Here is a 56,074-nt window from a genome sequence, read left to right on the forward strand (position 1 = left end):
TGAACGCCCTGCCCTATCTCTGCGGCACGCTCGGCAACCATGAGTTCAACTATGGGCTGGAGTTCCTCGATCACGGCGTGGCCAAGGCCGAGTTCCCGCTGGTCTGCGCCAATGTCGAGCGCGTCGGCGGCGGCGCGCTGGTCGATGCCTGGCGCTTGTTCGAGCAAAGCTTCGAGGATGAGGCCGGCAACCGGCATGTGCTGCAGATCGGCGTGATCGGCTTCGTGCCGCCGCAGATCATGCAATGGGACAAGGCGAACATCGACGGCAAGCTCGCCGCGACGGACGTCGTCGATGCGGCCGAAAGGCACCTGTCCGACCTTCTCGACGCCCAGCCCGATCTCGTCATCGCCCTCTGCCATTCCGGCATCGCCGGAGGCGAGCGGCGCGGCATGGAGGAGAACGCGGCGCTCCACCTTTCAAAGATCGAGGGCATCGACGTCATCCTGACCGGGCACCAGCATCTGGTCTTTCCGGGCGGCAAGGCCTTCGACGGCATTCCGGGCGTCGACAACGTCAAGGGCGCGCTCAACGGCAAGCCCGCCTGCCAGCCGGGCTTCTGGGGCTCGCATCTCGGCATCGTCGATCTCGAGCTGGAAAAGCGCGGGGAGCGCTGGAGGGTCGCAGACTTCAAGGTCGAAGCGAAGCCGATCTACGAGCGCACGCCGGATCGCAAGATCGTGCCCAAGGCCGCGGCCGAGCCGGCGATCCTGGCGACCGTCAAGGCCGACCACGAGGCGACGCTCGCCTATATGCGCGAGCCGGTCGGCAACACGGCATCGCCGATCAATTCCTATTTCGCCCTGGTGACAGACGACCCTTCGATCCAGATCGTCGCCGAGGCGCAGATCGCCTATGCCAAGCCGCTGATGGCCCAGACGCGCTGGAAGGATCTGCCGATTCTCTCGGCGGCGGCTCCGTTCAAATCGGGCGGACGCGCCGGCCCGTCCTTCTACACCGACATCCCGGCCGGACCGCTGGCGCTGAAGAACATCGCCGACATCTACCTCTATCCGAATACCGTGCAGATCGTGAAAGTCACCGGGGCAGAGGTTCGGGAGTGGCTGGAGCGCTCGGCCGGAATCTTCAACCGCGTCGATCCGGCGAAGGCCGAGGAACAGCCGCTGATCAATCCCGGCTTCCCGGCTTTCAACTTCGACGTCATCGATGGCGTCAGCTATCGGATCGACGTCACACAGCCCTCACGCTACGACAATGACGGCAAGCTCGTCGCGCCGAATGCGCGCCGCATCCTCGACCTCGCCTTCGCCGGGCAGCCGATCGACGAGCAAGCCATCTTCCTCATCGTCACCAATAATTACCGCGCCTCGGGCGGCGGCAATTTCCCGGGCACGCGGACGACGATCGTGCTGGAGGCACCGGACCTCAACCGCGATGTCATTGTCCGTCACATCGTCGGGAAAAAGGCGATCGAGCCGAAGGCGGACGGCAACTGGTCGCTGGCGCCGCTGCCAGCAGGCGTCAACGTCACATTCACGACATCACCGGCGGCGGCCGGCAAACTGCCGGCGAGCCTGAAGGCCGAGCCCGCAGGCGAGAATGCAGAAGGTTTCATGAAGTACCGACTTGAAGCAAAAGCCTGAATATTAAGCGGAATTTGCACAAATTATCGGCGAATCCTCAGAAATCACACACCGTTCCTTAACAGGTTTTTATCGAGAATGGAGTGTTCGTTGGGTCATTTGGACCTGATGACAGGGCGCTCCTCATGATCGTTGATGTTCATGAAAACGACATCGCGATGAAATCCGAACTGGTGGCAGCGCTTTACGCGACACCAGGCACGATTCTCATCGGCACCGTGACCGTCACGGCGGTCATGATCGCGGCCGGGTTTTTGACCGGCAACGATGCCGTTTTCTACGCGATGGCCGCCACGATGGTTGCGATCGGCTGCTTCCGCCACGTCTCGCACCATCACTACAAGTCCATCCATCTCGCATCCGCCAGCGTCGGCGATATCGACCGCCTCGAGAAGCTCGCAATGGCTGGTGCCTGGTCGACGGCCGCATTGATCGCGGCGTTCGGCGGCTATGCGGTCCTGCGCTACACACACGAACCCGTCGCAGTGCTCGCGGTTGCCCAGACGATCGGCTACCTCGCCGGCATATCCGGGCGCAACAGCTCGCGACCGGTGATCACGCGCGTGCAGGTTCTCGCGGTGGCGACGCCGTTCACGCTGGCCCTGCTCTGGACGAAGGACCCCGCCTATCTCGTCATCGCACTGTCGGTGGCGCTGACCGCCGTCCTGACATTCTCCAGCGCGCAAGTGATCCATCGGATCTTCCTCGCCCGGCTGCGCTCGACGCGCGAGCTGGAGCATCTCGCCGTCAACGACACGATCACCAGCCTCTACAATCGCCGAGGTTTCATGCGCGAGATCCGCACCTTGGCGGCCTCCGGTTGTCCCGTGACGCTGATCTCGATCGATATCGATCGCTTCAAGGGCATCAACGACAGCCTCGGCCACGATGTCGGCGACGCGCTGCTGAAGGCGGTGAGCGAAACGCTGTTTGCGGAACTCGGACCCAGCGACATCGCAGCCCGCACCGGCGGCGACGAATTCATGGTCGCGACCACGCGCAGCGCCGATGGCGCGACGGCGCTGGCGGCCCGGCTCGTCATGCTGCTCGCGAGCCAGCGCTTCATCAGCGGGCGACACGTCACGGCAACGGCCAGCATGGGTATCGCGCCGGCCGGTTGCGCGCCCTCGATCGAGGAGGCGCTGAAATGCGTCGACATCGCACTCTACCGCGCCAAGCTCGACGGCAGGAACCGCTTCGTCACGTATACCGCCGCCATTCGGGACGAGCGTGAAGACAGTCTGGCGCTCGAAACGGAGCTGCGGGAAGGGCTGCGGCGCGGCGAGTTCGAGCTGAATTTCCAGCCGATCTACAATCCGCGCTCAGGCTCGGCGACACTCGTCGAGGCTCTCCTGCGCTGGAATCATCCTCGTCGCGGCACGGTAACCCCCGAGATCTTCATTCCTCTGGCCGAGCGGACGGGCCTCATCACGGTGCTCGGCTCCTGGGCGCTCGGGGAGGCGATACGGACGGCGCTGTCATGGCCGCGCAGCGTCGGCGTCAGCGTCAATGTCTCGGCACGTCAGTTCGACAGCGGCCACGATCTCGTCGGCACGGTCGAGGCGCTGATCCGGATGAGCGGCATCGAGCCGGCACGGCTCACGATCGAGATCACCGAGAGTTCGCTGATCCACGACCCCGAGCACGTCGTCTCCCGGCTGGTCGCGCTGCGGAAGCTCGGCGTTCGGATCGCGCTCGACGATTTCGGCACCGGCTATTCCTCGCTGAGCTATCTGGCGCATCTGCCGATCGATACGATCAAGATCGACCAGGCGTTCACGCAGGAAATCGGCACCTCGCGAAAGGCCGATTCGCTGATGAACGTCATCACCCAGCTCGCCCATGACCTGGAATTACGCTTGATCGTCGAGGGCGTCGAAACGCGGGAGCAGCTCGATATCATCAAAAAATACGCCGTCCATGGCATTCAGGGGTTTGTTTTCGCTCGGCCGATGACAGCGGAGGAATTGCTGCCCATGATCGGTACTCGTGTAGCGACGGGACGGACGAGGGCAGCGCGCTCACGCTCCGGCTGGCGCAAGTCGGTTCGCTTCAGCCAGGTTGCCTGAAACGCTCCGGTCGCAGACGTCCGCGCGAGCCGGAGGCCTTGGATGCAGCGCCCGAACTATCCGAGCGGGAAGGATCTGCTGAGTGCCGATGCCGTTTCGCGTTTCGACCTCGACGACATCATCGAACGCGCCGAGCGGCATCTGCGCGAGGAAGAGATGGAGAAGGCCGGACTTCCCTTCCCGGATCAGCCGCCGGCGCCGCGCCGACGCCCGAAGGTCATCGCCACCCTGTTCGACCAGCGCAGCACGCGCACGCGGCTCGGCTTCCAGGCGGCGGCGGCCCGGCTCGGCCACCAGTCGATCGACGCCTACGACACGGACCGCAGCCGCATCGGCAACAGCACGGGTGAATCCATCGAGGACCACATCCGGACCGTCGAGCTCTACAGCGACCTGCTCGTGGTCCGTTCGCATCTGGAGGACATGCCCTATCGCGTCGGGCGGCTGAGCTACCTGCCCGTCATCAATGCCGGCAACGGCGCCGACGAGCATCCGAGCCAGGCTCTGGTCGATATCTTTTCGATCCGGCAGATGCGCGGCGCGGTCGAGACGCTCAGCATTGCCCTGTCGAGCGATACGCGGGCGCGTTTCGCCGTCTCCTTCGTCAAGATGCTCCGGGTCTGCCCGCCGAAACGCTTCACCCTGTGCTGCCTGCCCGATGTGCCGATCAATCCGGTGATGCGCGAGGCGATGACCGTGCTGGCCGACGTCGGCACCGCCGTCGGCATCGTCCACGACATCCGCCACACGCTCGACCACGACGTTCTCAGCATCCAGATGCAGGACATGAGCAAATTCGCTCATGCCTCGCTCGGCACCGAGGCCGTCGACAAGGAAAAGGAAAGCGAGCTCTTCACCCTCAATGCCCGCAAGATCCTGGACGCCCGCTCTGACACCCTGATCCTCAACCCCCTTCCGCGCTTCTCGGAGCTCGACAGCTCATGCGACAGCCTTCCGAACGCAGGCTATTTCCGCCAGGTTCAGCTTTCGGTACCGATGCGGATGGCCATCCTGGAGCGCATGCTGCTGGGCATTCCCTGGACCGGCCAGGCCGAAAGTTTCCGGCGTTCTTCGGGTGGATAAGCGCCTATCTGGCCTCCTACCTCGCCATCGCCGTCTCGATCCGCCTTCTCGCGGGCTATCTCACCATCATCGAAATCGGCCTGCTGCGCTCGATCGGCAGCCTCGCCATCGCCGGTGCGGTTGCCTGGGCGAGCGGCAGCGGACAGCGCCGTGGCTTCCTGCCTTCGCAGCCGCGCGACGACATCATCCGCAGCGTGCTGCACCTGGCTGGTTCGCTGGCGCTGATCTGGAGCCTGTCACACCTGCCGCTGGCGCTCGTCACCACCGTCGAGTTCACCGGCCCGCTCTTCGCGGGGGTGCTGGTGTTCCTGACGCTGCGCCGGAGGCCAGGTGTCGTCCCCGCGCTTGGCCTGGCGCTTCTCGCGATCGGCGTCGGGCTACTTGTGCTGAAGCTGAACGCCGTTCCCAACAGCGACATCGCAATCGCGCTCGCAGCCGTCGCCGTCCTGACCACCACCAACCTGATGCTGGCGGGCCTCGCCGCGCGCCGCAGCACCTTGTCGATCGTGTTCCTGATGCATGCGATACAGTTGCCGCTCTACCTGCTGCTCTGGTTCTTCGTACCGGAGCAGTGGTCACCGCCCCCCCAGCCCTATCGGCTCGCCTTCCCCGCGCCGGAGCTGGCGGTGATCGGCGGGGCGGTGCTGGCGCTGATCGTCGGCGGCTTCGTCTCGCAGGCGGCGCTGGCCAATGCCTCGCGCCATGGCACGCCGCTTCAACTGTGCAGCGCAGATACGCTCCGCGTGCCGCTGATCGCGCTGGCGGCCTATCTGATGCTGGCCGAGCTGCCGCCGATGGATCTGCTTCTGCCGGGCCTTGTCGTCCTGTGCGGCGTCATTGTCGCCAGCCTGCCACAGCCGGCCGGCAAGGAGGCCCGGCACCCCGCGGGCGACATGCCAGGCCAGTTGGCGCGGATCAGTTCGCGATCTCGAAGACCACGTTGACCTGCGTGCGATAGCTGTTCTCTCCGGCCGCCAGCGGCACGAAGGCGTCGCTCGCCGCCATCTTCATCGGCCCGCCATAGGGCATCGGACGCGGCAGGCTCGACTGCTCCTCGATCGTCAGGATCCGGCCGAGCTTGATGTCGGCCGCCTCGGCAAGCGTCTTGGCCCGCGCGATGGCGTCGGCGACCGCGAGCTTGCGCGCCTCGGTCAGCGTCGGCTTGAGATCGTCCTTTACGAAGACGATGCCGCCGCCCTGGTTGACGCCCAGCGTCACAGCCTTGTCGAGGATAGCGCCCGCATCCGCCAGCTTGCGGACCCGAACGGTCAGGCCATTGCTGACGGTGTAGCCTGTGATTTTCGGCTCGACATTGCGCTCCTTGCCGGGCTGGGCAAAGCGCGGCTGAATGCTCAGGCCCGAGGTCTGCAGGTCGCGCTCCGCGATACCCGCCTCCTTGAGCGCCGCCAGCACCTGCTTCATCGCATCGCTGCTGGCGGTGAGCGCGGCGCGCGCGGTCTCGCCCTCGCGCAGCACGGTCAGATTGAGGATCGCCATGTCCGGCGCAACGCCAACCTCGCCCTCTCCGGTCACGCTGATGCGCGGCGGCTGCTGGCCGGCGGGATTCTGCTGAGCCATCGCAGGGGCGGAGAGCCATGCGGCGGCGCCGACAAGCACGGTTCCGGCCAGAGCGAAGGCAAGGCGGTTCGACATGATGACTCCCGATTCAGTCCGGCCTCCATCGGCCGGCGCATCAACCGAGCAGGCACATCTTGTCGAAATTATCACGGTACGGCCCGACTGGATGTCCGCCCGCGGCTTGGGCGTGGCCTATTCCTCCACGAGCCGGCGCGCGATCACCTGCGCCTGAATCTCGGCAGCGCCCTCGAAGATATTGAGGATGCGGGCGTCGCAGAGCACGCGGCTCACCGGATATTCCAGCGCGAAGCCGTTGCCGCCATGGATCTGGAGCGCGTTGTCGGCCGCCGCCCAGGCAACGCGGGCGCCAAGTAGCTTGGCCATGCCAGCCTCGAGATCGCAACGCCGCTCGGCATCCTTTTCGCGGGCGGCGAAATAGGTGAGCTGGCGCGCGATCAGGATCTCGGCCGCCATCATGGCGAGCTTGTCGGCGACACGCGGGAAGGCGATCAGCGGCTTGCCGAACTGGATGCGTTCCTGGGCGTAGCGCAACCCGAGATCAAAGGCCGACTGCGCGACGCCGATGGCGCGCGCTGCGGTCTGGATGCGCGCCGCCTCGAAGGTCTGCATGAGTTGCTTGAAGCCTTGCCCCGGCACGCCGCCGAGCAGATTCTCACCCTTGACCGCGAAGCCGTCGAAGGCGAGCTCGTATTCCTTCATGCCGCGATAGCCGAGCACTTCGATCTCGCCGCCGGTGAGGCCCGCGACGGGGAACGGGTCTTCATCGGTCCCGCGCCGCTTCTCGGCGATCAGCATCGAGAGGCCCTTGTAGCCGGGCTCCGACGGATCGGTGCGGACGAGCAGCGTCATGATGTCGGCGCGGACGGGATGGGTGATCCAGGTCTTGTTGCCGTAGACCTTCCAGACGGCCTCCGCCCCCTCGCCTTCCCGCACCGCCTTGGTGCGCAGCGAAGCGAGATCGGAGCCGGTGTTGGGCTCGGTGAAAACAGCCGTCGGCAGAACTTCGCCGGAGGCGATCTTCGGCAGCCACTTCTCCTTCTGCTCGGACGTGCCACCGCAGAGGATGAGTTCGGCCGCGATCTCCGAACGGGTGCCGAGCGAGCCGACACCGATATAGCCGCGCGACAATTCTTCGGAGACGACGCACATCGAGACCTTCGACAGCCCCATGCCGCCGAACTCCTCGGGGATGGTCAGGCCGAAGACGCCGAGCTCGGCCATCTGCTCGACGACGGGCAGCGGGATGTATTCGTTGGCGAGATGCCATTCATGGGCATGGGGCGTGACCTCGGCGGCGCAGAAGCGGCGCATCTCGGAGCGGATCGCCTCCAGCGTCTCGTCGAGGCCGGGATCGCCGACGCTGGCGGAGCCGTCGCTCTGGCTGAACAGCGCAACGAAGCGGGCGCGGTTCTCCGGCGTGTTGCCCTCGGCGATCAGCGCCTCCGCCGCAACCGAGCGGGCGGCCGAAACAGCCTTCTGCGAGAGGCCGAGCGCCGACAGGCGCACGATCTCGCCCTGGCTCATCGGGATGCCACCGAAGATCTGAGCGGCGTATTCGCCGGCGCCGATCCGCAGCGCATAGTCCTCGATGGCGCCGTAGCGCGCTTCAGCCTGCAGGCGCTCGCCATAGGCCTTGAGCTCCCGCAGCGCCGTGACATAGGTCGCGAGCCAGGACAGGCCATGGGCGGCGTGCTGCTCCGCCTCGAGCCGTGCCGACGAAACCCGGCCGTCGACGAGCACCTTCTGCCGCACTGCGGCGACAGCATCCGCGAACAGCGCCTCGAAGCCCGGCAGGGCAGCGGCGATCAGCGCGACCGCATCGGCCTGATTCTCAGATTTGACGGCGGTATTTGCGCTCATGGTTTCGGCCTCCCTTTGTTGCGACGCAGCATAAGAGGAGTTCCAGCGAAACCGAAATCCTCCTTTTTGCGGAGGCGGCCGATATGACCGCTGCCTATTTCCGGCTGGCGAGCGCAACGCCCAGGACGGTGACCGCCATGCCGCCGATCTGGAGCGGGGTCAGCGTCTCGCCGAAGAGCATCCAGGCCTCGACCGCGACCAACGCCGGCACGAGATAGAGGAAGGTCGCGATGCGCGAGACCTCACCGCGGCGGATCATGAACAGATAGAGCCAGATGCTGCCGATCGAGAGCACGATCACCGACCAGGCGAGGACCAGCAGCATGGTCAGGTTCCATTCGATCCGCATCGGCTCGAACAGGAAGGCGAAGGGCATCACGATCAGCGCTGCCGCGGTGTACTGGATCGCGGTCATCGTGCGCAGGTCGCCGGAGACGATCCGCGCCTTCTGATAGAAGGAGCCGAACGTCACCGCGAACATGCCGCCGACATTGATCAGCATCGGCGCGAGCACACCCCAGAGAGCGACCGGCTCGACTCCGGCGAGCTGCGGCTGCAGCACCAGCGCGATGCCGAGGAACCCGCAGGCGATGCCGAGCCAGCGCATGCCGGAGATCCGCTCTCCCACCAGGACCGGTGCAAACAGCGCCGTCAGGATCGGCTGCAATCCCGCGATCAACCCGGAGATGGCCGCCGGCAGGCCGTGGCGGACCGCCCACCAGACGCCGGCGAGATAGATGCCGTGCAGCAGGATGCCTGTGATGGCGATGTCCAGCACCGCGCGCCGCCCGCGTGGCCAGGGCGCGCTGGTGGTGAGCGCGATCGCGGTCAGGAGAGCTGCGGCGGTGGCGAAGCGAACGACAAGGAAAGTCAGGGCGTCGGCATAGCGGGCCGAATAGCCAGCCACCACCCAGCCTGTCGACCACAGGAAGGTGAAGAGCAGCGGCATCGCGCGCAAAAGCAGGGGCGGCATGGGAACCCGCAAGGCAATCGGAAACAGCCGTCTCTAGCCCGGTTCCGCCGGTCGCGACAGGCCGTCAGCGCCGCCAGGCCATGCCGGGACCGTCTGTCAGTCCCGGTCCGGAGCGCCCGGCGGGAAGAGCTTGCGGTAGGGCCTGGCCTCGTCGACCGCCTGCGCGAACGAGGGCCGGGCCAGGAGGCGGGCGCGATAGGCGCGGACATGGCCGAAGGCAGTGTCGATCTCGTGGACCCAGTCGGCATAGAATAGCGCCGGTGCCGCCGCGCAATCGGCCAGGGTGAAATCCTCGCCGCAAGCCCATTCGCGCTCGGCCATCGCCCCGTCGAGCCAGCGATAGGCGTCGTCAAGCTGCTCGCGCGCCTGCGCAACGCCGTAGGGATCGCGCTCCCCGGCCGGCCGCAGGTGATCGAGGACGATCTTCTGCATCGGCGTCATCACGTAGTTGTCGAAGAAGCGATCCATCATCCGCGCCGCGAGCGCGGCCTTGGGATCATCCGGCAAAAGCCGGACGGGGCCCGGATGACGGAGGGCGAGATGCTCGATGATGACACTGGACTCGACGAGCGTCTCTCCGCGATCGACGAGAACGGGGAAGCGCTTCAACGGCCACAGGCCAACCCATTCCGCCCCCGCCGCCGGATCATCCGGTCCGAGCACCCGATAGGTAAAGGGCGTTCCGTTCTCATAAAGCGCGATCAGTACCTTCTGGCTGTAGGATGAGAACGGATGGGCATATAGGGTCATCGCCATGGCTTCCTCCAGACCGCTTGCTTTTCGCAAGCAGTCTCTAGTGAAACCGATCTCGTTTTGCAACCAGATATGCGGCCACGCTATCCTCCCAGCGCCTCCGCCACGTCCTCATAGGTGCGCAAGCCCGTGCGCGGCGCGTAAACCAGTACGGACATGTTGCCTGGCGCGTGCTCGTTCTTCCACATCTTGTGGTGAGCGAGCGGGATCTTGTCCCAGGGGAAGACCTCGGACATGCAGGGGTCGATGCGGCGGTCGATCACGAACTGGTTGGCCGCACTCGCCTGCTTGAGATGAGCGAAATGCGAGCCCTGGACGCGCTTCTGCCGCATCCAGACATAGCGGGCGTCGAAGGTGATGTTGAAGCCGGAGGTGCCGGCGCAGAACACAACCATGCCGCCGCGCTTGGCGACGAGGCAGGAGACCGGGAAGGTCGCCTCGCCCGGATGCTCGAAGACGATGTCGACATCCTTCTTGCCGGTGATGTCCCAGATCGCCTTGCCGAACTTGCGCGCCTCCTTGGTCCATTCGGCGTATTCGGGCGAATTGACCTTGGGCATCTGGCCCCAGCAGTTGAAGTCCTTGCGGTTGATCACGCCCTTGGCGCCGAGGCCCAGTACATAGTCGCGCTTGGTCTCGTCCGAGATCACGCCGATCGCGTTGGCGCCCGACGCCGCGCAGAGCTGCACGCCGAAAACGCCGAGACCGCCTGAGGCGCCCCAGACGAGGACGTTGTCGCCGGGTTTGATGGCGTGCGGAGCGTGGCCGAAGAGCATGCGATAGGCGGTGGCCAGCGTCAGCGTGTAGCAGGCGGCCTCCTCCCAGGCGAGGTGCCGCGGCTTCTGCATGAGCTGGCGCGACTGCACCCGGCAGAACTGGGCGAAGGAGCCGTCCGGCGTCTCGTAGCCCCAGATGCGCTGGGAGGGCGAGAACATCGGGTCGCCGCCATTGCACTCCTCATCGTCGCCATCGTCCTGGTTGCAGTGGACGATGACCTCGTCGCCGACCTTCCAGCGCTTCACCTTGGAGCCAACGGCCCAGACGATGCCGGCGCAGTCCGAGCCGGCGACGTGGAACGGCGCCTTATGAACGTCGAAGGGCGAGATCGGCTGGCCGAGGCCAGCCCAGATGCCGTTGTAGTTGACGCCGCCGGCCATCACGAGGAGCAGGACCTCCTCTTCGCCGATCGTCCAGGTTGGCACGACCTCGACCTGGAAGCTCTCCTGCGGCGGCCCGTGGCGTTCGCGCCGTATGGCCCAGGCGTACATCCTTTCGGGGACATGGCCGAGCGGCGGCAATTCGTCGAGCTCGTAGAGATCCTTGAGCGGCTTCACGGCGGCCTGCGATTGCGACATGGTCGTCCTCCCTGCTCTCATCCGTCCTTGACCGAGCCTGGGCGGGTCCAGCGGATGTGGATGCCGATCATGCACCATATGCTGCGCTGCGCCATTGATCTAAGGAATTACACTGCGGCGCAAAATTCTCCCCCGACGCCGGCCTGCCAGGGCGCTTGCGCTTTCTTCACCCTTCCAGGCGATCTTCGGTGCGGCGCGGCCAGGAGAGGAACCCATGCGCAGTCTGCTAATGATGGTCGGCCTGCCTGATCTGCCGCTGCTTTCCGTCATCCTCATCGTCACGATGATCGTCCTCACCGTGCTCCTGTTGGGTTGGATTTCCGACTTGCTGCTCGGAAATGCCGGCTTCGGCGCGCTGTTCAACGCCGGGCTGATCCTTGTCGGCGGCTTTGCCGGCGCCTGGCTGTGGCATCGCTTCGGGTTCCCGACGCGCATGGATCCCAATGCCCTGCGGGCAGCGATCGCACTCGCATCGGGCCTCGTCCTGCTTGTCGCTGCTGCCGTGTTCAGGCCGTAAGCATCAATCCGGCAGCGCCGCGGCGAAGCTGTTCAGATACTTCATGCCGGTGTCGCACATGACGGAGACGATGGTCGCGCCCGGCCCGAGCCGCTTCGCCAGGCGCAGCGCCGCGACGACGTTGCCGCCGGTCGAGGTGCCAGCGAACAGACCCTCCTCCCGCGCCAGCCGCAGAGCCATTGCCCTCGCCTCGTCCGTCGAGACGGCCTCGATCGCATCGACGAGGTCGGTCCGCCAGAGCGGCACCACATAGCCGGCGCCGATGCCGTCGATCTTATGGGCGCCGGTGGGCCCGCCCGATAGCACCGCCGATTCCGCCGGCTCGATCGCGACAAGCGCGATGGACGGGGCAAGGCGACGCAGAGCCTCCCCGGTTCCGCGCAGCGAGGCCGCCGTGCCAACGCTCTGCACGAAGCCGTCGATCCGGCCGCCGGTCTGCTCCCAGATTTCGTCGGCGAACCGGTCATAAGCGGCGAACTGGTCGATGTTGCGCATCTGATCGGTCCAGAAGGCGCCAGTCTCCGCCGCAATGATCCGGGCGGCCTCGATCATTTCCCGCGTCAGCTTCTCGGTCATACGGCCGGACTCGCTCGCGATGATCGTCAGTTCCGCGCCGAGCAAGCGCATATGGCTGAGCTTTTCGCGTGCGAAGGCGTCGGACGTCACGATGTGCAACCGGTAACCCTTCGCCGCGCAGACCTGTGCGAGCGAAACGCCCGTGCTCCCGCCGGTGTATTCGACGACGCTGCCGCCCGGCCGGAGCCGCCCATCGGCTTCGGCCGCCTCGATCATGGCGAGCGCCATGCGGTCCTTCATCGAGCCTGTCGGGTTCTCGCTTTCGAGCTTCAGCAGTAGCCGAGCACCGTCCGGGGGAACGATGCGGCGCAGGGGCAGCAAGGCGGTGCCCCCGATGCGGCTCAGAATGTCGGCAGGCGGCGTCGGCATCGCGAAATCCTCGAAATCCCACATTACATGTATATGCAATCATTGCATCTACATGTAAATTGAGATTCGCCATGCAGCGACAACGCGGATTTCGTGAGGAGGTGCGCAGGCTCGCTGCGAGCTGCGCCGGGGTGACCATTCGGCACGCAGCGCGACGGGTTACGCAAATCTACGACGAAGCGCTCAGGGATAACGGGCTGAGCGTCGCACAGCTCGGCCTGATGGCCGTGATCGCAACGAATGAAGACGACCGGATGGCAGCGCTCGCCGAGCAGGCGGGACTCGATCCCTCCACGCTTTCGCGGAATCTGCGAGCCTTGGAGCGCGACGGCCTCATCGAGATCGCAGCGGTCGAAAAGGATCTGCGCCGCCGCTCGGTCTGGCTGACGGAAGAGGGAGCCAGGCGGCTCCAGGCGGCGCTGCCGGCCTGGCAGGCGGTGCAGCAGCGCGTGGCGGAAGCGCTGCCGGCCGATCTCATTCAGCGGCTGGCGGCGGCAAACGGGACGCTCGCCGAGCCGGAGAGCGAAAGCTAGACCGCGCCGCCGCGGCTGGCGGCGAGCATGTAGTTCACATCCATGTCGCGAGCCGCGCTCCAGCGACCGGTCAGCGGATTGAAGACCACACCGGTCTGCGTTCCAAGCGTGAAGCCGTTGCCTTCGATGGCGCCGCCGAGTTCGCCCGGTGTCACGAACTTCTCCCAGTCATGCGTGCCCTTCGGCAGCCAGCGCAGCACATATTCGGCGCCGACAATGGCGAGCGCATAGGATTTCAGCGTGCGATTGATCGTCGCCATGATGAGCAGACCGTCGGGCTTCACCGCCGCGCAGCAGGCCGCGACGAAGGCCTCGACATCGGCGACATGCTCGACGACCTCCATCGCCAGCACGATGTCGAAGCGCTTGCCGGACGCGACGACCGACTCGATCGTCTCCTCGCGATAGTCGATGGCCAGGCCGCTCTTCTCGGCATGGGCGCGCGCGACGCTGACATTGGTCGGCGCCGGGTCGAGCCCGGTCACCTCCGCGCCGAGCCGAGCCAGCGGCTCCGACAGCACGCCGCCGCCGCAGCCAATATCGACCAGGCTCAGGCCGGCAAGCGCCCGCATCTGCTTGGGATCACGCCCGAAATGCGCGCAGGCTTCGTCGCGGACATAGGCGAGGCGCACCGGGTTGAACTTGTGCAGGACGGCCATGGGCCCCTTCGGATCCCACCACTCGCGCGCGATCGCATCGAAACGCGCGACTTCGGCCGGATCGATCGTCGAGCCTGTCCGCTCAGCCGCAGCCGCCATGAACCGATCCTTCCTTTATGCGATGCCACATTGACACCGCGCCTGCCGACCGTCATCTACACCCGCCCCGCCGCCAGTGCGAGGGCGACGTTTCGACCCGGCATCTTCGGCCGGGGACAGCTATCGAGAGCCCAAAGACCGTCATGGCCCGTCTGGTGATGAAATTCGGCGGCACCTCTGTCGCCAATATCGAGCGCATCAAGAACGCGGCGCGCCACGTCAAACGTGAGTTCGAAGCGGGCAACGAGGTCGCGATCGTCGTCTCGGCGATGTCGGGGAAGACCAACGAACTCGTCGGCTGGTGCAAGGAAGCGGCACAGCTCTACGACCAGGCGGAGTACGACACCGTCGTCGCCTCGGGCGAGCAGGTCACCTCCGGCCTGATGGCGATCGTGCTCAAGGAAATGGGCATTCCGGCCCGCTCCTGGCAGGGCTGGCAGATCCCGATCTACGGCTCGGACGCGCATGGTTCGGCCCGCATCGTCGATGTCGACGGCGCCGGCATCATCGCCGGCTTCGACCGCAACCGCGAGGTTGCGGTCTGCTCCGGCTTCCAGGGCGTGCATGCCGAGAGCCGCCGCATCGTCACGCTCGGCCGTGGCGGCTCCGACACCAGCGCGGTTGCGCTCGCCGCCGGCCTGAAGGCCGATCGCTGCGACATCTACACCGATGTCGACGGCGTCTACACCACCGATCCGCGCGTGGTGCCGAAGGCCAAGCGCATGGACAAGGTCTCCTTCGAGGAAATGCTCGAAATGGCCTCGCTCGGCTCCAAGGTGCTGCAGGTGCGCTCGGTCGAGATCGCGATGGTCCATCGCGTGCCGACCTATGTGCGCTCCTCCTTCGACGACCCCGAAAACCCCAATCCTGGCACCCTCATCTGCGACGAGGACGACATCGTGGAACAGCAGATCGTCACCGGCATCGCCTTCTCCCGGGACGAAGCCCAGATCACGCTCCGGCGCGTGGCCGACAAGCCCGGCGTCGCCGCGGCGATCTTCGGCCCGCTCGCCGACGCCAACATCAATGTCGACATGATCATCCAGGTCGTCTCGGACGACCAGGCGACGACCGACATCACCTTCACCGTGCCGACCGCCGATTACGAGCGCGCCAAGACGCTGCTCGAGAGCAAGCACGACGTGATCGCCTATCAGGAGATCCAGGGCGCGGCCGACGTCGTGAAGATCTCCGCGATCGGCGTCGGGATGCGCTCTCACGCCGGTGTCGCCGCCCGCGCCTTCCGGGCACTCGCCGAGAAGGGCATCAACATCCGCGCCATCACCACTTCCGAGATCAAGTTCTCGGTGCTGATCGATGCGGCCTATACCGAGCTCGCGGTGCGCACGCTGCACTCGCTCTACGGTCTCGACGCGGCCTGAGCCTTCCGGAAAACGACCTAAAAAAAACGCCGCCGGCTTCACGGGAAGCCGGCGGCGTTTTCTTTTGATCCGACCTCACTCCGCCGGATGTGTGACGTGCGCCGGTTCCTGCTTGCTGCCGCGCAGCCAGCCGCCGAGGCGGAGGAGTCCGTTCGACAGCCTGTCCATGTAGAGGAACAGGACCGGCGTGATGAACAGCGTCAATACCTGCGAGATCATCAGGCCGCCGACGACGGCAATGCCGAGCGGCTGGCGCAGCTCGGCGCTCGCGCCGGCGCCCAGCGCGATCGGCAGCGTGCCCATCAACGCGGCCAGCGTGGTCATCAGGATCGGCCGGAAGCGCATGAGGCAGGCCCGGTGGATCGCGTCCTGCGCCGACGCGCCTTCGCGCAGCAGCACGAGGGCAACGTCGATCATCATGATCGCGTTCTTCTTGACGATGCCGATCAGCATGAGGAGGCCGATGATGGCAATGACCGAGAGGTCCATGTCGAAGAGCCTGAGCGCCCCGAGCGCGCCGATCGCGGCCGAAGGCAGGCCGGTCAGGATCGTCAGCGGGTGAATGAAGCTCTCGTAGAGGATGCCGAGCACGATGTAGATCGTCAGGATCGCGCCCGCGATCAGCAGCCCCTGGTTGGCCAATGAATCCTGGAAGGTCTTGGCAGTGCCGGCGAGCGTCGTCGAGAGCGACTTCGGCAAGCCGATCTGCTCCTTGAGCGTGTCGATGCGGTTGACGCTGTCGCCGAGCGCCACGCCAGCCGGCAGATTGTAGGAAATCGTCACGGCGGGGAGCTGGCCGAGCTGGTTGACCGTGAGCGGGCCGGCCGTCCGTTCGACCCGCGCGACGGCGCCGAGCGGGACCAATGTGCCGTTCTTGGCGCGCACCCGAATGGCGTTCAGGTGCTCGGGCGTCCAGTGCTCGTTGGGATTGAACTCGACGACGACATTGTAGTTGTCGCCGGTGGTGTAGATCGTCGAGACCTGCCGGACGCCGAAGCCCGAATAGAGGGTCGAACGCAGGATGTCTGCACCGATACCCAGCGCATTGGCCTTGTCGCGGTCAATCGTGAGCGTCGCCTGCAGGGCGTTGTTCTGCAGATCGGTGGTGACGTCGGCGAAGGTCCCACGATCGCGGCTCATCGCGTCGGCGAGCCGCAGAGCCCAGTCATTCATCAGCGCCTGATCGAGCCCCTGAACCACGAGCTGGTACTGGCTCTTCGAGGCGCGCGCACCGATGTTCAGATTCTGGACTGGAACCATGTAGGTGTTGATGCCCGCCACCTGGCCAAGGTCGCGGCGCAGCGAGGCAAGGACCTCCTGCAGCTTGGGGCGCTCGTCCAGCGGCTTCAACTCGACGAAGAGGCGCCCGGAGTTCAGCGCGCTGCCGCCGCCGCCATTGCCGCCGACCGACGAGGCGACATGCGCGACATAAGGCGACTTGCGGAAGATGTCGGCAACCGTGGACTGCAGCTTCAGCATCGCGTCGAAGGAGATGTCCTGCCGGGCTTCCGTCGAGACCTGGAGCTGGCCGATATCCTCCTGCGGGAAGAAGCCCTTCGGCGTCGTCTGCAGCAGCCAGACGGTGCCGGCCATGGTGAGAAAGAAAGCAAGCAGCATCAGCGGCTGGAAGCGCAGGCAGAATTTCAGCCCCCGATCATAGCCTGACAACACCGCATCGAAGCCCTTCTCCAGCCAGCGGCCGAGTGCGTTCTCCTCATGATGCTCGGAGTAGCCCGAAAGCAGGCGCGAGCACAGCATCGGGGTCAGCGTCAGCGAGACGAAGGCGGAGGCGAGGATCGAGACCGTCACCACCACCGCGAACTCGTTGAAGATGCGGCCGATCACGCCGCCCATGAGCAGCACCGGGATGAAGACCGCGACCAGCGAAAGCGAGATGGAGATAATGGTGAAGCCGATCTCGCTGGCGCCCTTCAACGACGCCTCATAGGCCGAGAGCCCATCCTCCTCCATGTGCCGGACGATGTTCTCCAGCATGACGATGGCGTCGTCGACAACCAGGCCGACAGAGAGCGTGAGGCCCAGCAGCGAGATGTTGTCGATCGAGAAGTCGAGCATGTACATCGCGGCCAGCGTCGCGATGATCGAGATCGGCACCGCCACCGCCGGGATGAAGGTCGCGGCGACCCGGCGCAGGAAGACGAAGATCACCATGATCACGAGCGCGACGGTGAGCAGCAGCGTGAACTGCACGTCCTCCACCGCCTGGCGGATCGAGGTCGAGCGGTCGTTGAGCAGGGAGAGCGCGGCGGCGGCCGGCAATTGGTCCTGGAAGGTCGGGATCATCGCCTTGACGCGGTCGACGACTTCGACGGTGTTGGCGTCGGGCTGACGCTGCACCGCCAGCACGATCGCCGGCATGCCGTCATAGGTGCTGCGGGTCTGAGTGTTCTCGACGGAGTCGATCACCTTGGCGACGTCGCCAAGCCTGACCGGCTTGCCGGAGCGCGTCGCGATGATGACGTTGGAGAACTGGGCGGCGTTGGCGAGTTGGGTCTGCGCCTGGATGGTGAGCTGCTGGGCCGTGTTCTGGAGGGTGCCGACCGGCGTGTTGGCATTGGCGGCCGTGATCGCAAGTTGCAGCTCATCGAGACCGATGCCGCGCGCCGCCAGAGCGGTCGGGTCGATCTGGATACGCACCGCGTATTTCTGGCTGCCCCAGATCAGCACCTGGGCGACGCCTTCGACCGTGGACAGCGCCGGCGAGATGACCTGCTGCGCGAAGGCGTCCAGCTGCGACAGCGGCACGACATCGCTCTTCAGCGCCATCAGGATGATCGGCGCGTCGGCGGGATTGACCTTGCGATAGCTCGGCGGCGTCGTCATCTCGATCGGCAATTGCCGCAGGGTGCGGGTGATCGCTGCCTGCACGTCGGCTGCGGCCGCGTCGATGTCGCGGTTCAGCACGAACTGGATGGCGATCGAGGTCGCGCCCTGCGAGTTCGTGGTCGAGATCGAGTCGATGCCGGCGATGGTGCCGAACTGCTTGACCAGCGGCGTCGCGATCGAGGTCGCCATGGTGTCCGGCGAGGCGCCGGGAAGCTGCGCGGATACGTTGATGACCGGAAACTCGGCGCGCGGCAGCGCCGCGACCGGCAGGAAGCGCCAGGCGAACAGCCCCGCCAGCACCAGCGAGACCGACATCAGGATGGTCGCAACGGGGTGCTTGATGCAGAAGGAGGAAATGTTCATGAGCGCGCGCCCTCGGCCACCGGCGTGCTCGCCGGCGGCTTCTCGCTGGTCGCGCCGCGCTCACGCACCCGCGTGCCCTGGTTCAGCCGCATCTGGCCATCGATGACGACCCGTTCCCCCGCAGCGATCCCCTCGGACACCGCCGTCTTGTCGCCGTCGGTCAGCGCGACCTTGATCTGACGCAGATCGACGGTCGAGTCAGGCTTCACCACGAAGGCATACTGGCCCTTCTGCCCGGTCTGGACTGCGACCGTCGGAATCACGGTGATGCCCATCAGCGTTTCCGGGATAATCTCAACATCGACATACTGACCGGGCCAGAGGGTGAGATCGTCATTGGCGAAGGCTGCCTTGGCCGTGATCGTTCCCGATGTCATGTCGACGGTCGAATCGACGAAGTTGAGCCTGCCTTGCGCCGGCGGGCGGCCGGTATTCGGCACGCGGGCCGTCACCGCTATGGGCTTGGCGGCCGCGAGCGCAGCCTGCAGGGTCGGCAGCTCATGCTCCGGCATGGCGAAGGATACGCGCAGCGGCTTCATCTGGGTGATGGTCAGCAGGCCAGTGCCGCTGCTGTTGTTGGCGGCGTTGACGAGATTGCCCGGCGTGACCTGGACGGCGCCGATACGGCCGTCGATGGGCGCCATGATCCGCGTGTAGCTCAGCTTCAACCGGTCCGCGTCCAGGGTGGCGTGGTCACCCTGGATGCTGGCCGCCGAGCTGCGCTCGTCGGCGGTTGCCTGGTCGACCTGCGCCTGCGTGCCGGCATTGCGAGTGAAGAGCTGCTTGTAGCGATCGAGATCGGCGAGGTTGCGCGTATGGGTCGCCTCGTCGCGAGCCAGCATCGCCTCATCCTTGGCGATCTGAGCCTTGATGTCGCGATCGTCGAGGGTGAAGAGCAGATCACCGGTCTTGACGAACTGCCCGTCGGTGACGTGCAGCTGCATGATCTGGCTGTCGATACGCGAGCGCACGAGGACGCTCGCCGGGGTTTCGACGAAGCCGATGGCGCGCTTGCGCACCGGGAAATCGACCTGGACCGCCGCGGCGGACGCGACCGCGACGGGCGCGCCATCTCCCCGCCCGCGCGTCGCCTGCGCGTTTTCCGCGCCGTGCGAGCGCCAATACCAGACGCCCGCGGCCGCGACCGCGACGAGCATCAGCCCGGTGACAAAACCTGAACGCTTCATGTTCGCTCCACTCGTTCAGGCGGTCTGGCCGGCGGAAGCCGGCATCTGCGTCTTGTCTTCCCGCTGGGCGCGGGTCTGCTCGCGGATCGTGGCCAGGGTATCCAAAGCTGAGAGGATCGACCGCTCCTCAACCCCGCCAAGCACCTCCTGAGCAATCGCGGTGCGCACCTCATCAAGGTCGTCCACCAGTGCCCGGCCCTCCGGGGTCAGGTAGAGCCGATAGGCACGTCTGTCAGCCGGGTCCTCCCGGCGCTCGATCAGGTTCTGGCCCTGCAGCCGGTCCAGCAGTCTTGCGAGCGAAATCGGCTGCAGATCCATCTGCTCGGCCAGCGCGGCCTGGTTCAGCCCCTCCTGCCGCCGCAACCGAGACATCACGCCCCACTGCGCTCGCGTCGTGCCGTGCTGCCGGGCCCGCTGATCAACATAAGTCCGCAACAGCCGAGACGTTTCAACGAGCTGGAACATGAATTCCCGCCGGAGGGGTCGCTTCATACAGAATCTCCAAACATAAGCCTGCTTATAGTATGTCAGATTACGGCGGTTTCGCGGTCGCACAATGCCGAACGCGGAATCGTGAGCGGCGCCGCAGCGTGGCGCACATCTGATGTGCACGGCCCGCTCTGGCCTCGTGGGGGAAAGCGCTTCTAGACTGCCTTCCGAACCTTCCCTCATTGAGAAGCCTTTCCGACATGAGCCAGCTCTTCAGCCCCTACCAGCTCGGCAGCCTCACGCTCGCCAATCGCATCGTCATCGCGCCCATGTGCCAATATTCAGCCAAGGACGGCTGCGCGACGGACTGGCACACCATCCATCTCGGCCATCTCGCGCTTTCCGGCGCGGCGCTGCTCATCATCGAGGCGACGGCCGTCGAGCCCGACGGGCGCATCAGCCCCTTCGATGTCGGCCTGTGGTCGGACGAGACGGAGGCCGCGCTGGGCAAGGCGCTGGAGGCGGCCCGCTCCTGGTCGGACATGCCGATCGCGATCCAGCTCGGCCATGCCGGCCGCAAGGCCTCGGTGGCGCAGCCCTGGAAGGGCGGCGGTCAGCTCGGCCTCGACGAGGGCGGCTGGAATGTGCATGCGCCCTCGGCGGTCGGCTTCGAGACCTATCCGCGTCCGCCGCGCGCCCTCACCCGCGACGACATCGCCCGTCTCATCGAGGCTTTCGCGGATTCGGCGCGGCGGAGCGTCCGGCTCGGGCTGGCGGCGATCGAGTTGCACGGCGCCCATGGCTATCTGATGCATCAATTCCTCTCGCCGCTCTCGAACAAGCGCGACGACGAGTATGGCGGCTCTCTCGAAAACCGCATGCGCTTCCCCCTCGAAGTCTACGAAGCGGTGCGCTCGGTGGTGCCGGCGGGCTTCCCGTTGGGTTTCCGCATTTCCGGCACCGACTGGGTCGAAGGCGGCTGGGATGTCGAGCAGAGCATCGCTTTCTCCAAGGCGGCCAAAGCCCGCGGCATCGATTTCATCCACGTCTCGAGCGGCGGCCTTTCCACCGCCCAAAAGATCCCGCTCGGCCCGAGCTACCAGGTCCCTCTCGCGCGGGCCGTGAAGGAGGCTACGGGGCTCCCCACGATCGCTGTCGGCCTGATCACGGAACCGGAGCAGGCCGAGGCCATCATCGGCACGGGCGAGGCCGATCTCGTCGGGCTGGCGCGCGGCATCCTCTACGATCCGCGCTGGCCCTGGCACGCCGCAGCCGAGCTGGGCGCCAGCGTCAAGGCGCCGGACCAGTACCTGCGCTCGCAGCCGCGGCAGTATTCCAAGCTGTTCGCCTGAATTCGCAACACTCGTTCCCTCGTCACCCCGGGCGACCGCAGGGAGACCCGGGATCCATGCCGGAACGACGCCGAACGGCGCTCAGGCATGGATCCCGGATCTGCGCTTCGCTTCGTCCGGGATGACCGCGCATAAGACACGAAGGCCCGGAGATACCTCCCATGACCGCCTATTCCGACCTCACCGCCCATTTCGGCCGCATCGCCGCGCTCTCCAACGCCATCGGCATCCTGCAATGGGACAACGACACGATGATGCCGAAGGGTGCCGCCGAGACGCGGGCCGAGAGCATGGCGCTGCTGCATGTCATGCGCCACGGCCTGGCGACCGACACCCGTATCGGCGATTGGCTCACGGATGCCGACAGCGACAACGGCCTAGGCGCCTGGGAGAAGGCCAATCTGCGCGAGATCCGGCGCGTCTGGACGGTCGACACCGCGCTGCCCGCCGATCTCGTCGAGGCGTCGAGCAAGGCGATCTCAGCCTGCGAGATGCGCTGGCGCCAGGCGCGGGCTGATTCCGATTTTGCCGGCCTGCTGCCCTATCTCGCCGAGGTGCTGAACCTGCAACGGCAGATCGGCAAGGCCAAGGGCGAGAAGCTCGGGCTTTCGCCCTATGACGCCCTCCTCAACGACTATGAGCCGGGCGGCAGCGCGGCCAAGATCGACGCGCTGTTCGACGATCTCGCCGCCTTCCTCCCCGGCTTCGCCGAGGAAGTGATGGCCGTGCAGGCGCGCCGGCCGGCGCTGTCGGCGCTCGAGGGCCCCTTCCCGACGGAGACGCAGCGCGCGTTGGGCCTGAGGCTGATGGCAGCACTGGGCTATGACTTCGGGCGCGGCCGGCTCGACATTTCTACCCACCCCTTCTGCGGCGGCGCCGACAACGATGTCCGCATCACCACGCGCTACGACGAGGCCGATTTCACCAAGGCCCTGATGGGCGTCCTGCACGAGACCGGCCACGCGCTTTATGAGCAAAGCCGGCCGCAGGGCTACCTCAACCAACCGGTCGGCGCAGCGCGCGGCATGAGCGTGCATGAGAGCCAGTCCCTGCTGATGGAGATGCAGGCCTGCCGCTCGCGCCAGTTCCTCGCCTTCGCCGCGCCGCTGATGCGGGAGAGTTTTGGGGGTCATGGCCCGGCTTGGGAAAGCGAAGCGATGTGGCGCCGCTATACCCGCGTCGAGCCGGGCTTCATCCGCGTCGATGCCGACGAGGTGACGTATCCGGCCCATGTCATCCTGCGCTACCGGCTGGAAAAAGCGCTGGTCGCCGACGAGATGCCGCTCGCAGAACTGCCCGCGGCCTGGAACGCCGGGATGAAATCCCTGCTCGGCGTCACCGTCCCGGACGACCGGGTCGGCTGCCTGCAGGATATCCATTGGCCGTCCGGCGGCTGGGGCTATTTCCCGACCTATACGCTCGGCGCGATGACCGCGGCCCAGATATTCGACGCGGCCTGCCGGTCCGAGCCCGCTATCCTGCCGGGCATCGGCGAGGGGGATTTCAGCCCGCTGGTCGGCTGGCTGCGCGCCAACATCCACGGCAAGGGCTCGCTGCTTTCGACCGACGATCTGCTCACCGAAGCGACCGGCCGGCCGCTCGATGCCTCCGTGTTCAAGGCGCATCTGCGCCGCCGCTATGTTGAAGAGGTGTAACGGCCGCGGCGTTTCCGTCATGCTCGGGCTTGACCCGAGCATCTCGTGACATGCGGGCTCCCGAGCCTCCTCCGGCAAGGGATTCCCGGGTCTTCTCTTCGCTCCGCCCGAGAATGACGCTCGTAGGCAGGATGGGCGTTTCTCGATTCTCGTCAGCTATTTGACCGACTCGGCTGAAGCGCCACGCGAATACCTCAAACGAAAACGGCCGGTCCTCGCGGACCGGCCGTTTTCCTATCGGAGGAGCAAGCGGCTCAACGCTCGATCATCTTGTTCCAGCGGCTGTTCCATTCCGGGCGCTTGGCGTTGATCGCGTCCCAATCCAGCACCACCGCCGTCTTCATGTTGTTGTGGAAGGCCTCGAGTTTCTTCTCGGCCTCGGCCGTCTCGGCCTTGGCCTTCGGGTTCGAGGGCACGACGTTGCCGGCAGCCAGCGCCTTCGACTGCGCCTCGGGCGAGAGCAGGTAGGCGGCGAGCTTCTGCGCCAGCTCCGGCTCCGAATTGTTGGCGATGACGCATTGCGCGACCATCAGCACCACCGAGCCTTCCTTCGGCTGGGCGTACTCGACCGGGATGCCCTTCTCCTTGAGCGTGGCGACGGCGGTCGGGGTCAGCGGGAAGATCGCAGCCTCGCCGGTCTGGACCATCTCGGAGATCTTGGCCGAGTTCGGGATGAACTCGAGCACGTTCTTGCCGATGGTGTCGCGGAACTTGCCGAAGCCCGGCTCGACATTGGCCTCGGTGCCGCCCTGGATGCGGTTGAACATCAGGAAGGCATGAAGGCCGAAGGACGAGGCCGAGGCCGACTGGAAGACGACCTTGTCCTTGAACTTGGGATCGGCGAGGTCCATCCAGGAGGTCGGCGCCGCCCAGCCCTTCTCGTCGAACATCTTCTTGTTATAGGCGAGGCCGGTCATGCCCATGTCGATGCCGACGGCCATGTCGCCCTTCATGCGGGCGCCCTTGTCGACCTGGGCGATCTCCGGGCTGTCCTTGAGCTTCTCGCAGAGGCCGGCGCCGATGGCGCGGACCATCACGCCGTCGTCGAGGAACATGATGTGCATCTGCGGCTTGTCCTTGGCCGCAGTCGCCTTGGCGAGGATGTCCGAGGACGTGCCGGGCACCACCACGATCTTGACGTTGTTGGCCTTCTCGAAGTCCGGGAAGACGGCCTGGGTGAAGGTGCGCTCGAAATTGCCGCCGTTCATGCCGACATAGAGCGTCTTGGTCTGGGCGAAGGCGCTGCCGGCGGCGGTCAGCGCGAGCGCGGCGACGGTGCCGGCCAAGACGGTGCGACGAGTGATCATGAGTGGGCTCCCCTGCTTTGCGGCTCTGACTGCGAACGCGCACCCGAGCCGTGGCTGGTGCGGTCCTGACCCTCCGGCCCGGAAGGCCGGCTGAAACGGGCGATGGAAAACGCTTCGATCGGCGTGGACGTGCGGCCGTCGCGGACGAGCTCGGCCAGCACCTCGCCGACGCCGGGCGCGATCTGGAAGCCGGCGCCGGTGAAGCCGAAGGCGTGGATCAGGCCGGGCGTCGTACCGCTGAAGCCGATGACCGGGTTTCGGTCGGGCATGGACGCCTCGGTGCCGGACCAGAAGCGGATCGCCTGGGCATGGCGCAGCGCCGGGAAGACCTCTGCCGTGCGGTTCATGATCGCGAGCGCACCCTCCCCGCGCGGACGCGAGAAATCGGCATTTTCGAGCGGCAGGGCGCGCTCGCCGCCGACGACGCAATTACCGCGCTCGACCTGCCGGGCGTAGATGCCTCCGCCCTCCATGCCGATGTTGACGGTCATCACCGGCGGCAGCGGCTCGGTGACGATCATCGAGGGGTAGATGCGCGAGAGCGGCACAGGCTCGCCGAAATCGGCGGCGAAGCGATCCGCCCAGGCGCCGGCGCTGTTGATCACGATGCTGGCCGTCACGCTGACGCCCTCTCCAGCCTCCAGCGCGAAGCCCTCGCCGTTGCGCGCGATGCCGGTGACCGGCGTGTTCTCCAGCACATGCGCACCGGCACGCCGAGCGGCGCTGGCGAAGGCGGCCGAGACGAGGCGCGGATTGGCGTGGCCGTCACCGGCGCAGAGAGAGGCGCCGAGGATGCTGCCGTCGATCCATGGAAAGCGCTCGCGCAGCCCGTTATGGCCCATGAGCTCGAGGCAGAGGCCTTGATCGGCGACCTCGGCGGCGTAGGACTCGAGCGCGGCCATATCGGCCTCGCTGCGGGCAAGCTTGAGATGGCCGGAACGCAGGAACTCGCCATCGATGCCGATCAGGCCCCTGAGACGCGGCCAGACGGCATGCGCCCGCTGCGACAGCGGCAATTGCTCGCGCGGACGGCCCTGCCGACGCACGCCGCCATAGTTCACGCCGCTGGCCTGCGCGCCGCAGAAGGCCTTGTCGAGCAGTGCGACGCTGAAGCCCATATTGCGCAGCGCCAGCGCTGCGGAGGAGCCGACCAGGCCGCCGCCGACGATGGCGACATCGATGTCGAAATGGCGGCTCATTCTGCGGCCTCCGGCCGATCCGCCGTCGGTTGCAAGGCGAGTGGGATCGGCTTCACCGGCGCCTGTGCCCTCGGCCTGCCGACGGCATCGATCGGCTTGCCCGTCGCAGCAGCCAGCACCTCGGCGGAGGCGGCAGCGCACATCCGCCCCTGGCAGCGCCCCATACCGACGCGGCTCACCGCCTTCAGACGGTTGATCTCACTGATATCAAAACGGCCTGCGGCCTCGCGCACCGCCCCGGCCGTGATCTCCTCGCAGCGGCAGAGCATAGTGGCGTCGTCGATCGCCCCCGCCCAGTGGGCCGGGAAGGGAAAGGCGGCTTCGAGCACGTCGCGCAGCCGGCCGATGCGGGCAAGCTCGGCTTCGAGCGCAGAGGCGCGTGCCTTGTCGAAAGCCAGACTGCGATCTTCGAGAAGCGCCAGCGCGGCGCGCTCGCCAGCCCGCTCCGCCGCATCGGCTCCGGCGATGCCGGCCCCGTCGCCGGCAAGATAGACGCCCGGAACGGAGGCTCGGCCGGCGGCGTCCCGCATCGGCAGCCACGCGCGGTCGCGCTCGTTGAAGCGGAAGGCACAGCCGGCGAGATCGGCGAGCTGCGTCTCGGAACGGAGCGCAAGGCCGTAGCCGACACCGTCGCAGGCCAGGCGCCGCTCGCGGCCGCCCTCGCGCCAGGCCACGCCGGAGACCCTGCCATCGCCTTCGATGCGCAGCCCCTCGATGCCGGTGCGGATGGCTATGCCACGCAGACGCAGCTCGGCGACGAAGCGCATTCCCCGCAGCACGATGCCGGGATCGAGCGGCAGGGCCTTGATCAGATTGAGCTTGGCGGAACTGGGAGCGGCGTCCAGCACTGCCGCAACCTCGACGCCCGCCTTCATGTACTGCCAGGCAACAAGATAGAGCAGCGGGCCGGAGCCGGCAAAGACGACGCGGCTGCCGATGGCGCAGCCCTGGGCCTTGAGCGCGATCTGGGAACCGCCGAGCGTGAAGACGCCGGGGAGCGTCCAGCCGGGGACCGGCAGGACGCGGTCGGTCGCACCGGTCGCGAGGACAAGCCCATCGTATTCGGCACGGCGGGTCGCGCCGGCAACTGCGATGTCGGCGCTGCCGTCGCGCAGGCTCCAGAGCAGCGCCTGCGGCCAATAGTCGATGCGGCCGCCCAGCGCGGCGAAGGCGGCGTGGAGGCGTTCGGCCTTGCCCGCCTCGGACCCATAGAGGTCCTTGGTCGAGCGGCCATCCTGAACAAGGCGCTGGCGATAGATCTGCCCGCCACAGGCCGGCGCCTCATCCACCACCAGCGGGCGCAGGCCGGCAGCGACGAGCGCCTCGGCGGCGCGGATGCCGGCCGGTCCGGCGCCGACGATCAACGGCTGCGGACGCTTGCTCATGCCACGCTCCCGAGCTTCGTCACGATCCGCATGCCGGGGACGAGGGGCGTCGTGCAGGCGCGCAGACGCTCGCCCGTCTCGGTCATGACCCAGCAATCCTGGCAAGCGCCCATCTGGCAGAAGCCGGCGCGCGGCTCACCGGTGAATTCGGTGCGGCGCAGGCTGTCGGTGCGGTTCAGGATCGCACTGAGAAGGGTATCGCCGGTGCGGCCCTCGCAGGGCACGCCATCAAGCGTGAAGGCGATGGCGGGGTGGTCCTTGCGGACGATGCGATGAAGCAGCGGCTTCTGGTTCGAGGACATGGCGGTCACTTCTGGCCGACGAGAATCTTGTCGAGGCCGAAGGCGCGGTCGAGCACCAGCATGGCGCCTGCCGTCAGCGCGATCATGAGGGCCGAGACCGCTGCCATCATCAGATCGATCGACTCCGTCGCGTACATGTACATCCGCACCGGCAGCGTCACCGTCTGCGGCGAGGTGACGAAGATCGACATGGTCAGTTCGTCGAAGCTGTTGATGAAGGCGAGCAGCCAGCCGCCGGTGATGCCGGGCAGGATCATCGGCGCCGTGATGCGGCGAAACACCGTCCAGTGCGAGGCGCCGAGCGTCATCGCCGCCTGCTCGGCGCTGCGGTCCATGCCCGAAAGCGCCGCCATGACCAGGCGCATCACATAGGGCGTGACGACGATGACATGGGTGACGACCAGCCAGGCGAAGGAGCCGGTCGCACCGATCAGCGCGAAGAGGCGCAGGAAGGCGACGCCCAGCACCAGATGCGGAATGATCAGCGGCGAAAGAAATAGCCCGTTCAGCGCATCGCGGCCGGGGAAATCGTAGCGGTCGATTGCGAGCGCGGCGGGCACGGCGAGCGCGACGGAGAGCGTCGCAGCCAGCGTCGCCAGCCAGAGACTGTTGTAGAAGGACGGCACGAAATCGGGATGGGCGAAGATCGCCCGGAACCAGCGCAGCGAGAAGCTGGTCGTCGGGATGGAGAGCGTATTCTCCGGCGTGAAGGCGACGAGGCAGACCACGACGAGCGGCGCCAGCACGAAGGCGACGACGAGGCCGTGGAAGAGGAGCGCGACGGGGCCGTTGCGATGCATGGCGTGCGCCCTCAGCCCAGAGCCCGGCGGGCGCGCGTCTCGACGAGACGGTTGTAGCCCAGCATGATGATGAGGTTGGCGAGGAGCACGATGATCGCGATCGCGGCGCCCAGCGGCCAGTTCAACTCGGACATGTATTCGTCATAGACCAGCGTCGCCGCCATCTTGAGGCGCCGGCCGCCGAGCAGGCCGGGAATGGCGAAGGCGCTCGCCGAAAGACCGAAGACGATCAGGCTACCGGAGAGCATGCCGAGCGACACTTGCGGCAGCACGATCCGGCGCAGCGCCGTGAAGCGCGAGGCACCGAGGCTCCAGGCTGCCGCCTCGACCATCGGGTCGAGCTTCTGCAGCGCCGTCCAGACCGGGATGACCATGAAAGGCAGCATGACGTGGACGAGCGCGATCACGATCGCAGTCTCGGTGTAGAGCAGCCGGACCGGGCTCAGGCCCAGAGCCTGCAGGGCCTGGTTCAGCAGGCCGGCGGAGCCGAGCAGCATGCTCCAGCCGAAGGCGCGGACCACCACCGAGACGAGCAGCGGGCCGATGATGACAAGCAGGAAGATCGAGCGCCAGGGATCGCCCATGCGGGCCAGCACATAGGCTTCGGGTGCGCCGATCAGAGCGCAGATCAGCGTGGTCAGCGCAGCGAGCCGCAGCGTGCGCCAGAAGATCGTGAGGTAATAATCGTCGGATGCGACGGTCAGGTAGTGGCTGAGAGTGAAGCTGTTCTGGATGCCGGAGGTGTGATCATAGGCATGGAAGGACAGGATCACCGTCAGGATGAGCGGGAGGACCACGAGCCCGAGGAAAAGCAGCGTCGCCGGCGAGACGAGCAGCCAGGGCGTCAGCGTGCGCTGCCCGCTCATGCCACCGCTCCCGCAGTCGTGACCACGGCGCTGTCCGCCTGCCAGTCGAGGGCGACGCCCTCGCCTTCGCCGGCCGGCTCACCGCCCTGGTTCGGCGCCGAGACCAGGATCATCCCGACCGGCGTCTCGATGTTGAAGAGCCAGTAGCTGCCGAGGAAGAAACGGCTCGTGACCCGCCCGTCCAATAGCCCCTGACCTGCCGACTTCAACAGGATCTTCTCGGGCCGCAGCGTCAGGATGGCCGCAGAACCTTCGGGCAGGCTCGCCGCCTCGCTCGGCAGCGCGACGCCGCCCGCCTCGGCCCGGCCGCCGCGCCAGACGGCCTCGATGCGGTTCATCTTGCCGACGAAGGAGGAGATGAAGGCGGTCGCCGGCCTCTCGTAGAGCCGATAGGGCGCGTCGATCTGCGTCATGCGCCCCTGCTCCATCACGACGACGCGGTCGCTGATCGAGAGCGCCTCGGCCTGGTCGTGCGTGACCATGATCGTGGTGGTGCCGACGCTGCGCTGGATGCGGCGCAGTTCGAACTGCATCTCCTCGCGCAGCTTCGCATCGAGGTTGGAGAGCGGCTCGTCGAGCAGCAGCACCGGTGGCGCGATGACGAGGGCGCGGGCGATGGCGACGCGCTGGCGCTGGCCGCCGGAGAGCTGACGCGGATAGCGCTCGGCAAAAGGCGCGAGATGGACGAGGCCGAGGATCTCCTTCACACGCCGGTCGCGCTCGGCCCTGGCGACCTTGCGCATCTCCAGGCCGAAGGCGACGTTCTCAGCCACCGTCATATGCGGAAAGAGCGCATAGCTCTGAAACACGATGCCGAGGCCGCGGCGGCTGGGCTTCTCGCGGGTGATGTCGCGCCCATCGAGGGTAATGGTGCCCTTGGTCGGCTCGACCAGCCCCGCGATCATCTGCAGTGTCGTCGTCTTGCCGCAGCCGGAGGGGCCGAGCAGCGAGACGAACTCACCCTTGGCGACGCTGAGATCGACATCCCTGACGGCGGTGAAGTCGCCGAAGACCTTGCTCAGCGATTGCAGCGTCAGGAAGCCCATGAACACCTCGATCGGCAGGCTTTCCGGTGGCCGGAAAAGCCGGACTGCGATGGCGCAAGCAAAGGGAGACGACACAAATTCGTCAATCTTCAATTCCGCATTAGAGAATTTCTGTTGACATAATTTCTCTATGCAGAATTTTGATCGCCATCTGACGTTTGATTTTCTCGCATGCAACCTGTCGACGAACCCGTCTCCTCGCTTCGCCGCGCGCTTGGGCTATTGCGCATCCTCTCGGAGGGCGATGGTGGTGGCATGCGGCTGAAGGACATCGCCGAGACTGCCGGCTGCGGCCAGCCCACCGCACATCGCGCGCTGCGCGACCTGATGGCCGAAGGCTTCGTCGAGCAGGCAGCCGGCGGCAAGCGCTACCGGCTGGCGCTCGACTTCTTCGTCATCGCGGCCCGCGCCGGGCAGGCAGGCGGCCTGCGCGAGCTGGCCCGCCCCGTCCTGCTGCGGCTCTCCGCGACGCTCAGCGACACGATCTTCCTGCTGGTCCGCAACGGCTATGACGCCGTCTGCCTCGACAGGATCGAGGGACCCTTCCCGATCCGCTCCTTCACCGGCGATATCGGCGGCAAGGTACCGCTCGGCATCGGCCAGGGCAGCCTCGCCATGCTGGCCCATCTGCCGGAGGACGAGCGTGAGGCGGTGATCCGCTTCAACATGCCCCGCCTGCTCGACCGCGGCTTCCTCGACGAAGCCGCGCTGCGCAGCGCGATGGCGACGGCGCGTGAGCAGGGCTGGGTCAACCTCAATACCGGGCTCATCGCAGGGATGGCCGGTGTCGCCGTGCCGGTCTTCGATGCGCGGGGCCGCGTGGTCGCGGCGCTCAGCGTCGGCACGCTGGCCGAGCGGCTGCGCGAGGACCGGCTGCCCAACGTCATCGCCATGCTGCGCAGCGAGGCGGAAGCTCTGGGCGCCAAGCTCAACCCCTTCGATGTCGCGCTGCGCTATCCCTCGCGCAGCCTGAGCACGATGGCGGGCTGACAAAGCGCAGCCGCCATGCCGCTTTCAGGCTTGCATCGCGGCAACGGAAGCGGGATGTCGAGGCGAACATCCCTTTCAACGGTGGCCGATCATGACCGAAACCAAGCCCGCTCCCCGCATCGCCATCACCTATTGCTCGATGTGCAATTGGATGCTGCGCTCGGCCTGGCTCGGCCAGGAGCTGCTCTCGACCTTCGGGCAGGATCTCGGCGAGGTCGCGCTGATCCCGCGCACCGGCGGCATCTTCCAGATTACCTATGACGGCGAGCTGATCTGGGACCGCAAGACCGATGGCGGCTTCCCGGATTCCAAGGTGCTGAAGCAGCGCGTGCGCGACCGGCTCGACCCCGAGCGCAGCCTCGGCCATGTCGACGGCCATACGATGCCGGCGGAAGCCGAGAGCTGAAGCTCTCCCTTCACCATCGACATGATCGGTAGTCATCCCGGGCGCAGCGAAGCGGAGACCCGGGATCCATGCCGGAACGCCTCCGGCACAGGTTCAGGCATGGATCCCGGATCAGCGCGGCTTTGCCGCTTGTCCGGGATGACAGCGTTCAGGACCCGGGCGACGGGCGCTCACGCGTCGCCGCGACCCAAGCCTTCAGCCTCCCCTCAGGATCGGCGTTCAGCGTGATGTCGGTCACCGCCGCGACGATGTCGGCACCGGCCTCGAACACCCCCGGCGCCCGCTCCAGCGAGATGCCGCCGATGCCGACCAGCGGCAGGTCGCCGATACGGCGCTTCCACTCGCCGAGCCGCTCCAGCCCCTGCGGCCCGAAGCGCATCTGCTTCAGGATCGTCGGATAGACCGGACCGAGCGCGACATAGTCCGGCTCCGTCGCCAGCGCCCGCTCCAGCTCGGCTTCGTCATGGCTGCTGACGCCGAGCTTGAGCCCCGCCTTGCGGATCGCGCCGAGATCGGCGTCGTCGAGATCCTCCTGGCCGAGATGGATGAAATCGCAGCCCTCGGCGATGGCGAGCTTCCAGTAGTCGTTGACGACGAGCACACAGCCGGCCGCCGCGCAGAGCGTCCTCGCCCGGGCGATTTCGCGTGCGACCTCGGCCTCGGGGCGGTCCTTGACGCGCAACTGCACCAGCTTGACGCCGAGCGGCAGCATCCGCTCCAGCCAATCGGCGCTGTCGAAGATGGGGTAGAACGGATCGAGCTTCATGCGGGACGAGTCTTTCAGGCCAGGAAGGCTTTGCCCATGACGGGGGTGGAGGGAGCGGCCATGTCGCGCGCCTCGATCGGCTGCGCGGCGAAGGCCTGGCGGCCGGCGCGGATGGCGAGCGCGAAGGCCTCCGCCATCGCCGCGGGGTCGCCCGCCTTGGCGACGGCGGTATTGAGCAGGATGCCGTCATAGCCCATCTCCATCGCCTGTGCGGCATGGGAAGGCAGGCCGATACCGGCATCGACGACGAGCGGAATGTCAGGGAAATGCTGACGCATGCTGCGCAGGCCATAGGGGTTGTTGAGCCCCCTGCCCGAGCCGATCGGTGCGCCCCAGGGCATCAGCACCTCGCAGCCGGCATCGAGCAGCCGCCCGCCGACGACGAGATCCTCCGTGGTGTAGGGAAAGACCTTGAAGCCGTCATCGGCGAGGATGCGGGCGGCCTCGACCAACGCGATCACATCCGGCTGCAGCGTGTCGTCCTCGCCGATCACCTCGAGCTTGATCCAGTCGGTGCCGAAGACCTCGCGCGCCATCTGTGCGGTGGTCACCGCTTCCTTGACGGTGTGACAGCCCGCCGTGTTCGGCAGAACCTTGACGCCGAGCTCGCGGATCAGCGCCCAGAACGCCTGCCCGGCGCCGCCGGCCGATTCCCGCCGCAGCGAGACGGTGACGACCTCGGCGCCCGAGCGCTTCACCGCCTCGGCCAGGATCGCGGGAGACGGATACTGCGCTGTACCGAGGAAAAGCGGATTCTGCGGCTCGAAACCATAGAAGGACGCCATCTCAGCCTCCCTGCATCGGCGCGACGACCTCGATGCGGTCGCCATCGTTCAAAGGCATCTCGGCCCGCTTGCGCGCCGGCACGAACTCGCCGTTCACCGCCGTCGCGACGATGCGGCCGCCATAGCCGAGCTCGGCCAGCGCCTCCGCCAGCGTCTTCGCGGCGATTTCCTGCGGCGCGCCGTTAAGCAGCAAGGTCATGCAGCATCTCCGGTCTGGATTGCGGATTGGACACGGCTTCCGCCGCCATCCACGCCATCGCGGGGCTGAGCAGGAAACCGTGGCGGTAGAGTCCGTTGACGTGGATCACCCGCCCGCGGCGTGTCAGCCGCGGCAGGTTGTCGGGAAAGGCCGGGCGGGCATCGGTACCGATCTCGACCACCTCCGCCTCGCCGAAGGCTGGATGCAGCGCATAGGCCGCGCCGAGCAGCTCCAGCATGGCGCGGGCCGAGATGCGGCTGCGCTCCCCGCTCTCGATCATCGTCGCACCGACCATGAAGAGCCCGTCGGCACGCGGCACGATGTAAAGCGGGATACGCGGGTGCAGCAGACGAACCGGCCGCGACAGGCTGATATCGTCGCTCCGGAGCAGCAGCATCTCACCCTTGACGCCGCGCAGTTCCGGCAGGACATCGCGCGCAGCCAGCCCGCGGCAGTCGAGGACGATATCGGCATCGAGATCGGCCGGTTCGACCGCACTGTCGAAATGGATGACGGCGCCGTTCGCGACCAGCCGCTCGCCCAGAGCGGCGATCGCCTGTCGGGGATCGAGATGCGCCTCCCCAGAGAAGAACAGACCGCGCGAGAATCGCCCGGCGAGATCGGTCTCCAGCCCGGCGATGGCCTCGCCGTCGATATCCTCGAAATGGCTGGTTCGCTGGCCGAAGCGGCGCAGCTCCGACCGATCCCGGCTTGGCGCGACGACGAGCGTGCCCTTGCGGACGACGCCGCCGGCATGACGCTCCCACCAGTCGGCTGCCTGCTGCCCTAGCCGGATCACCGGCTCCTCGGCGCTCTCGCCCTCGCACCAGGGCGCGAGCATGCCGCCAGCATACCAGGAGCAGGCCTCGGCCCCGACGCGCGGGCCGCGTTCATGCACGGTGACGTCAGCGCCGCGCGCCAGCAGTTCGGTGGCGCAGGCGAGACCGACGACGCCGGCGCCGACCACCGCGACTGTCAGGCCTGACTGAGGACGTTCTGCCGTCATGCTTTCCCTGCTCCCGGGAAGGCAGCGGCCTGAGGCGCGAGCAACTTGTCTGCGAGCCGAAGACCGTTCCCTTCGCCGGCATTACCCGGATCAGGTGCGATGGGTTGGCGCAGGCCACGCCTCTCAGCCTTTCGGCACCCCAACGGACAACAGCAATTTAGTGGCAGCGCCGCCGGGGAGCAAGCCAGGCCGGCGCAGGGCTCCGTTGCGGCGGCCTCTTACCTCTCGAGCACTCCCTTCACACGGGAGTGGTCGAGCGCCGCGTTCGCGCGAATACACAGGTCGTACGAAGGAAGTTATCGGCGAGGCTTGTCAAAGGCCTCTGCAATCAGGCATAGAGCCTCTCGCCGGAGACGTGGCCGAGAGGCTGAAGGCACTCGTTTGCTAAATGAGCATACCCCACAAGGGTATCGAGGGTTCGAATCCCTCCGTCTCCGCCACTTCTATCTGCACTAAGCAGATGATTTAATTGAGAAATAGGGGACCGGAAGTTGCGGATACCCCAACACTCGCTCTCGCTCGCAAGTCACGTGGGTGGCGCGAGGCGCGATCATTCATTGAGCAATGCGCTCCGGTTCGCGCCATAAGCAGACTCTGGCTGCCGCCCCGAACCAGACATTCACAGGTTTGCCTTCGTGGTCTGGTGGCGCCCCAAGTGAGACATTCGCCACGAGGCGCCTGACAAGCGGGGGCGGCCGCTTGCCGACGTCTGAGATGTCCGCTTACGGGCGATTCACTTCGGCAACGTCCCGCTTCCGGGCCTGGCCAATCATGCCAAAGGCGGTTGAATTCCAGACGCATTGGCGAAGCAGAAGTAGATCTGTTGCCGCAGCGGGCGAGCGTCGGCGAGCTGCGGATTGCTTCGACCAGCGGCTGTCGCCGGAGATGCAGCGTCGTGACCCGCGCCTTGGCGCGAACGTCGATCGACTTGTATGTCCGGCCGAAAATCCCATACTAGGCTATAATATTTAGTATTCGAGCGTGTGTCCTCGCGGGAAGAGTATCATGCGAGCGCGGAGTATCCTGGGTTCCTCACCGGTTGCTTCGGCCGCAGACACACCGTGCGAAACGGGGACCGCCGGCATTCCCCAAGCTGAAAGCGTCAGGGCTCAGCTTGGTCGCATCCTGAAAAGCCCGGATTTCGATGCGACGGAGCGGTCGCGGAAATTTCTGGACTATGTTGTCGAGGAGGCTATCGCGGGCCGCGCCGACCGCATTAAGGCGTATGCGATCGCGGTCGAGGTCTTCGGGCGGGATGCCTTGTTCGACGCGCACTCCGACCCGGTCGTCCGCATTGAGGCTGGGCATCTTCGGCGCGCGTTGAAACTCTTCTATGTCACCGCCGGGGTTTCGGATGAGATCGTCATATCGATCCCGAAAGGCAGCTATGTCCCCAAATTCGACGTGCGGCCATCGTCGACGGGCCCCGTCCCGGTGGTCAGGCGGGGTCGTTGGCCGCGCGCGCTCCCCGTCGGGATCGCGTGCCTGGTGGCACTTGCAACCCTGTCCTGGCTGGCGGTGAACCGGGCCAGCATGGATCGCCTGGAGGCTCCGGCCCTGCCCCGATTGCTGGTGAGACCTTTCGACGACCTGACTAATGCGGGTAACTCCCAAGCTATCGCGCGCGGCTTGACGCAAGAGGTCATCGAGCAGATCGCCAAGTTCAAGGACATCGTGACGGTGGTAGGCGACCCGCGCGATTATGCCGGCGCGTCCTCGGCCCGGTCCTCGGCCTCCGATCCGCGCTATGTCCTCGCGGGCGACATCAACGTCACCGACAACGAGTTCCGGCTTCGCGCCCGTGTCCTCAACCGTGTCGATAACTCGGTGATCTGGGCAAACAGCTACACCGGCGATCTGCAGGCCTCGAAGCTCATCGCGACCGTGACCGACATCGCCCGGCAGGTCGCAACGCCGCTCGGGCAGCCCTATGGGGTGATCTATCTGGCCGACGCATCCCAGCGGCCTCAGAACGCGCCGGACGATTGGCAGGCCTATGCCTGCACGCTGACCTACTACGCCTATCGCGCCAGCCTCGACGGCAAAAAGCATCCATCGGTCCGCAAATGCCTTGAAGATGCGGTGCGGCGCTTTCCGAACTATGCGACGGCCTGGGCGCTTCTCTCGCAAGCCTATGTCGACGAAATCCGCTTTCGCTACCCGATCGACCCGTCGTCGTCTCCGGCTTCGATCGACAGGGCGCTCGAAGCCGCGCGCCGTGCCGTGGAACTCGATCCGGATAACATTCGCGCCCTCCAGGCCCAGATGTTCGCCTTGTATTTCCACGGCGAAGTCGAGGCCGCCCTGAAGATCGGCGAGCAGGCCCTTGGCCTCAACCCCAACGATACAGAGCTTGTCGGCGAGTACGGCTACCGCCTCTCGCTGGCCGGTAACTGGGCACGCGGCTGCGCGCTCATGAACGAAGCTCGAAAGCGAAATCCCGGGCCGCTTGCCTACTACGAGTCGGGCCTCGCACTCTGCAGCTATTTCAAGGGAGACTTGCGGGAGGCCGCGATGTGGATCACCAAGACGCCTGCGCCGGAGAACCCCAATTATCATATGATCGCCGCTGCGATCTACGGCGAGGCGGGTCAAACCACCGAGGCCGCGCGCGAACGGACGTGGATGGAGGCCCATGCGCCTCGGCTCATCGCCAACCTTCGATCAGAGGTGGCGCTGCGGGTCGTCCGCCGGGAGGACATCGATCGTTTCATGCAGTCCTTGAGCAAGGCCGGCATCGCGCCGCCCGGCGAGGACCGGCCGAAATCCAACTAGCCGAAGCAAGCGCCCAGAAGTTCAGCGGCCCGACACCGCTCCTCCCGAGACGAGGCGCGCGGGATAGATCCTGTGTTGCAGCGGATACAGCAGGACGCCGACGGGGATCGCGGTGGTTTCCAGCCCGAAGATCGCGCCCTTCGCCATGGTAAAGCAACCGGCTAGCAACAGTTCGATCGGTACGGACGCCAACCCCGCTGGCTCGACGCGCGCCATGGCACGGGGCGAACCGAATCCACCTTCGTCGGACCAGGAATGTGAGCAGGGATGTCAGTCCGGAAAACGGCCACCAGCAACACTAAGAATCGGCTGAGTCCCGAACCACCGTCTTGAACAGCAGCGCTTCGATTCGGCCTTGACCGAGCACGCGATTGAAGTTCCGGAATGCGAAGAACGGGATGAGAGCGAAGAACAGGATCACGGCGACACACAGGACGCCGGCCATTCCTCCTCCGCCAATCGCCGGAACGCTGGTGATGGCGGATTCGCCCTTGAACAGGCCAATGATGATCTCTTCAAGAACGTGGAAGGCTACGAACAAAATCGAGAACAGGAAGGAGTCATGCAGGATCGGATAGATCAGAGGCCACCGATCGAGCCATCTGCTTAAATTGAGATCCTCCAGGACAAGCATGACTTTCGCGAGGATGAACGCGTTGAATACTGCAAAGCCCTGTGACGCAAAACTGATTTCGTGTTCGCGGAGAATGATCCGCTCGTTCAGCACGAAGAGTCCGAACAATATCCATAGGTACAGGAACAGTACGACGAACCGTCTTGCCTCGTCGAGGACGCGCGCCCGCAGTTTGTGTGCCCGGTCTTTCGGCGCGGTCGTGGCATCTGCGATGTCGGCGACATCTCGCTCCCCGGGGTCAGCTTCTGTCATCGCCTGCATCCCCGCTTCAGCTGCTCGAACGATTCGCCATTTCCTCGGCCAGTATCGGAATCGCGAGGTTGCAGGCCTGCACGCCCTGGGCTGTGCATAGCTTCAGAACCTCCATGATTTCCTCGGCCGTTGCTCCCAGCGCCAAGGCCGCCTTGATGTGCCGACGCGTGCCCGGCGCATACATGTGCGTGAACGATGCATCGAAGGCGATGCTGAGAAGCTCCATCTCCTTCGAACTGAAAATCCCGCTGCCGTAGATTCCGGCGCCCGTCGCCATGAACTCGTCGGTCCATCGTGGATCGAGCTCAAAAAAGGGATTCCAGGCCTCGTTCCACTGGCCGATGTTCTTCATCCTGTCGCATGCGGGCGTCGCAACCGGAGGCCGTTCCGCCGACTGCTTGCCCGACGCCTTCATTTCATCGAGCAGGATCGGGGCGCCCAGGCTGCAGGAGTGAATCGACATCACGGTCGCCATCTTGATGACCGTCAGGAGTTCGTCACGCGTGGCGCCCGCGTCGAGGGCGGCGCTGATGTGACGGCGGGTGCCCTCCCTATCGAGATTTGTGCAGGCTGCATTGATCCCGACGGCAATCAACTCGACGAACCTGCGTGGAAGAACCGCGCCGCCCCAGGCATTTGTACTCATCGCCTGACAAGCATGCGCCCAGCGAGGATCCCATGTCTCGAGTTGGGTGAGGGCGTCGCTCTCCCACGGCCCGAGCGAGCCGTCGTCTTGCCGCTGCCTTTCCATTTGAACATCCTTCAATCGGGTTCCGGCATCGGGAAGGCCTTGGCATCGGGCTGCCAGACCGCGAACATGTTTCCCGACGGATCGGCGAGAACGGCGACCCATGCCGTTCTCGGTACTGCGGTCTTAGGCCTCACGACTTTTGCCCCCATTTGCTCGGCGAGGGCCAGCGAATCGTCGATCGACTCGACATTCACGAACTGCAGCCAGCCCTTCGGGTCGGCTTTCGGCTGGTAGGTGAGCCCGCCTCCCACGCTGTCGATGTCGGCCGGGTCCAAATGGATGCGCCAATAGTCCAGGCCTTCGACCTGTTCCATTCGCCAACCGAAGAGTGCGCCGTAGAACTTGGAGGGCTTCTCCGGCTCGTCGCCGTAGATTTCAAAGTGGGTTATCTGGCCAGTCACGCATTCCGCTCCCGCGCTCGTTTTGGAACGAGTGGCCCGCGCCGGAGCGCAGGCCCCCGTATAGGTGCATGGACAGCAGGCGGTTACGCCGTCGCGATCTTCAGTTGCGCCTGCGCGGCCCGGACGGGCGCTGGCGCGATCATGCAAGCGGCGATCGGATGCGAGTCGCCGCCGAGGACAGCCGGCTTGATCTTTCCGTCGGTCGGCCAGGTCAGGAAGCCCGGGTTGAACTCGGTGGGATTGGGCGGCATGTCGTTGTTTCGCAGCGTCTCTTCAACGCTATTGTACCAAGTGCCGACCTTCATGATCTTGCGCGCCTCTTCGGCCGTCGCAACCTTACGGCCGAACTCCTTGCACAGGCGCACCACGCCCTGAACTTGCTCCACCGTGGTCTTGCGGGTGCGATCGGCGCCCCAGAGATTGTCCTCGTTACCGACCCGGACATGCTGGCCGAGCACCATGGACATCGCCGAGATCGAGATCAGTCCGCGCATGCTCGACCAGAAGGTATTGACAGAACCCTGCGGCAAGCGTTGCAGGAAGTGCATCAGATCGAACGGATTTCGGCCCAACGTTCCACCGCCGTACGCGCACAGCGCCATGTTCAGCGGCCCCATATAAATGCCCGCGCGGATCAACCGCTCGATGAGCTCCCACTGGTGGACATGAGCGGGGACAAAGTAAGGCTGGATGCCATTCTTCCGAAGGCGCTTGAGGTGTTCGACGTAAAATTCTGGGGTTGAATCCACTACCATGCCGGCCCAGGCCGCCAGCACTTTGGGATCGTCCATATGCGTCCCTTTGATGTCGTCCTTGGAGAACATCGAAGCGATGTCCCAGAGCGTGGTGCCGGTCGACACCGTCACATACTCCGGCTTCGGATCTAACTCCGTGAGCATATGGCGGGTGTCGTAGTCGAGCCACTTCGCCTTGGCGTCGGCCGTGTGCGGTGCGAACGAGATCGAGCCGCCGACCTGGATGATCATATCCGGCACGGCTTCCTTCACTCGCTTCAGCAGGTAGTTATAGTCGTCGAAGTTCGTCGACCCCAAGCCGGTGGCCGGGTTGCGAACGTGGAAGTGCAGCATAGTGGCGCCGGCTTCGTAGCAGTCGACGGCGGCCTGGACCTGCTCGTCCCAGGTCAGGGGGATGTCGCTCGCGTCGCCCGGCAGCCACGCAGGCCCATAGGGCGCCGCTGTGATGATCAGCGGCGCCATGTTCTCGGGCAGTATCGAGTTGTCGGTATAGTACATGCCTGCTCTCCCTCGGTTTAACTCTCCGTGCCTCTCGCGGCCCCGAAACTCGCGCGGGATCGACCCGATCCCATCGGAATCCTATGCTCAGGAGTGAGTTTTCGGCCGGTTGACCCGACCGATCGGGATGACGTTGGCCGTCCTGAGGGCCCTGCCGATTTCGGCCGAGAGCCTCTCGATCTGGGCGACCCATTCCGCCGTTCTTTCACCGCGAATTTCCGCCGGCATCATCTGGGCCACGCGCAGTGCCAGCTCCGCCTCGACAAGCTCCTCGCACATGTCGCAAAAGTCCTCACTCCGCGCCGCGAGCTGCTCGATAGCCCGGCGCTCCGTCGGGAACCGCTGCAGCACGGCTGACTTGCCCGCCTTCCTGTCTTCTTCGTTGGACATCGACGCCGATCCTGTCATCGCGTCGTTCTTGCTTCGAGGCGGACCATAGACAGGTCAGTCTGGAATCTGCGTAACCTACGCAGAAGACACGGGGGTCACACCGCCGGGACAGTCTGAGCGAGGGGCTCTACCCCACCCGCGACGATCGGTAAAAATCCGACAATTGCGAAAGGCGTTGCTGATTGGCTCAGGAATACCTCCAAGCCCGCGCCAAACGGTCTGCGGCCAGGACGCCGTGAGCGCGCGACGCCCCGCGCCGCTCACTCCGCTGACATGACGACGTGGGGTGTCTAGACCGCGATCGAGTTCGCCCGTCAACGGACAGCGCAAATCGTATTTTGCCTACGCGACGAATGTTGGCGGCGGAGCACCGCCGCGAGTCATTCCGGAAAGATCGCGCTCAATGAAGCTATGAGCCAGTTCGTTTTCGGTCGAGATGAGCGGCTCTGTCGAGGTCCGGTTGCGGGCAGAGGGTTGGAGTTCGCTCGTGGCGCGAGGCTGGCAAGATTGTCTTACCCGAGACGTCTGCCGCGGGGCGCCTTTAAGCTTTCTCAACCTCCGCTTTCCGGTAATGAGCCGGAGACGGAAATGACGCTTCCCAAACAGAGGTCGTGACATAAGAATTCAGCGTCACGCTCGGAATTAACCGGCGCCCCATCAACAGACGTCGGAAATAAGCCGGTTATGGATGTGCGAAAGCCCGCAGCAGGAACTGGGCCGTTTGCGCCGCTCAACAATGTCACTTTCCGGGCGATCTGGCTTGCCGGGCTGATCTCGGGATTGGGATGGCTGATCCAGACCATCGCCATGAGTTGGCTGATGGCGACCATCACACCGTCCAGCGTGATGGTCGCACTGGTTCAGGCCGCGACAAACCTGCCCGCATTCATCCTATCGATTTTTGCCGGCGCCATCGTCGACAATTTCAATCGCCGCAGAGTGATGCTGATCGCGCGCTCCCTCATGGCCCTGACCGCCGCCACGCTGACGGTCCTTGTCGCGGTGGGATTGATCAATCCCTGGATCATCCTGTTCTTCAGCTTTCTCGCGGGATGCTGCATCGCCTTCAATGACCCGGCCTGGCAGGCATCGGTGGGCGATATCGTTGATCGAAAGGACCTTGCCGCGGCGGTGACGCTGACATCGGTCGGGTTCAACACCGTGCGCAGCGTCGGGCCGGCGCTCGGCGGCATCATTCTCGCGACCTTCGGCCCCCTGACGGCCTTTTGCCTGTACACCCTCGGCCATTTCGCGCCGCTGATCGTRGTCTGGCGGTCCAAATGGAAGGTGCCGGTATCGAGACTGCCGCCCGAAGCGATGCTGACGGCGATCTCCGACGGCATTCGCTTCACGTCGCTGTCGTCCGAGATCAAGACGGCGCTCGCGCGCGGATTTCTGTTCGGGCTCGCGGGCATCGCAATCCTCGCCCTTCTTCCACTGGTGGTTCGCGATCAGCTGAAACAGGGGGCGGTTGCCTATGGGGTTCTCATGGCCGGCTTTGGCGCCGGGGCGCTGCTGGCGGGCCTGACCTCAACGACGCTCAGGCGAAAACTGTCAGACGAACAGATGTTGAAGTTGGCTTGCGTCGCCTGCGCGACCTGCACGATCAGCCTTTCGCTGACGCAAACTGCGGCCGTCGCCGCCATTGCGCTCATGCTCGGGGGGGCCGGGTGGGTTTTGGGATGGTCGGGCCTGAGCATCAGCGTTCAATGGGCGAGCCCGCGCTGGGTCGTCGGTCGGACGATTTCGCTCTACTACGCTCTCACCTCATGCGGGCTCGCAGTCGGGAGCTGGCTCTGGGGGATGGTGACGGAGAGCTATTCCCTAAGCCTCGCCTTGCAGGCCTCGACGGCGGCCTCTCTTGGCGTCGCCATCCTCGGCTTGATCCTGCCCATCCATCAACGCAAGGACGCTGATGTTTCGACGCCCGATCACTTCGAGGCGCCCGTGATCAGCCTAGACCTGAAGCCGCGCAGCGGGCCGATCGCGATCAAGATCGAATATCGGATCGCCGCCGATCAGGTAGAGCCCTTTCTCGCCTTGATGCTGCAGCGCCGCCGGGCCCAAGGTCGCAACGGGGCGCGTCGGTGGATCCTGACGCGCAACCTGCACGACACCGCCGTCTGGACTGAGACGTTCCGCACGCCCACCTGGAACGATTATCTGCGCTTCAACTTCCGTCAAACCGCCACCGACAGAGCATTGAATGCGAGCTTGATCGATCTGCACATCGGGCATGAGGCGCCGGAAGTGACACTCTCGATCGAGCGGCCCACCGCCACGCCGCGAAAGGCCGGTGTTTTCCCGCCTGACACATACCACAGCTGAACATCGCGCTTTTGCCCGCAATCGGTCAGTTCAGCCGTGCCACTGTCTGGATCCGAATTTCCGCTTTCCAAGTCGGCGCAAAGGTCCGCTTCTGGCACGGTCCCGCCTGATCGCATCGCCAAGTCCGACGCTGAACGCCACCCTTGCAGGCGCGCAAAAGGCAAGCGCCCGGCCAACTCAGTCTGGTACGATAAGCGATTGCACCCAGGGCGCGCCAGTTGCCAGTCTGCACACCGGCCCGAACAATGTCGGCCCTGACGGAGCCATTGATCTTGGGCAGTCGAAGCGTCGTGCTACAACCGGTTTCCGGCGGCAGATCCTGACTATTTCCGGGTGGCAGTTATGGGGCGGCCCTCTTTGAGCGCATTTGAGCGCGCGAAACGCGGCTCAACTGCTGCGATATAGGCATCTCGCGACGGTCCGAGGTGCTTGCGGCAAAGCGCGACCAAACCAGCCCGATCTCCGGCCTTGATAGCTTCGATCATTCCGAGATGCTCATCGCGAGCGAGCGCCAGATACTCCGCGCTCGCAGCAGTGATCGAACGCGCGCCATGGACCTTCTGAGCCATGGCCTGGATCAGTTCGACGAGATGGGGATTGCCGCAAGCGGCGAAGAGGGCTTCGTGGAAGATCATGTTGGCGCGGAAAGCAGCGCGAGCGTCGCCGGAGGAGACGGCTGCACTGTGAGCATCCTGAATTTGTTGCAGCTGTGTCAGTAGCCGGTCCGGTGCAGGGAATGGAATCTGTTCGGCAGCGAGCGTCTCCAGCGCCTCTCGCACCGAATAGATCTGCCGTACCTCCAGCGGCTCGAGCAGTTTCACGAAGGCGCCGCGATTCGGCACGCGCTCGACGAGTCCTACACGCTCGAGCTCGGCCAAAGCCTCGCGCACGACATGGCGCTTCACATCGAGGCGCTCTGCCAGGTCTTCCTCGACCAACCGCTCGCGGGGCATCAGCCAGCCGAGCACGATCTCCTCTTCCAGCGTCGCGGCAATGCCACGAACGCGATCGGTCGTCTGAAGCTTCAACGTGGTCGTCCGCATGCCAGATTATAACCCCTCAACACAATTGTTGACAATCATGGCAACAACCTGCTTCGCATAACGCCATGACGAAGCGCGACGACGATACTTCATCCTCACGGCCGGCTGAACGCGGCATGCGCCGCAATCTCGCGACCTATGGCGACCCCGGCTTCTCGCTGTTCCTGCGCAAGGCCTTCATCAAGGCGGCAGGATTCTCGGATGATGCGCTCGACCGGCCCATCATCGGCATCACCAACACCTTCAGCGACTTCAATCCCTGCCATGGCAACGTGCCGCGGCTGATCGAAGCGGTGAAGCGCGGCGTCATGCTGGCTGGTGGCCTGCCGATGGAGTTCCCGACGATCTCCATCCACGAATCCTTCGCGAACCCGACCTCGATGTTCCTGCGCAATCTCATGGCCATCGACACCGAGGAGATGATCCGGGCCCAGCCCTGCGATTCCGTCGTGCTGATCGGGGGCTGCGACAAGACTGTGCCGGCTCAGCTCATGGGTGCCGTCAGCGCCGATATCCCCGCGATCCAGCTCATCACGGGTCCGATGCTCGTCGGCCATCACAAGGGCGAGATCCTTGGCGCCTGCACCGATTGCCGGCGGCTCTGGGGCCAGCATCGGGCGGGGCAGATAGACGCGGCCGAGATCGAAGTGCTGAGCGGCCGTCTCGCGCCGACGCAGGGCACCTGCATGGTGATGGGTACGGCCAGCACGATGGGCTGCCTCGTCGAGGCGCTCGGCATCGCCCTGCCCGGTTCCGGCACGATCCCCGCCACCCATGCCGACCGCATCCGCGCCGCCGAGGCGAGCGGGCGCGAGGCGGTCAGGCTCGCCAAGGGCGGGCCGAAGCCGAGCGAGATCCTGACCGAAACCGCCTTCCGAAATGCATTGACAGTCCTGCAGGCCATCGGCGGTTCGACCAACGGTCTCGTGCATCTGGCTGCGATCGCGCGCCGGGCCGGTCTTTCGATCGATCTCGCGGAGTTCGATGCGATCGGCCGCAAGGTGCCGGTGCTGATCGACCTCAAGCCTTCAGGCGACCACTACATGGAGCATTTCCATTGGGCCGGCGGCGTGCCCAAGCTGATGAAGGAGCTTGGTGACCATCTCGACCGTTCGGCCCCGACCATCGACGGCCGCACCATCGGAGAGGTCGCCGACGCAGCCGAGGACGTGCCCAACCAAAGCATAATCCGCACCGCCGCGTGCCCGGTGAAGCCGACCGGGGGCATGGCGGTGTTGCGCGGCAACCTCGCGCCCGGCGGAGCCGTGATCAAGCACTCGGCCGCCTCGCCTGCTCTGCTCAAGCATACCGGTCGCGCGGTCGTCTTCGCCTCGGTCGAGGATATGGTCCGGCGCATGGACGATCCGGACCTCGATGTGAAGGCGGACGACGTCCTCGTGCTGACCAATGCCGGTCCAAAGGGCGCACCCGGCATGCCGGAGGCAGGCTATATCCCGATCCCCAAGAAGCTGGCTCAGGCCGGCGTCAAGGACATGGTCCGCATCTCGGATGCCCGCATGAGCGGCACCGCCTTCGGCACGATCGTGCTGCACATCACGCCGGAATCGGCCGTCGGTGGCCCGCTCGGGCTTGTCCGCGACGGCGACATGATCCGGCTCGATGTCGAGGCCCGCGAGATCGCGCTGCTCGTCGACGATGCCGAGCGGGAACGCCGAAAGAGCGAATGGCGGCCGCCGGCACATCTGGCGGAGGAATCCCGCGGCTACCGCCACCTCTATCTCACGACGGTGCTGCAGGCCGACGAAGGCTGCGACTTCGACTTCTGCTGATCGGTCACACCACGCCCAACACGTCCCGCCGAGGCTGGAACCAACCAGTCCGCATGCCCATTCCAGGAGGAAATCCCATGTTCGACCGTCGCCACCTGATCGGCGCGCTCGCCAGCTTTTCGCTGGCCTTCCCCGCCGCGACTTTCGCCCAGAGCTATCCGCAGAAGCCGATCATGCTAGTCGTCCCCTATGCGCCCGGCGGCGCGACGGACATCATCGGACGCGTCGTCGCCGAGGAAATGTCGAACACCCTAGGCCAGCGCCTCGTCGTGGAGAACCGCGCAGGTGCCGGCGGCAGCGTCGGCGCGGTCGCGGTCGCGCGCGCCCAGCCGGATGGCTACACCCTGCTGCTGGGCGCCCTCACCAGCCACTCGATCAATATGAGCCTGCAGGCGAAGCCCGGCTTCGACCTCAGGAAGGACCTCGTTCCGGTCGGCCTGGCCGGCAATGTCGGGCTGGCGCTCGTCGTCCATCCGTCGGTTCCCGCCAAGACGGTCCCGGAGCTGATCGCGTTGATCAAGGCCAGTCCGGACGGCTATTCCTACGCCTCCTCGGGACAGGGTTCGCCGCAGCATCTCTCAGGCGAGCTGTTCAACCTCAAGGCCGGCACGAAGATGCCAGTGGTGCCATATCGCGGCTCCGGGCCGGCCATGACCGACATGGTCGCGGGGCAGGTCAAGATCATGTTAGACACAATTCCCGCGGTGCTGCAGCATGTGAATGCCGGTTCGCTGAAGGCGATCGCGACCACAGGCCACGAGAACTCGCCTTTCATGCCGAATGTGCCGACCGCGATCTCACAGGGGCTAGAAGGCTTCGAGGTCTCATCCTGGTTCGGCTTGCTCGCGCCGACCGGCACGCCGCAGCCGATCCTGGACAAGCTCAACACTGAGCTCAACAAGGCGCTCAAGAGCCAGAAGCTGAAGGAGGCGCTGGCGCTGCAGGGCGTCGATCCGAAGCCCAGCACGCCTGCGGAGGCCTCCAGGTTGATCGACAGCGAGATCGCGAAATGGGGCGATCTGATCAAGACGAGCGGCATCAAGGCCGAATGACAGTCCGGAACCAAAGCTCATGAGCGACACCGTCCAGCACTTCGCCATCGTCGGCGCCGGCATGATCGGCGCCAGTTGGGCGGCGCTCGCCAGCGCCTATGGCGTGACGATCTCGGCCTATGACCCCAATCCCGAGGCCGAGGCACGCTTCCTGTCCTATATCGAGCGGGCGCGGGCGCAGCTGACCGAGTTGGGATTGACTGGAAGCGGCTCCGTCAGCTTCTCCACCGACCTTGCGATGGCGCTGAAGGGCGCCAGCTTTGTCCAGGAGAACGGGCCGGAGAACGAGGCAGTAAAGCGCAAGCTCCTCGCCGAGATCGACGCCTTGCTTCCGCCCGGAGCGATCATTGCCAGTTCAACCTCGGCATTGGTCCGCAGCGCCATCGTCGCCGATTGCGCCCGGCCGGAGCGGATCGTCGTGGCGCACCCGTTCAACCCGCCGCATCTCGTGCCGCTGGTCGAGATCGTCGGGGCCGATCCCGAGGTGGTCGCCGGCGCGACGAACTTCTATCGCGCGCTCGGCCGACGCCCTGTCGTGCTCAACCGGGAAATGCCGGGCCATATCGCCAACCGGCTGGCCTCGGCGCTCTATCGCGAGGCCGTGCATCTGGTCGAGCAGGGCGTCGCCAGCGTCGCCGACATCGATGCGGCGCTCTGCAATGGGCCCGGTTTGCGCTGGGCCCTGATGGGGCCGCATATGACCTATCACCTCGGCGGCGGCGAAGGCGGCATCGCCGGCTACCTCGCCCATCTCGGGCCGAGCCAGGTCCGGCGCTGGCAATCGCTCGGCAATCCGTCGCTCGACGCGGATGTTCAGGCGAAGATCGTCGCGGGCGTCGCGGAAGAGGCAGGCGATCGCTCCATCGCCGAATTGGAGTTGCGCCGCGACGAAGGATTGCTCGCCCTCCTGAAGGCGCGCACGCTGGTCAGCGACTGACAGGATCTGCCATAGTCGAAACGATCGAAGCCGCCCCGCGCATCGCGCTCCTGCATGCGCTCGAGGAATCCGTGCTGCCGGCGCGGGCCGCCTTCGCTGCGCACTGGCCAAAAGCGAAAATCTTCGACCTGCTCGATACCTCGCTCGCGACCGATCTCGCAGCGCGCGGCAGTCTAGACGAGGCGATGACCGAGCGCTTCCTGACGCTCGGACGCTATGCCGCTGCGACCGAGGGCACGGCCGGGCCGGCCAAGGCGATACTGTTCACCTGCTCGGCTTTCGGCCCGGCAATCGATGCGGTCAAGCGCGCTGCCGATTCCCGCGTTGCGGCCCAATGAATCCGCCTTCACGGAGGCGTTGGCAGCAGGCGACCGCATCGGCCTGGTCGTGACTTTCGCGCCGTCGCTGGCGTCACTGACCGGCGAGCTCGAGGAGATGGCCAGCAGGAGCGATCCGTGCTGTGGAACATGCGCTGAGTTTCGCTCCGGGGCGCGGATGAGCCGGCGGCCCCCTTTCGAGGATGAAGCGCCGCCGCCCTCCGGATCTCCAGCCTGACATGCATGTCCGCCCCTGGTCTTAGTTGTGCCAAGAGCCGATGCCAGAAGCGCCCGATTGCACCGGCTGCACGGAATGGGGGCTGACCACAGGTGGCGAACGAAGGTGACCGGCGCGAGCCGGCTGTCGACGCGCTGGCGACGGCAGCTCACGAGCTCGTTTCTCGCCCCGCCTCCGAGGATCGCGAGGGTGGGGCCGCAGCTCACGGGCCGGCCCCTGAAACCAGCGATGACGCGTCTCGCCAACCAGGGACGGCCCGGCCTGCGGGGGCCGGCTCGCTCCTGAGGAGGCTGGCATATGCCGGGCTCGCGCTCTGTCTGGCTGGCCTGATCGGCCTTTGCGGCGTCGTCGCCAACTACGCCTTGCAGCTATCTCCGCTCAGTCAGCTCACGGTGCCGAAAAGGCCCCCGAACATCGCCATCCTGGCGCATGACGGCTCGTTTCTGGCCAATCGCGGCGAGACGGGCGGCCGCGAGGTCTCCCTCGGGGAGCTGCCGCCCTCCCTGCCCCAGGCTTTCGTCGCCATCGAGGACCGGCGCTTCTACGACCATTGGGGCATCGACCTGATGGGCCTCGTCCGTGCGGCCCACCGCAACCTGACCCATGACGGCGGCCTCCAGGGCGGCTCGACGCTTACCCAGCAGCTCGCGAAGAACCTGTTCCTGACCCAGGAGCGCGCGGTCTCGCGCAAGATCCAGGAAGCGATCCTGTCGCTCTGGCTGGAGCGTAGCTACAGCAAGGACCAGATTCTCGAACTCTATCTCAACCGGGTCTATTTCGGCGCCGGTGCCTATGGTGTCGAGGCCGCGGCCCAGCGCTATTACGGCAAGTCGGCCCGCAACGTCTCGCTGCCGGAAGCCGCCATGCTCGCCGGCCTCGTCCAGTCGCCGTCGCGCCTGGCCCCGAGCCGCAACCGCGAGGCAGCTCGGGCCCGCGCCGAACGCGTGATCGCGGCGATGAAGGAGCTCGGCTTCATCACGCCCGACATGGCCCGGACGGCTCTCGATGCACCGGCCGAGCTCATGCCTCCAAAAGGAGCCGGCTCGGCCAATTATGCCGCTGACTACGTGATGGACGTGCTCGACGCCGTCGTCGGCACCATCGACTCCGACGTCGTGGTCTCGACCACCCTCGAGCCATCCCTGCAGGCAGCGGCCGAGCGGGTGCTGGTGGACGAGCTCAACGCGAAGGGCCAGAAGTTCAATGTGAGCCAGGGCGCCTTCGTGGCGATGCGGCCGGACGGGGCCGTGACAGCGCTCGTGGGTGGCCGCGACTACGAGGCGAGCCAGTTCAACAGGGCGACCTCCGCCCGCCGCCAGCCGGGCTCGTCCTTCAAGCCCTTTGTCTATCTGACGGCCCTTGAACGGGGGCTTCGCCCCGACACCGTGCGCACGGATTCACCGGTCAACATCAACGGCTGGAAGCCGGAAAATTATGACCGGGGCTATCGTGGTCCAATCACCCTGCGTAGGGCTCTCGCTCTCTCCCTCAACACCGTGGCGGTGAAGCTCAATATGGAGGTCGGTCCCAAGGCGGTCGTGCAAACGGCGCAGCGCCTCGGCATCACCTCGCCGCTCCAGGCCGCCCCCTCGATCGCGCTCGGCACCTCCGAAGTCACGCCGCTCGAGCTCGTCGGCGCCTATGCCACCTTCGCCAACGGGGGCCTCGCGGCCGTGCCCTACGTGATCACCGAGGTGAAGACCGCGGATGGCAAGCTCGTCTTCAGCCGCCCGGCTTCGGGCGATCTGGAGCAAGTCATCGATCCAAGCACCGATGCCATGATGAACGAGATGATGCACAACATCTTCGTCATCGGCACGGCCCAAAGGGCGCGGATGCCCGGCTGGCCGATGGCTGGCAAGACCGGCACCACCAACGACTACAAGGACGCCTGGTTCGTGGGTTACACCGGCAATCTGGTTGCCGGCGTATGGCTGGGAAACGATGACAGCACGCCCACCAATGGCGTGTCCGGCGGCAACCTGCCGACCGACATCTGGCACAATTTCATGAAGATCGCCCTCAAGGACCAGAAGCCGGTCGCCCTGGCGGGCGTGGCCGGCGCCGGACGGGATCCGCGCTACGCCAATGCAGGCGAAAACGGCAGCGGCCAACCGCGGCAGCGCGCCAAGCGCCAGAAGAACTTCTTCGAGAGGCTGTTCGGGCTCTGAGGCTCAATCATTCAGCCCGGAGCCAAACTCATTGTTTCCACGGGCCGCGTCTAGGCTGCGCCAGGAGCGGACTCTTGTGCCTCGCTCAGAAGCGGACATTCGCACCAGGGGGTGTCGGCGGTCCGACAGGCGGAATGTTCACAATCGGCAGCGACGGACCGAGCGGCACGGCTGATCGGCCATAGCGTGGCAACGGCGAAGATCGCCAGTCTGAGCCGACAGAATGGCAGCGCGTCGAGACGAGCGGCAATCGTGGTCTCCGAAGGCCTCCCCGGAGAAGGGGCAGCCTCTTCCAATTTCTTCAGCATGCCGGTTCGCTCCAGTGGCAGCGAACCATATCTGGCACCATCATAGTGGCCGGCGGCGTGATTGGGATCAGGCACTCCCTCGACTGCGTCGAATGCCGCGCCGATGATCGCGAGCTTCGCAGCCTGAACCTGCGCGTACTGCGCGCGAAAGCTCCTTGAAAGCCAGATCGGGGAGCGCCCGCGCGCGCCGCTCCAGCCCAATCCGCCGAGCGCAGCGGCCGCCGCCAGCGTCCTTCCCCTATGGGTCCGCGACAGATTGAGCGGCCGGGCCAGCGCGGAGACCGAGGTCACGTTCGTCATCGCCCGCTCCTCGGTGGATGCGGCATCGACGCTCAGCCCGACCATGAGTCGATCCATCAAGCTGCCGCCGTCATCCACCGAAGCGAATACAGATTGGTGCTGGGACGCGGATCAGTTCGCAGGCTAGCAGGCCATCGGCGACCAGCGGCTCCATCTCCGCGAGCCGCATCAGGTCGGTCCGTCGCAGGCGCTCGACACGGCCGCAGCCGTCGAGCGCATCGAGCGCCGCAAGGTGCAAGGCGTACCACTCGGTCAGCGCCCACAGCGTCGAGGGGCCAGGCTCTACCAGTTCCGAGTTGCCGCCGGCAGCTCCGGTCGGCTGGATCACGCCGTATTGCAGCGCCTCCGCAAAAAGGCCGTCGCCGTGTTGCGGCTGGCCAGTCGATGGGCCAGCGATGCCTCGACAAACTCATGCCTGGACCATGCCCCGGTAACGCAAATGCAGTTGGTCCGGAGCGATCGGCGGCAGGCTTTGATTGGTGCCACGCCCGCCGTCGGCCAGCCGTTGTGCGAGGTCTTCGGGACTCACGCCGCTCCTGACGCGAAGAATGCCTTGCTGCTCGAGCTCCACGATTAACGCAGCCAACTTGGCCTGAAAGGCAACGGCGGAACCGACCATGACGTCTCGGCAGCGTCTAAATGCCTGATCATTGATCTCGATCGCATGGGGCGATCTAGCCAGCCGGCGACGGATGTTGCCGTCGCGAACGTCGAGAAGGGATGCGAGAATCTCGACTGCCCCCTGCCCTTCCGCGAGTGCAGCGCGCCCTGCCGCCATGCCGGCCGCGACGGCATTCGCATTGGCATGCTCGATCAGAAATCGAAACGCTTCTTCCTGCTGCTGAAATAATTATAGAGCGTGCGCCGCGTGACATCGACGGTGTCCGCGATGGTGATCATCGTCAGATGCGCGTAGCCATGGTCCAGGAACGCCTGTTCCAGCCGTGATACGAGCTCTGCGCGTGTGACCATCCAGATTGCCCGGTTGTCCGCCAGATCCTCAAAGTTCGCGATCGCGGCGATCTGACGATTCAGCGTATCGTCTTCTTGCCCCGATTTTCCCGGGAACCGCAATCCGCGTCCAGGATGCTCGCTGCTGCGGCGAGCCACATGTGACCTATCGCATAAGAACGCACTGGAGCCACGCAGCACGCGGCTCGGCAGCGCCGCGCCAAGGCGGACGTTCCGGGCTGGCCTGCCAAATGTCGGTGATCGCGTTCGTTGCTTCCGGCGGCGTAGGCGATAATGCCAGTACCGGGCGCCAGGCTCAGCCCGACAGGACAGGCTGCGTGGCGCCCGCACCGAGCGACCTTTGAACCAGGACACTGTCGGACCACCGACCATAGCGGTAAGCGACCCCCGGCAGCAGGCCCACTCGCGCGAAGTCGAAGCGCTCGTGCAACGCCAACGACGCAACGTTTTCCGCGTCGATGTAGCCGATCATCTGGCGAAAGCCCGCCGCCGCACAGGCATCGATCAAGGCCTGGATCAGCAGCCGGCCAATGCCGCTACCGAGATGTTCGTGGTGGACGTAGATCGAATGCTTGACGGTGAAGCGATAAGCCGGCCGCTTGCGGAACTGGACGACATAGGCATAGCCCACCACCTCCCCGGCGCGTGTCGCGACCAGATGCGGCAGCCGCCGATTGCGGAGGTTCTTGCGCCGGTCGCGCAGATCATCCGGCTGCGGCGTGCCGGCGTCCTCGACACCGGCCTCGATGCCGCGGCGGATATGCCGGCGGTAGATCGCCAGCATGGGCTCGACATCGTCGTCGCGAGAAGGGCGGATGACAATCGACGGTTCGCTTGCCATGAGTCGTCGATGCCTTCAGCCCTGCGCCTGCTCGCTGACGACATAGGTGTAGAGCCGCACCCGCCCGGCCGAGTCGATCTCGCGATAGACGCCCTGAATTTCGACCTCGAAGCCGGGGAAAGCGTTGAAGCAGGCCTCGAACATCTTGAGATAGTCGACCATGGGCTTGGCTCGCCCGGTCAGCCGCTCGCCCGGCACGATGGTGGCAATCCCGGGTGGGTAGACGACGAAGGGCGTCACCGCGATGCGCCCCTCGATGGCGTCGATCGGCAGATAGTCGACTTCGTTGCGCACGAGGCAGCGTGCCGCGTCATGCGGCGACAGCGCCATCTCAGGCAGGTGTTCGGGCGAGAACTGCCGGTTCTGCAGCCCGCTGACGTCATGATCCCGGAAGAAGCGGTGCATCTCGCCGCACAGGTCGCGCAGGCGCACGCCGCCATAGCGGCCCGGGCGGCGCCGATAGAATTCGGGGATCGCGTCTTCCAGCAGGGCATTGTCGTCGTGCAGCTTCTTGAAGGCGACGAGACCGCTGATCAGCGTGCCGGCCTTGCTGGCTTCGACGCCGGGCGTCAGCAGGAAGAGCAACGAATTGAGGTCGTTCTTCTCGGCGACGATCCGGTTCTCGCGCAGGAACTGCGCGACGACCGGTGCGGGAATGCCGTGCTCGGCATAGGCCCCCGTCTCGCGGTCGAAGCCGGGCGTCAACAAGGTCAGCTTGTTGGGGTCGGTCATCGCGAAGCCCGGCTCCATCTGCGTGAAGCCGTGCCAGCTCGCATCGGGCGCGAGCTCCCAATAGGCCGGATCGCTCGCGAGCTGATCGGTCGCGACCATTTCCCAGGCGACGTCATGCACGGCGCCCTCGCGCGAGGCGTCGGCGATGCGGACCCGGTCCGGCACGAAGGGCTCGAAGAACCAGCGCCGCTCGGGCCGGATTTCCTTCTCCTCGAATTCGCGCCGCACGGCTCGGATCTTCTTGCGGAGCTCGATGCCGAGCCGGATCGTATCGTCCCAGAGCACCTCGCCGGAACGGCCCTTCATCATCTGCGCGCCGACGTCGAGCGAGGCGAAGAGCGGGTAGAAGGGTGACGTCGAGGCATATTGCATGAAGCTCTCGTTGAAGCGGCGGTGCTCGACGCGCCGCCTCTGGCCCCTGATGTGCCGATCCTTCATGTGGATCTGGGAAGCCTGGCTGAAACTCGCGAGCTGCTTGTGCGTCGACTGGGTCGCGATGATGCCGGGCGAGTCCGGGCCGAGGCCGGACAGGCCCATGGCGAAGCGCCCGGCATAGAGCGGATGGAATTTCATGAAGCCGGCCCAGGCTTCGTCGAAGAGGATGTAATCGCAGAGATGGCCGATCCGATCGAGGATCATCTGCGCGCTGTGGATCGTGCCGTCATAGGTGCACTGCTCGACCACGGCGACGCGGAACGGGCGCGGTCTCTTCCAGGCGTCGGGGTCCTTGACCAGCGGATTGGTGCGGATGCGCTCGCGCAGCGCGTTCTCGTCGAAGCTCTCCCAGAGCATCGGGCCGATCAGCCCCCAGGCATTGCGCGCGGTCGGGATGTAGACCGGAATGCCACCGGCGATCAGCAGCGCGCCATGATGGGCCGCCTTGTGGTTGTTGCGGTCGAACAGCACGAGGTCGCCGTCCGAGACCAGCGCGGCGAGCGCAACCTTGTTGGAGGTCGAGGTGCCGTTCAGGACGAAATAGGTCTTCTCCGCCCCGAAAATCTGCGCCGCTTCCTTCTGCGCCTTCAGGGCCGGGCCCTCATGGGTCAGGAGGTCGCCGAGATCGAGCACCGAATTGTCGAGGTCGTCGCGGAACACAGCTTCGCCGAGATGCTCCATGAAGACGCGACCGATCGGGCTGCGGCTGTAGAAGACGCCGCCATTATGCCCGGGGCAGGTCCAGAGATGGTTGCCTTCCTCGGCATAGTCGACGAGCGCGCCGAAGAACGGCGTCTTCAGCGTCTCGGCATATTGCTTCAGGCGGCTGATCAGGCTCTTGGCGATGAAGGGCGGGGTCTCCTCCGAGAGGAAGATGTAGCCGTCGATGAAATCGAGCACCTCGACCGGCACGTCCTCAAAGCGCTTGCGGCGGATGAGCAGGATGATCGGGAAGTCGAGGCCGCGACGGCGCATCAGATTGATCAGCGCCGCGGTCTTGCCCTCAAGGCCCTTCTTGCCCCAATCGACCACCATGCAGCCGATGGCGGCATCGGTCTGGACCGCGATCTCGGCATCTTCGAGCTTGCGCGCCTTGACGACCTCGAAGCCCGATCGCTCGATCTCCTCGATGATCTGGTTGAAGCGGATCCCTTCGAGATCCTCGGCATCGAAGTTCGGCGTCGCGAACAGAAAGGTGAAGCGCCTGAAATAATCCATGCCGTCTCCGCTGGCGTGAACTTACGACACTGAGCGAGTCTTGCGACAATCCGGCGACCAACGATGCGGCTGCATCCGTGAGACCCCGGTGCCTCCGCCCCTCCCCGGGAAGGCAAGCCAATGATGCGCACCGTTGGGCGGAACGTCGGCTGGCGCCCATCCCGCCTCGCCGGCGACTGTAGCAGATGATGGCCTGCTGTCGCCGCAGCGTGCCAACCCGGTTTGGCCCTGATCCTCGCCGCGACGGTTCCCTCACGGGATCAAAAGGGAGAGCGGTGCGGGCGGAGTTTTGCCCCCGCGCCGGAGGTGTCGCCGCAGTTCCGCATCTGGGCCGACTACACCTTCACCCTCGCCAAGGACGAGATCGCGCGGCAGGAACTGCTGCACCGGCCGCGCCACAAGGCGAGCGCGACCACGACATGGACGCCGACCGACAAGGTTGCCGTGTTCGGGCGGATCGACAACCTCTTCGACAAGCGCTGGGAGAACCCCGTCGGCTTCCTGGTTCCCGGCTTCGGCGCCTTCGGCGGGATCAAGGTTGCCATCGGCGGATGAGACCGTGCCGCGCCCGGCGCGGTTTTCGCGTCCTTGCCATGGCGGCCTTCGCCGCCATGG

52 protein-coding genes, 1 tRNA gene and 1 riboswitch (1 of these 54 cut by a window edge) are annotated in these 56,074 nt (G+C 65.7%); of the genes, 19 read left to right on the forward strand and 34 right to left on the reverse strand.

Going from position 1 to position 56,074, the window contains the following annotated elements; all coding sequences use genetic code 11:
- The 3 genes from AB4Z10_RS00565 to AB4Z10_RS00575 form a co-directional block, all read left to right on the forward strand.
- Window positions 1-1,604, forward strand: the 3' portion of a protein-coding gene (locus AB4Z10_RS00565; protein WP_441468417.1) for a bifunctional 2',3'-cyclic-nucleotide 2'-phosphodiesterase/3'-nucleotidase. 367 nt of this gene lie to the left of the window's left edge; the window shows 1,604 of its 1,971 coding nt (coding positions 368-1,971); the start codon falls outside the window, past its left edge; it ends in the stop codon at window positions 1,602-1,604.
- A gap of 125 nt (window positions 1,605-1,729) precedes the next feature.
- The gene (locus AB4Z10_RS00570) at window positions 1,730-3,673 is read left to right on the forward strand and encodes a putative bifunctional diguanylate cyclase/phosphodiesterase (RefSeq protein WP_441468418.1); all 1,944 of its coding nucleotides are present in this window, start codon (window positions 1,730-1,732) and stop codon (window positions 3,671-3,673) included.
- Between the two features lie 42 nt (window positions 3,674-3,715).
- On the forward strand, window positions 3,716-4,756 hold the full coding sequence (locus AB4Z10_RS00575) for an aspartate carbamoyltransferase (protein ID WP_441468419.1): 1,041 nt from the start codon (window positions 3,716-3,718) through the stop codon (window positions 4,754-4,756).
- Window positions 4,757-5,671: 915 nt separating this feature from the next.
- Here the strand turns inward: AB4Z10_RS00575 and AB4Z10_RS00580 are convergent.
- The 5 genes from AB4Z10_RS00580 to ccrA form a co-directional block, all read right to left on the reverse strand.
- A complete protein-coding gene (locus AB4Z10_RS00580; protein WP_441468420.1) occupies window positions 5,672-6,409 on the reverse strand; it encodes an SIMPL domain-containing protein in 738 nt (245 codons plus the stop codon).
- 117 nt (window positions 6,410-6,526) lie between these two features.
- Window positions 6,527-8,215, reverse strand: coding sequence for an acyl-CoA dehydrogenase family protein (locus AB4Z10_RS00585; protein WP_441468421.1), 1,689 nt, complete (start codon window positions 8,213-8,215; stop codon window positions 6,527-6,529).
- A 94-nt stretch (window positions 8,216-8,309) separates the two neighbouring features.
- Window positions 8,310-9,188, reverse strand: coding sequence for a DMT family transporter (locus tag AB4Z10_RS00590; protein WP_441468422.1), 879 nt, complete (start codon window positions 9,186-9,188; stop codon window positions 8,310-8,312).
- 96 nt (window positions 9,189-9,284) lie between these two features.
- On the reverse strand, window positions 9,285-9,944 hold the full coding sequence (locus AB4Z10_RS00595) for a glutathione S-transferase family protein (RefSeq protein WP_441468423.1): 660 nt from the start codon (window positions 9,942-9,944) through the stop codon (window positions 9,285-9,287).
- 80 nt (window positions 9,945-10,024) lie between these two features.
- Entirely contained in the window at window positions 10,025-11,296 is a 1,272-nt protein-coding gene (gene ccrA, locus AB4Z10_RS00600; protein ID WP_441468424.1) for a crotonyl-CoA carboxylase/reductase, read from the reverse strand.
- Between the two features lie 214 nt (window positions 11,297-11,510).
- Between ccrA and AB4Z10_RS00605 the strand changes: the two genes are divergently transcribed.
- Window positions 11,511-11,813, forward strand: coding sequence for a hypothetical protein (locus tag AB4Z10_RS00605; RefSeq protein WP_441468425.1), 303 nt, complete (start codon window positions 11,511-11,513; stop codon window positions 11,811-11,813).
- Window positions 11,814-11,816: 3 nt separating this feature from the next.
- Here the strand turns inward: AB4Z10_RS00605 and AB4Z10_RS00610 are convergent, their stop codons facing one another.
- The gene (locus tag AB4Z10_RS00610) at window positions 11,817-12,758 is read right to left on the reverse strand and encodes a PLP-dependent cysteine synthase family protein (protein WP_441468426.1); all 942 of its coding nucleotides are present in this window, start codon (window positions 12,756-12,758) and stop codon (window positions 11,817-11,819) included.
- A gap of 71 nt (window positions 12,759-12,829) precedes the next feature.
- Here AB4Z10_RS00610 and AB4Z10_RS00615 point away from each other — a divergent pair, with 71 nt between their 5' ends.
- On the forward strand, window positions 12,830-13,291 hold the full coding sequence (locus AB4Z10_RS00615; protein WP_441468427.1) for a MarR family winged helix-turn-helix transcriptional regulator: 462 nt from the start codon (window positions 12,830-12,832) through the stop codon (window positions 13,289-13,291).
- Here AB4Z10_RS00615 and ubiG read toward each other — a convergent pair.
- Window positions 13,288-14,049, reverse strand: coding sequence for a bifunctional 2-polyprenyl-6-hydroxyphenol methylase/3-demethylubiquinol 3-O-methyltransferase UbiG (gene ubiG, locus AB4Z10_RS00620; protein ID WP_441468428.1), 762 nt, complete (start codon window positions 14,047-14,049; stop codon window positions 13,288-13,290). The genes AB4Z10_RS00615 and ubiG overlap by 4 nt on opposite strands.
- Before the next feature lie 143 nt (window positions 14,050-14,192).
- On the opposite strand from ubiG, the gene AB4Z10_RS00625 reads away from it, so the two are divergent.
- Window positions 14,193-15,431, forward strand: a complete 1,239-nt coding sequence (locus AB4Z10_RS00625) for an aspartate kinase (RefSeq protein ID WP_441468429.1) — start codon at window positions 14,193-14,195, stop codon at window positions 15,429-15,431.
- Window positions 15,432-15,506: 75 nt separating this feature from the next.
- On the opposite strand, the gene AB4Z10_RS00630 is transcribed toward AB4Z10_RS00625, so the two are convergent.
- Genes AB4Z10_RS00630 through AB4Z10_RS00640 form a run of 3 tightly spaced genes read right to left on the reverse strand, consistent with a single transcriptional unit; the run spans window position 15,507 to window position 20,293 of the window.
- Entirely contained in the window at window positions 15,507-18,641 is a 3,135-nt protein-coding gene (locus AB4Z10_RS00630) for an efflux RND transporter permease subunit (RefSeq protein WP_441468430.1), read from the reverse strand.
- Window positions 18,638-19,828: an efflux RND transporter periplasmic adaptor subunit gene (locus AB4Z10_RS00635; RefSeq protein WP_441468431.1), complete on the reverse strand. Its 1,191-nt coding sequence runs from the start codon at window positions 19,826-19,828 to the stop codon at window positions 18,638-18,640. Before AB4Z10_RS00635 ends, AB4Z10_RS00630 begins: the two co-directional genes overlap by 4 nt.
- 15 nt (window positions 19,829-19,843) lie before the next feature.
- Window positions 19,844-20,293: a MarR family winged helix-turn-helix transcriptional regulator gene (locus tag AB4Z10_RS00640; RefSeq protein WP_441468432.1), complete on the reverse strand. Its 450-nt coding sequence runs from the start codon at window positions 20,291-20,293 to the stop codon at window positions 19,844-19,846.
- A 224-nt stretch (window positions 20,294-20,517) separates the two neighbouring features.
- Between AB4Z10_RS00640 and AB4Z10_RS00645 the strand changes: the two genes are divergently transcribed.
- Window positions 20,518-21,609, forward strand: a complete 1,092-nt coding sequence (locus AB4Z10_RS00645) for an NADH:flavin oxidoreductase/NADH oxidase (RefSeq protein ID WP_441468433.1) — start codon at window positions 20,518-20,520, stop codon at window positions 21,607-21,609.
- 161 nt (window positions 21,610-21,770) lie between these two features.
- Window positions 21,771-23,264: a carboxypeptidase M32 gene (locus AB4Z10_RS00650; RefSeq protein WP_441468434.1), complete on the forward strand. Its 1,494-nt coding sequence runs from the start codon at window positions 21,771-21,773 to the stop codon at window positions 23,262-23,264.
- Between the two features lie 254 nt (window positions 23,265-23,518).
- On the opposite strand, the gene AB4Z10_RS00655 is transcribed toward AB4Z10_RS00650, so the two are convergent.
- Genes AB4Z10_RS00655 through AB4Z10_RS00685 form a run of 7 tightly spaced genes read right to left on the reverse strand, consistent with a single transcriptional unit; the run spans window position 23,519 to window position 30,169 of the window.
- Entirely contained in the window at window positions 23,519-24,571 is a 1,053-nt protein-coding gene (locus AB4Z10_RS00655; protein WP_441468435.1) for an ABC transporter substrate-binding protein, read from the reverse strand.
- Window positions 24,568-25,770, reverse strand: a complete 1,203-nt coding sequence (locus AB4Z10_RS00660; protein WP_441468436.1) for an NAD(P)/FAD-dependent oxidoreductase — start codon at window positions 25,768-25,770, stop codon at window positions 24,568-24,570. The genes AB4Z10_RS00655 and AB4Z10_RS00660 overlap by 4 nt, the downstream gene beginning before the upstream one ends.
- Window positions 25,767-27,155, reverse strand: a complete 1,389-nt coding sequence (locus AB4Z10_RS00665; protein ID WP_441468437.1) for an FAD/NAD(P)-dependent oxidoreductase — start codon at window positions 27,153-27,155, stop codon at window positions 25,767-25,769. The genes AB4Z10_RS00660 and AB4Z10_RS00665 overlap by 4 nt, the downstream gene beginning before the upstream one ends.
- A complete protein-coding gene (locus AB4Z10_RS00670) occupies window positions 27,152-27,457 on the reverse strand; it encodes a (2Fe-2S)-binding protein (RefSeq protein ID WP_441468438.1) in 306 nt (101 codons plus the stop codon). The genes AB4Z10_RS00665 and AB4Z10_RS00670 overlap by 4 nt, the downstream gene beginning before the upstream one ends.
- Window positions 27,458-27,462: 5 nt before the next feature.
- On the reverse strand, window positions 27,463-28,257 hold the full coding sequence (locus AB4Z10_RS00675; protein ID WP_441468439.1) for an ABC transporter permease: 795 nt from the start codon (window positions 28,255-28,257) through the stop codon (window positions 27,463-27,465).
- A gap of 11 nt (window positions 28,258-28,268) precedes the next feature.
- Window positions 28,269-29,123 (reverse strand): ABC transporter permease, encoded by an 855-nt coding sequence (locus tag AB4Z10_RS00680; protein ID WP_441468440.1) that lies wholly within the window; start codon window positions 29,121-29,123, stop codon window positions 28,269-28,271.
- Window positions 29,120-30,169: an ABC transporter ATP-binding protein gene (locus tag AB4Z10_RS00685; protein WP_441468953.1), complete on the reverse strand. Its 1,050-nt coding sequence runs from the start codon at window positions 30,167-30,169 to the stop codon at window positions 29,120-29,122. Before AB4Z10_RS00685 ends, AB4Z10_RS00680 begins: the two co-directional genes overlap by 4 nt.
- Window positions 30,170-30,340: 171 nt before the next feature.
- Between AB4Z10_RS00685 and AB4Z10_RS00690 the strand changes: the two genes are divergently transcribed.
- Together AB4Z10_RS00690 and AB4Z10_RS00695 are read left to right on the forward strand one after the other, a co-directional pair.
- Window positions 30,341-31,159, forward strand: a complete 819-nt coding sequence (locus AB4Z10_RS00690) for an IclR family transcriptional regulator (RefSeq protein ID WP_441468441.1) — start codon at window positions 30,341-30,343, stop codon at window positions 31,157-31,159.
- 91 nt (window positions 31,160-31,250) lie between these two features.
- The gene (locus AB4Z10_RS00695) at window positions 31,251-31,565 is read left to right on the forward strand and encodes an Rdx family protein (RefSeq protein WP_441468442.1); all 315 of its coding nucleotides are present in this window, start codon (window positions 31,251-31,253) and stop codon (window positions 31,563-31,565) included.
- A gap of 148 nt (window positions 31,566-31,713) precedes the next feature.
- On the opposite strand, the gene AB4Z10_RS00700 is transcribed toward AB4Z10_RS00695, so the two are convergent.
- Genes AB4Z10_RS00700 through thiO form a run of 4 tightly spaced genes read right to left on the reverse strand, consistent with a single transcriptional unit; the run spans window position 31,714 to window position 34,294 of the window.
- The gene (locus AB4Z10_RS00700) at window positions 31,714-32,331 is read right to left on the reverse strand and encodes a thiamine phosphate synthase (protein ID WP_441468443.1); all 618 of its coding nucleotides are present in this window, start codon (window positions 32,329-32,331) and stop codon (window positions 31,714-31,716) included.
- A 14-nt stretch (window positions 32,332-32,345) separates the two neighbouring features.
- Window positions 32,346-33,116: a thiazole synthase gene (locus tag AB4Z10_RS00705; protein WP_441468444.1), complete on the reverse strand. Its 771-nt coding sequence runs from the start codon at window positions 33,114-33,116 to the stop codon at window positions 32,346-32,348.
- Window position 33,117: 1 nt separating this feature from the next.
- The gene (gene thiS, locus AB4Z10_RS00710; protein ID WP_441468445.1) at window positions 33,118-33,315 is read right to left on the reverse strand and encodes a sulfur carrier protein ThiS; all 198 of its coding nucleotides are present in this window, start codon (window positions 33,313-33,315) and stop codon (window positions 33,118-33,120) included.
- Window positions 33,299-34,294, reverse strand: a complete 996-nt coding sequence (thiO, locus tag AB4Z10_RS00715; protein WP_441468954.1) for a glycine oxidase ThiO — start codon at window positions 34,292-34,294, stop codon at window positions 33,299-33,301. Before thiO ends, thiS begins: the two co-directional genes overlap by 17 nt.
- Window positions 34,295-34,371: 77 nt before the next feature.
- Window positions 34,372-34,473, reverse strand: a riboswitch (TPP riboswitch).
- 197 nt (window positions 34,474-34,670) lie between these two features.
- Between thiO and AB4Z10_RS00720 the strand changes: the two genes are divergently transcribed.
- Together AB4Z10_RS00720 and AB4Z10_RS00725 are read left to right on the forward strand one after the other, a co-directional pair.
- Window positions 34,671-34,761, forward strand: a tRNA-Ser gene (locus tag AB4Z10_RS00720).
- A 565-nt stretch (window positions 34,762-35,326) separates the two neighbouring features.
- A complete protein-coding gene (locus tag AB4Z10_RS00725) occupies window positions 35,327-37,096 on the forward strand; it encodes a hypothetical protein (RefSeq protein ID WP_441468446.1) in 1,770 nt (589 codons plus the stop codon).
- Window positions 37,097-37,117: 21 nt separating this feature from the next.
- On the opposite strand, the gene AB4Z10_RS00730 is transcribed toward AB4Z10_RS00725, so the two are convergent.
- The 6 genes from AB4Z10_RS00730 to AB4Z10_RS00755 form a co-directional block, all read right to left on the reverse strand.
- Window positions 37,118-37,312, reverse strand: coding sequence for a hypothetical protein (locus AB4Z10_RS00730; protein WP_441468447.1), 195 nt, complete (start codon window positions 37,310-37,312; stop codon window positions 37,118-37,120).
- An 82-nt stretch (window positions 37,313-37,394) separates the two neighbouring features.
- Window positions 37,395-37,982, reverse strand: coding sequence for a hypothetical protein (locus tag AB4Z10_RS00735; RefSeq protein WP_441468448.1), 588 nt, complete (start codon window positions 37,980-37,982; stop codon window positions 37,395-37,397).
- 16 nt (window positions 37,983-37,998) lie between these two features.
- Window positions 37,999-38,733, reverse strand: coding sequence for a carboxymuconolactone decarboxylase family protein (locus AB4Z10_RS00740; protein ID WP_441468449.1), 735 nt, complete (start codon window positions 38,731-38,733; stop codon window positions 37,999-38,001).
- An 11-nt stretch (window positions 38,734-38,744) separates the two neighbouring features.
- Complete coding sequence (locus tag AB4Z10_RS00745) at window positions 38,745-39,134, reverse strand: VOC family protein (RefSeq protein WP_441468450.1); 390 nt, start codon at window positions 39,132-39,134, stop codon at window positions 38,745-38,747.
- A gap of 83 nt (window positions 39,135-39,217) precedes the next feature.
- Complete coding sequence (locus tag AB4Z10_RS00750; RefSeq protein WP_441468451.1) at window positions 39,218-40,387, reverse strand: beta-keto acid cleavage family enzyme; 1,170 nt, start codon at window positions 40,385-40,387, stop codon at window positions 39,218-39,220.
- A gap of 87 nt (window positions 40,388-40,474) precedes the next feature.
- The gene (locus AB4Z10_RS00755) at window positions 40,475-40,777 is read right to left on the reverse strand and encodes a hypothetical protein (protein ID WP_441468452.1); all 303 of its coding nucleotides are present in this window, start codon (window positions 40,775-40,777) and stop codon (window positions 40,475-40,477) included.
- Between the two features lie 684 nt (window positions 40,778-41,461).
- Here AB4Z10_RS00755 and AB4Z10_RS00760 point away from each other — a divergent pair.
- On the forward strand, window positions 41,462-43,105 hold the full coding sequence (locus AB4Z10_RS00760) for an MFS transporter (protein ID WP_441468453.1): 1,644 nt from the start codon (window positions 41,462-41,464) through the stop codon (window positions 43,103-43,105).
- Between the two features lie 323 nt (window positions 43,106-43,428).
- Here the strand turns inward: AB4Z10_RS00760 and AB4Z10_RS00765 are convergent, their stop codons facing one another.
- Window positions 43,429-44,133 carry a GntR family transcriptional regulator gene (locus AB4Z10_RS00765; RefSeq protein ID WP_441468454.1) on the reverse strand — a complete coding sequence of 235 codons (705 nt, stop codon included), beginning with the start codon at window positions 44,131-44,133 and terminating at the stop codon, window positions 43,429-43,431.
- Between the two features lie 131 nt (window positions 44,134-44,264).
- Here AB4Z10_RS00765 and AB4Z10_RS00770 point away from each other — a divergent pair, with 131 nt between their 5' ends.
- From AB4Z10_RS00770 to AB4Z10_RS00790, 5 genes are all read left to right on the forward strand, one after another.
- Entirely contained in the window at window positions 44,265-45,938 is a 1,674-nt protein-coding gene (locus AB4Z10_RS00770; protein WP_441468955.1) for an IlvD/Edd family dehydratase, read from the forward strand.
- Between the two features lie 77 nt (window positions 45,939-46,015).
- Window positions 46,016-46,990: a Bug family tripartite tricarboxylate transporter substrate binding protein gene (locus AB4Z10_RS00775; protein WP_441468455.1), complete on the forward strand. Its 975-nt coding sequence runs from the start codon at window positions 46,016-46,018 to the stop codon at window positions 46,988-46,990.
- A gap of 19 nt (window positions 46,991-47,009) precedes the next feature.
- On the forward strand, window positions 47,010-47,927 hold the full coding sequence (locus AB4Z10_RS00780; protein WP_441468456.1) for a 3-hydroxyacyl-CoA dehydrogenase NAD-binding domain-containing protein: 918 nt from the start codon (window positions 47,010-47,012) through the stop codon (window positions 47,925-47,927).
- A gap of 71 nt (window positions 47,928-47,998) precedes the next feature.
- Window positions 47,999-48,265, forward strand: coding sequence for a hypothetical protein (locus tag AB4Z10_RS00785; RefSeq protein WP_441468457.1), 267 nt, complete (start codon window positions 47,999-48,001; stop codon window positions 48,263-48,265).
- Between the two features lie 309 nt (window positions 48,266-48,574).
- Window positions 48,575-50,653 carry a transglycosylase domain-containing protein gene (locus AB4Z10_RS00790; RefSeq protein ID WP_441468458.1) on the forward strand — a complete coding sequence of 693 codons (2,079 nt, stop codon included), beginning with the start codon at window positions 48,575-48,577 and terminating at the stop codon, window positions 50,651-50,653.
- A 50-nt stretch (window positions 50,654-50,703) separates the two neighbouring features.
- On the opposite strand, the gene AB4Z10_RS00795 is transcribed toward AB4Z10_RS00790, so the two are convergent.
- From AB4Z10_RS00795 to AB4Z10_RS00820, 6 genes are all read right to left on the reverse strand, one after another.
- Window positions 50,704-51,306 carry a hypothetical protein gene (locus AB4Z10_RS00795; RefSeq protein ID WP_441468459.1) on the reverse strand — a complete coding sequence of 201 codons (603 nt, stop codon included), beginning with the start codon at window positions 51,304-51,306 and terminating at the stop codon, window positions 50,704-50,706.
- Window positions 51,307-51,331: 25 nt separating this feature from the next.
- Window positions 51,332-51,589, reverse strand: coding sequence for a hypothetical protein (locus tag AB4Z10_RS00800; RefSeq protein WP_441468460.1), 258 nt, complete (start codon window positions 51,587-51,589; stop codon window positions 51,332-51,334).
- Between the two features lie 81 nt (window positions 51,590-51,670).
- The gene (locus AB4Z10_RS00805; protein ID WP_441468461.1) at window positions 51,671-52,039 is read right to left on the reverse strand and encodes a hypothetical protein; all 369 of its coding nucleotides are present in this window, start codon (window positions 52,037-52,039) and stop codon (window positions 51,671-51,673) included.
- Window positions 52,040-52,074: 35 nt separating this feature from the next.
- Window positions 52,075-52,371, reverse strand: coding sequence for a TetR/AcrR family transcriptional regulator (locus AB4Z10_RS00810; protein WP_441468462.1), 297 nt, complete (start codon window positions 52,369-52,371; stop codon window positions 52,075-52,077).
- 157 nt (window positions 52,372-52,528) lie between these two features.
- Complete coding sequence (locus AB4Z10_RS00815) at window positions 52,529-53,074, reverse strand: GNAT family N-acetyltransferase (RefSeq protein WP_441468463.1); 546 nt, start codon at window positions 53,072-53,074, stop codon at window positions 52,529-52,531.
- Between the two features lie 15 nt (window positions 53,075-53,089).
- Window positions 53,090-55,459, reverse strand: coding sequence for an Orn/Lys/Arg family decarboxylase (locus AB4Z10_RS00820; protein ID WP_441468464.1), 2,370 nt, complete (start codon window positions 55,457-55,459; stop codon window positions 53,090-53,092).
- A gap of 306 nt (window positions 55,460-55,765) precedes the next feature.
- On the opposite strand from AB4Z10_RS00820, the gene AB4Z10_RS00825 reads away from it, so the two are divergent.
- On the forward strand, window positions 55,766-56,014 hold the full coding sequence (locus tag AB4Z10_RS00825) for a hypothetical protein (protein ID WP_441468465.1): 249 nt from the start codon (window positions 55,766-55,768) through the stop codon (window positions 56,012-56,014).
- The last annotated feature ends 60 nt before the right edge of the window (window positions 56,015-56,074 follow it).

Origin of the sequence: Allobosea sp. RAF48 (genome assembly GCF_052114025.1) — a bacterium.
In the GTDB taxonomy this organism is placed as follows: domain Bacteria; phylum Pseudomonadota; class Alphaproteobacteria; order Rhizobiales; family Beijerinckiaceae; genus Allobosea.

Coding starts and splice junctions, on each gene's coding strand:
- AB4Z10_RS00590 (WP_441468422.1), bottom strand. CDS start 9,188: ATGCCGCCCCTGCTTTTGCGCGCGATGCCGCTGCTCTTCACCTTCCTG.
- AB4Z10_RS00575 (WP_441468419.1), top strand. CDS start 3,716: ATGCAGCGCCCGAACTATCCGAGCGGGAAGGATCTGCTGAGTGCCGAT.
- AB4Z10_RS00645 (WP_441468433.1), top strand. CDS start 20,518: ATGAGCCAGCTCTTCAGCCCCTACCAGCTCGGCAGCCTCACGCTCGCC.
- AB4Z10_RS00695 (WP_441468442.1), top strand. CDS start 31,251: ATGACCGAAACCAAGCCCGCTCCCCGCATCGCCATCACCTATTGCTCG.
- AB4Z10_RS00770 (WP_441468955.1), top strand. CDS start 44,265: ATGCGCCGCAATCTCGCGACCTATGGCGACCCCGGCTTCTCGCTGTTC.
- AB4Z10_RS00805 (WP_441468461.1), bottom strand. CDS start 52,039: ATGGCGGCAGGGCGCGCTGCACTCGCGGAAGGGCAGGGGGCAGTCGAG.
- AB4Z10_RS00610 (WP_441468426.1), bottom strand. CDS start 12,758: ATGCCGACGCCGCCTGCCGACATTCTGAGCCGCATCGGGGGCACCGCC.
- AB4Z10_RS00815 (WP_441468463.1), bottom strand. CDS start 53,074: ATGGCAAGCGAACCGTCGATTGTCATCCGCCCTTCTCGCGACGACGAT.
- AB4Z10_RS00700 (WP_441468443.1), bottom strand. CDS start 32,331: ATGAAGCTCGATCCGTTCTACCCCATCTTCGACAGCGCCGATTGGCTG.
- AB4Z10_RS00750 (WP_441468451.1), bottom strand. CDS start 40,387: ATGTACTATACCGACAACTCGATACTGCCCGAGAACATGGCGCCGCTG.
- AB4Z10_RS00585 (WP_441468421.1), bottom strand. CDS start 8,215: ATGAGCGCAAATACCGCCGTCAAATCTGAGAATCAGGCCGATGCGGTC.
- AB4Z10_RS00690 (WP_441468441.1), top strand. CDS start 30,341: ATGCAACCTGTCGACGAACCCGTCTCCTCGCTTCGCCGCGCGCTTGGG.
- AB4Z10_RS00705 (WP_441468444.1), bottom strand. CDS start 33,116: ATGGCGTCCTTCTATGGTTTCGAGCCGCAGAATCCGCTTTTCCTCGGT.
- AB4Z10_RS00755 (WP_441468452.1), bottom strand. CDS start 40,777: ATGTCCAACGAAGAAGACAGGAAGGCGGGCAAGTCAGCCGTGCTGCAG.
- AB4Z10_RS00635 (WP_441468431.1), bottom strand. CDS start 19,828: ATGAAGCGTTCAGGTTTTGTCACCGGGCTGATGCTCGTCGCGGTCGCG.
- AB4Z10_RS00820 (WP_441468464.1), bottom strand. CDS start 55,459: ATGGATTATTTCAGGCGCTTCACCTTTCTGTTCGCGACGCCGAACTTC.
- AB4Z10_RS00630 (WP_441468430.1), bottom strand. CDS start 18,641: ATGAACATTTCCTCCTTCTGCATCAAGCACCCCGTTGCGACCATCCTG.
- AB4Z10_RS00640 (WP_441468432.1), bottom strand. CDS start 20,293: ATGTTCCAGCTCGTTGAAACGTCTCGGCTGTTGCGGACTTATGTTGAT.
- AB4Z10_RS00650 (WP_441468434.1), top strand. CDS start 21,771: ATGACCGCCTATTCCGACCTCACCGCCCATTTCGGCCGCATCGCCGCG.
- AB4Z10_RS00725 (WP_441468446.1), top strand. CDS start 35,327: ATGCGAGCGCGGAGTATCCTGGGTTCCTCACCGGTTGCTTCGGCCGCA.
- AB4Z10_RS00685 (WP_441468953.1), bottom strand. CDS start 30,169: ATGGGCTTCCTGACGCTGCAATCGCTGAGCAAGGTCTTCGGCGACTTC.
- AB4Z10_RS00580 (WP_441468420.1), bottom strand. CDS start 6,409: ATGTCGAACCGCCTTGCCTTCGCTCTGGCCGGAACCGTGCTTGTCGGC.
- AB4Z10_RS00735 (WP_441468448.1), bottom strand. CDS start 37,982: ATGACAGAAGCTGACCCCGGGGAGCGAGATGTCGCCGACATCGCAGAT.
- AB4Z10_RS00595 (WP_441468423.1), bottom strand. CDS start 9,944: ATGGCGATGACCCTATATGCCCATCCGTTCTCATCCTACAGCCAGAAG.
- AB4Z10_RS00780 (WP_441468456.1), top strand. CDS start 47,010: ATGAGCGACACCGTCCAGCACTTCGCCATCGTCGGCGCCGGCATGATC.
- AB4Z10_RS00665 (WP_441468437.1), bottom strand. CDS start 27,155: ATGAGCAAGCGTCCGCAGCCGTTGATCGTCGGCGCCGGACCGGCCGGC.
- AB4Z10_RS00795 (WP_441468459.1), bottom strand. CDS start 51,306: ATGGTCGGGCTGAGCGTCGATGCCGCATCCACCGAGGAGCGGGCGATG.
- AB4Z10_RS00775 (WP_441468455.1), top strand. CDS start 46,016: ATGTTCGACCGTCGCCACCTGATCGGCGCGCTCGCCAGCTTTTCGCTG.
- AB4Z10_RS00615 (WP_441468427.1), top strand. CDS start 12,830: ATGCAGCGACAACGCGGATTTCGTGAGGAGGTGCGCAGGCTCGCTGCG.
- AB4Z10_RS00730 (WP_441468447.1), bottom strand. CDS start 37,312: ATGGCGCGCGTCGAGCCAGCGGGGTTGGCGTCCGTACCGATCGAACTG.
- AB4Z10_RS00740 (WP_441468449.1), bottom strand. CDS start 38,733: ATGGAAAGGCAGCGGCAAGACGACGGCTCGCTCGGGCCGTGGGAGAGC.
- AB4Z10_RS00670 (WP_441468438.1), bottom strand. CDS start 27,457: ATGTCCTCGAACCAGAAGCCGCTGCTTCATCGCATCGTCCGCAAGGAC.
- AB4Z10_RS00605 (WP_441468425.1), top strand. CDS start 11,511: ATGCGCAGTCTGCTAATGATGGTCGGCCTGCCTGATCTGCCGCTGCTT.
- AB4Z10_RS00625 (WP_441468429.1), top strand. CDS start 14,193: ATGGCCCGTCTGGTGATGAAATTCGGCGGCACCTCTGTCGCCAATATC.
- ccrA (WP_441468424.1), bottom strand. CDS start 11,296: ATGTCGCAATCGCAGGCCGCCGTGAAGCCGCTCAAGGATCTCTACGAG.
- AB4Z10_RS00660 (WP_441468436.1), bottom strand. CDS start 25,770: ATGAGCCGCCATTTCGACATCGATGTCGCCATCGTCGGCGGCGGCCTG.
- AB4Z10_RS00655 (WP_441468435.1), bottom strand. CDS start 24,571: ATGATCACTCGTCGCACCGTCTTGGCCGGCACCGTCGCCGCGCTCGCG.
- thiS (WP_441468445.1), bottom strand. CDS start 33,315: ATGACCTTGCTGCTTAACGGCGCGCCGCAGGAAATCGCCGCGAAGACG.
- AB4Z10_RS00680 (WP_441468440.1), bottom strand. CDS start 29,123: ATGAGCGGGCAGCGCACGCTGACGCCCTGGCTGCTCGTCTCGCCGGCG.
- AB4Z10_RS00570 (WP_441468418.1), top strand. CDS start 1,730: ATGATCGTTGATGTTCATGAAAACGACATCGCGATGAAATCCGAACTG.
- ubiG (WP_441468428.1), bottom strand. CDS start 14,049: ATGGCGGCTGCGGCTGAGCGGACAGGCTCGACGATCGATCCGGCCGAA.
- AB4Z10_RS00675 (WP_441468439.1), bottom strand. CDS start 28,257: ATGCATCGCAACGGCCCCGTCGCGCTCCTCTTCCACGGCCTCGTCGTC.